Origin of the sequence: Streptomyces sp. NPDC093984, assembly GCF_044764595.1 — a bacterium.
GTDB classification, from domain to species: domain Bacteria; phylum Actinomycetota; class Actinomycetes; order Streptomycetales; family Streptomycetaceae; genus Streptomyces; species Streptomyces cynarae.
On record NZ_JBIWIM010000001.1, the window covers coordinates 1,108,461 to 1,166,131 of the forward strand.

Sequence of the window (57,671 nt, forward strand, 5' to 3'; positions counted from 1 at the left end):
AGACGCTGGAGGAGATCGGCCTCGACCGCGAGCCGGGCCGGCTGCTCGCGGTCGACTGGGTGCACGGGAGGGGACGCCCGCCCCTGGTCGCCTACCTGTACGACGGCGGGATCCTCGGCGAGGACGACCTCAAGGCGATCCGGCTGCAGGAGGAGGAGCTGCTGTCCTGGCGCCTGGTGCCCCGCGAGGAGCTCACCGACTACCTGCCGGGCGCCCTCGGCCGCCGTGTGCTCGCCGCCCTCGACGTGCTGGCGGACGGCGCGGGCACGGCGGAGCTGGAGAACGGCCACCGGGTCGGCTGACGCGGGCCGCGTTGTCCGTTCGCCCCACCGAGATCGGCCGTCCTACTCTCGGTGACATGACCAAGCCCCTCGTCGCCGTCCTCAGCGGCGCCGGTATCTCCACCGACTCCGGGATCCCCGACTATCGCGGGCCGAACGGGCTGTGGCGACGGGACCCCGAGGCGGAGAAGCTCGTGACGTACGCGTCCTACATGAGCGACCCGGAGATCCGGCGGCGCTCGTGGCAGATGCGACGGCAGAGCCAGGCCCTGAACGCCGAGCCGAACGCCGCGCACCAGGCCGTGGCCGAGCTGGAGCGGTCCGGGGTGCCCGTGCGGGTGATCACGCAGAACGTGGACGGGTTGCACCAGCTCGCCGGGATGCCCGCCCGCAAGGTGCTCGAACTGCACGGCACCGCCCGCAGCGTGGTCTGCACGAGGTGCCGTGCACGCGGCCCGATGGAGGACGCGCTGGCCCGGGTCGAGGCCGGGGAGGACGACCCGCCGTGCCTGGAGTGCGGCGGGATCCTGAAGTCGGCGACCGTGATGTTCGGTGAGCAGCTGGACCCGGACGTGCTGGGCGAGGCCGTCGCGATCACCAAGGCGTGCACGGTGTTCATCGCGGTCGGCAGCAGCCTCCAGGTCCAGCCCGCCGCCGCTCTCGCCGGCCTGGCCGCCGACCACGGGGCCCGGCTGATCATCGTCAACGCCGAGCCGACGCCGTACGACGGCCGGGCCGACGAGATCGTGCGGGAGCCGATCGGCACCGCGCTGCCCGCTCTGCTGCGCAGTCTCCGGGAGGGGTAGGCAGGCAGCCCTAGAACAACGCCGATCCCCGTTCGAACTCCAGCAGCCGGCGCTTGCGGTCCAGTCCGCCGCCGTAGCCCGTCAGACCGCCGCTCGCACCGATGACCCGGTGGCAGGGGACGATGATGCCGATCGGGTTCCTGCCGTTGGCCAGGCCCACCGCGCGGGAGGCGCCGGGCTTGCCGAGGGCGTCGGCCAGTTGGCCGTAGGAGCGGGTCTCGCCATAGGGGATGCGGCGCAGCTGCTCCCAGACGCCACGCTGGAACGGCGTGCCGTGCAGGCGCAGTTCGAGGGTGAACTCCTTCAACTCGCCCGCGAAGTACGCCTCCAGCTGCTCCTCCGCCTCGGCGAAGACGCCATCCCCCTGCTCTCCGAAGGTCTCCTCCGATGGGCGGTGGCGCTGGTCGGTCATGTAGAGGCCGCACAGGACGCCGTCGTCGGCGACGAGGGTGAGGGGGCCGTAGGGGCTGTCGATGATCGTGTGCTGCTTCACTGTGTGTCCTTATACCGGAAGGAAGTTGATCGGGTGGCTGTCCGTCGCCCACAGGTACTGGACCGCGTACGCCCGCCACGGCCGCCAGGCCGCCGCCCGTGCGGTGAGTGCCGCCGGGGTCGAGGGCAGGCCGAGTTCCTGTGCGGCGCGCCTGATGCCGAGGTCGGTGGGCAGGAAGGCGTCGGGGTCGCCGAGGGCGCGCATGGCGATCACGTCGACCGTCCAGGGGCCGAAACCGGGGAGTGCGAGCAGCCGGGCGCGGGTCTCCTCCCAGTCGCTCTCGACGCCCAGGTGGATGGATCGCTCGGCGAGTTGACGGACGAGGGTCGTGAAGGTCGTCCGGCGGGTGCGGGGCATCGCCAGCGACTCGGGGTCGAGTGCGGCGAGGGCCTCCGGTGCCGGGAAGAGGTGGGTGAGGCCGCCTTCGGGGTCCTCGACGGCCTCTCCGTGCGCGGTGACCAGGCGGGCCGCGTGGGTGCGTGCGGCAGCCGTGGAGACCTGCTGACCGAGGACGGCCCGTACGGCGAACTCGGCCTCGTCGACGGTGCGCGGCACCCGGCGGCCGGGGGCCTTGTCGACGAGGGGCGCCAGCACCGGGTCCGTGCGCAGCTGGTCGTCGACGGCGACCGGGTCGGCGTCCAGGTCGAGCATGCGGCGGCAGCGGCTGATGGCGACGGCCAGGTCGCGCATGTCGCTGAGGCTGAGGCGGCAGGCGATGTGGTCGGGCCGCGGGGTCAGCGCCACGATGCCGTGTCCGTAGGGCAGCCGGAGCGTGCGCCGGTACGCCCCGTCCCGCCATTCCTCCACGCCGGGTACCGCGGTGGCGGCGAGGTGGCCGAAGAGGTTGTCGGGATTGAGCGGGGCGCGGAACGGCAGCCTGAGGCTGAGGACGCCTGGTGCGGCCACCGTCTGCCGGGGCAGACGGGCGCGCAGCTCGCTCGGGGAGAGCGCGAAGACCTCGCGGACGGTGTCGTTGAAGGTGCGGATCGAGGAGAACCCGGCCGCGAACGCGATCTCCGCCATCGGCAGCCCGGTCGTCTCGATGAGCAGCCGGGCGGTCTGGGCGCGCTGCGCCCGGGCGAGCGCGAGCGGTCCGGCGCCGAGTTCGGCGAGGAGCTGGCGCTCGATCTGGCGGGTGCTGTAGCCGAGGCGGGCGGCGAGGCCGGGCACGCCCTCGCGGTCCACGACGCCGTCGCCGATCAGCCGCATGGCGCGGGCGACGAGGTCGGCGCGCTGGTTCCACTCGGGGGAGCCGGGGCTGGTGTCCGGGCGGCACCGCTTGCAGGCCCGGAACCCGGCCTGCTGGCAGGCGGCGGCGCTCGGGTAGAACGTCATGTTCTCCGGTTTGGGCGGTACCGCCGGGCAGCTCGGACGGCAGTAGATCCGCGTGGTCAGGACCGCTGTGTAGAACCAGCCGTCGAAGCGCGCGTCCTTGGACTGGACGGCGCGCACACAGCGCTCCCGGTCGGTGTGCATCGCGTTCCGCATGCCTTCAAGCATCGGGCACCGGAGCGTGCCGGGCTGGCGGGAATCCGACATGTGGCTGGGGAGACCTGCCCTTCCCCCGATCGCCGTGCCGCCGCATCGATCGCCTCCAGGACGCCCCCTGGACCACGGCAGCACGAGGTCCTTGTGTTCACTGGGGGCGCTCGGGGTGGCGTCCGGGCGGCTGGGAAGGCTGCGGCAAGGGGGGCGCCGGTTTCACCGGGCGGGTCTGCGCGGTGTCGCCGGACACGGTCAGCGGCTCCCCGTAGTGCCTGATCCGGACCGATTCCCCCTTCACCAGCGTGTACGTGGCCAGCGAGTCGGTGATCTCCACCCGGAGGCACTGGCCGCGGACGTGGACCGAGAAGGCCAGCCGGCTGAGAGTGTCGGGCAGCCGGGGCGCGAAGTACAGGGTTCCGGAGTGGTGGCGCATGCCGCCGAAGCCGGCGACGAGCGCGATCCAGGAGCCCGCCAGGGACGCGATGTGCAGGCCGTCGCGGGTGTTGTTCTCCAGGTCGTCCAAGTCCATCAGCGCCGCCTCGCCGAGGTAGTCGTAGGCCAGGCGCAGGTGGCCGACCTCGGCTGCGATGACGGCCTGCACGCTCGCCGACAACGAGGAGTCACGGACGGTGAGCGGTTCGTAGTAGGCGAAGTTCCGTGCCTTCTCGCCCTCGTCGAAGGCGTCGCCGCGCAGGTACATCGCCAGCACGAGGTCCGCCTGTTTGACCACCTGCTTCCGGTAGATCTGGAGGTACGGGTAGTGCAGCAGCAGCGGGTAGTCCTCCGGCCGGGTGCGGGAGAAGTCCCAGACCTGGTGGCGGGTGAAGTCCGCGGCCTGCTCGTGGATGCCGAGGGCGCTGTTGTAGGGGACGGTCATCGCCTTGGCGGCGGTGCGCCATGCGGCCGTCTCGTGCTCGGTCACGCCGAGCGCGGCGGCCTGCTCGGGGTGGCGTTCGGCGGCATCGGCGGCGGCCCGCAGGTTCTCCTGGGCCATGAGATTGGTGTAGGTGTTGTCGTCCGCGACCGCGCTGTACTCGTCGGGGCCGGTGACGCCGTCGATGTGGAAGCGGCCCTGGGAGTCGTGGTGCCCGAGGGAACGCCACAACCGGGCGGTCTCCACCAAAAGTTCCACGCCGGTGTCGCGTTCGAAGTCCTCGTCGCCGGAGACCGAGACGTAGCGCAGGACGGCATGGGCGATGTCGGCGTTGATGTGGAAGGCCGCGGCGCCGGCCGGCCAGTAACCGGAGCACTCCGCGCCGTCGATGGTGCGCCATGGGAAGGCGGCCCCCTCGAGGCCGAGTTGCCGGGCGCGGGCGCGGGCCGCCGGCAGGGTGTCCTGGCGCCAGCGCAGCGCCGCGGTGACGCTGCGCGGGTGGGCGAAGATGAGCACCGGCAGAACGTAGGTCTCGGTGTCCCAGAAGGCGTGCCCGTCATAGCCGGAGCCCGTCAGGCCCTTGGCGGGGATGGCCCGCTGCTCGGCCCGGGCGGCGGCCTGCAGCACATGGAAGAGCGCGAAGCGGACGGCCTGCTGGATCTCCGCATCGCCGTCCACCTCCACGTCGGCGTGCGCCCAGAACTCGTCCAGGACGGCCCGCTGCTCGTCGGCCAGACCCTGCCAGCCCGTGCTGCGCGCTTCGGCGAGCGCGGCCTCCGCCTGGTCCCTCAGGGACGGCAGTGAGCGCAGCGCGGACCAGCCGTAGGAGACCAGTTTCTCCAGACGGAGCTTCTGGCCGGGCCTGAGGTCGGCGATGACGGTGAACCGGGCGACGTCGTGCGCGCTCTCTCCGGCTGTCTGGGTGGAGGCCGGACCCTGCACGATGTGGTCGGCGGCGGCCGCGACCCGCAGTCCGCTGCGGACGGTGCGGTGGATCAGGCGCAGCCGGGCCCCTTCGGCGTGGTGCTCCTCGGGCTGCAGCGGGGATTCCAGGGCGGCGGCGACCCGCGGATCGTCGCTGGGCCGGGGCATGGGCTCGTTGGCGACGAGTTCGGACTGGATGACGACGCGCACCTCGTCGTCCAGCGGCTCCACCTCGTAGGCGATCGCGGCGACGGCCCGGTGGGTGAAGGACACCAGGCGCGTGGAGCGCACACGGACGGCCTTTCCCACCGGCGAGACCCATTCGCAGACGCGGTGCAGTACCCCGGCCCGCAGATCGAGGACCCGTTCGTGCGAGAGGAGACGCCCGTAGCGCAGGTCGACCTGCTCGTCGTCGACGAGCAGGCGGATGAGCTTGCCGTCGGTGACGTTGATGACCGTCTGGCCGGACTCCGGGTAGCCGTATCCGGCCTCCGCGTAGGGCAGCGGGTGTACTTCGTGGACGCCGTTGAGGTAGCAGCCGGGCAGTCCGTGCGGCTCCCCCTCCTCGAGGTTGCCTCGCCAGCCGATGTGTCCGTTGGACAGGGCGAAGACCGATTCGCTCTGTGCCAGGACGTCCAGGTCGAGCCCGGTCTCGCGGACGCACCAGGGATCGGACCCATAGGCGGGATGGGTGATCACGGCGGGTTCTCCGGGGGATGTATCCGGAATGCCTGGTATGCCATGTTCTCTATCTTCCCGCTCAAGAGTCACTCCATCCCCAAGGGCCCCGGAAAGGAGCGCGGCCTCGCCGAGGGGCCCTGCGATGAGGGTCGCGGGGCATGAGGGCCGTGGGGAATGAGGGCCGTGGGGAAATTAGGGCCGTGAGGATGAGCGGTCGCTCAGGGAAGCTGCGCCGCGAAGGCCTCGTACGCCCGCTCGTCGAAGAGGACGAACCTCACCTCCTCGACGGCCGTCTCCGTGGCCCTGACCGTCTCCACCGCAATGCGGGCGGCGTCGTCGATCGGCCACCCGTAGATGCCGGCGGACACGGCCGGGAACGCCACCGTGCGGGCGCCGAGTTCGTCGGCGACGCGCAGCGACTCCCGGTAGCAGGAGGCCAGCAGCTCCGACCGGTCCTCCTGGGGGCTGAAGCGGGGACCGACCGTGTGGATCACCCAGCGTGCGTCCAGTTCACCCGCCGTGGTGGCCACCGCCCGGCCCGTGGGCAGTCCCTTGCCGTACCGGGAGGCGCGCAGCGCACGGCACTCCTCGAGGATCGCCGGGCCACCCCGCCGGTGGATCGCGCCGTCCACCCCTCCCCCGCCGAGCAGCGAGGAGTTCGCCGCGTTGACGATCGCGTCGGCGCTCTGCCGGGTGATGTCGCCCTTGACCAGCGTGATGGCGGTCATCGCTGCCTCAGCCTCCGCCAGACCGCCTTCGCCGCGTTGTGTCCCGACATGCCGTGCACGCCCGGGCCCGGTGGGGTGGCCGAGGAGCAGATGAAGACGGCCGGGTGCGGCGTGCTGTACGGGGACAGGGACACCTTGGGGCGCAGCAGGAGCTGGAGGCCGGACGCCGCGCCGGAGGCGATGTCGCCGCCGACGTAGTTGGCGTTGCGGGCGGCCAGTATGGGCGGGCCGGCGGTGGCGCGGGCGAGGACGCGGTCGCGGAACCCGGGGGCGTAGCGCTCCAGTTGGCGTTCCATGGCGTCGGTGAGGTCTCCGCGCCAGCCGTTGGGCACATGGCCGTAGACCCAGAAGACCTGCTTGCCCGCCGGGGCCCGGGTGGGGTCGGCGACGCCGGGCTGCACGGTGATGAGGAACGGCCGGTCGGGGGCCCGGCCCTCCCGGGACGCGGCGCGCAGGGCGGCGCCGATCTCCGCGCTGTCGGCGCCGATCTGCACGGTGCCGGCGACGCGCGCTTCCTTCGCGGTCCACGGGACCGGGCCGTCCAGCGCGTAGTCGATCTTGAAGACGCCGGCGCCGTAGCGGTAGCCGTCGTAGTAGCGTCCGAGACCGGCGATACGCGCCAGCGCGGTGGGCGAGGTGTCGAAGATGTACGCGCGCGCCGGGGGCAGGTCGTCCAGGCGCTTGACCTCGTAGTCGGTGTGGACGGAGCCGCCCAGGTCCTTCAGGTACGCGGCGAGGGCGTCGGAGATCGACTGGGAGCCGCCGCGGGCGACCGGCCAGCCGCGGGCGTGCGCCGCGAGGGCGAAGACCAGGCCGATCGCGCCGGTGGCGAAACCGCCGAGCGGGGCGATCACGTGGGCGACGAGCCCGGCGAACAGGGTCTTCGCGCGCTCGTCGTGGAAGCGGCGCATCAGCCAGGTGGACGGGGGCAGGCCCACGAGGCCGAAGCGGGCGAGGGTGACGGGGTCGCGGGGCAGCGCGGTCCGGGGCAGGGACATGAAGTCCCGGGCCAGGGTGTCCCAGCGGCTCAGGAACGGCGCGACCAGCCGGCGGTACGCTCCCGCGTCGCGCGGGCCGAACGAGGCGGCCGTCTCGGCCACGGACCGGGACAGCACCGCGGCCGTGCCGTCGGGGAAGGGGTGCGCCATCGGCAGCTCGGCGTGCAGCCACTGAAGCCCGTACCGCTCGAGGGGCATGGCGCGGAACGCGGGCGAGTTGACGCCGAGGGGGTGAGCGGCCGAGCACGGGTCGTGCCGGAAACCGGGCAGCGTCAGCTCCTCGGTGCGGGCGCCGCCGCCGACGGTGTCGCGCGCCTCGAAGACGGCCACGGAGAAACCACGACGGGCCAGCTCCACGGCAGCCGTCAGCCCATTGGGCCCCGCCCCCACCACGACCGCATCGAGCATCGACGGCACCTTCGGACTCCTTCGTCAGCCGACGGCCACAGGAGATCAGGATATGCCGGAGGTCTGACACGCCTCGGGTACATGGGAAGGTCAGGCGGCGCCCGACAGCAGCTCCACCACCCGGCGCGCCGTGGCCTCGTCCCGTGCCGCGGTGAACGGCAGCGCGTTGCCGCCGGTGATCCGGAACGGTTCGCCCGCCAGGGTGAGGGTTGTGCCGCCCGCCTCCTCGACCAGCAGCAGACCGGCCGCGTGATCCCACGCCGCCTCCCAGGAAAAGGCGGTGCCGTCGAGGACGCCCTGGGCGACGTGGAGGTACTCAAGGCCCGCCGAGCCGCACGGGCGCGGGCGGACGCCGTCCGTCCACAGTCCGAGCAGCGCGCGCTTCTCCTCGGCCGTGGTGTAGTCGGGGTGCGACGTGGCCACCTCGAGGTCGCGGCCCGCCGTGGGAGAGCCCGCTCGCAGGCGCTCGCCGTCGAGGAACGCGCCCTTCCCCCGTACCGCCGTGGCCAGCCGGTCCAGGGCCGGGGCGTACGTCCACGAGGCGCGTACGACACCGCCCTGGGCGAGCGCGACCAGCGTGCAGAACCCGGGGTCGCCGTGCACGAACTGGCGGGTGCCGTCGACCGGGTCGACGATCCAGACGGGGGCCTCGCCCCGGATGGCCTCGTACGTCACCGGGTTGGCGTGCACCGCCTCCTCCCCCACCACGACCGAGCCGGGCAGCAGCCTCGGGAGCACCTCGGTGAGGTGGGCCTCGGCGTTGCGGTCGGCGTCCGTGACCAGGTCGTGCGGTCCGTTCTTCTCGTCGATCTCGTGCGCGGCGAGCCGGCAGAAGCGCGGCATGATCTCGGTGGCGGCCGCCTTGCGCACGGCCTCCTCGACGTCTGCCGTGCCGTGCGCGAGAAACCCGTCGATGGTTTCGTAGTCATCGATCATGCCCCCAATGAGAGCACGCGTCACTGACAATCCTGACCGGCCTGGTGTACTCCGGCTGGAATCGGTATGAATTCGGTGCTTCTCCCGTGGTTCGGCCGGTCAGCGGTTCGGCCGGTTCGGTGGGGGTCGCCCGCGTCGCTGGGACCGGTTGGTTCAGCGGCCGACCGCATACCCCTGCATGCCCCGCGGGTTGGCCGCGGCCGAGAGCACACCCGTCTCCGGGTCCCGGGCGACCGCGCACAGCCGCCCCTCCGACCATGCATCGCCGACGGTGACGTCATGGCCGCGCCGGCGCAGCTCCGCGACGACCTCCGGGTCCATGCGGGACTCGACGGTGACGCTGCCGGGGCACATGCCGCGCGGGTAGAAGGAGCCCGGGAAGCTGTCGTTGTGCCAGTTCGGGGCGTCGATGGCGCCTTGCAGGTCGAGGCTGCCGCGGATGTGCGGGCGCAGGGCGGCCGCCAGGAAGAAGTGGAGCTGCCACTGGTCCTGCTGGTCGCCGCCGGGCGTGCCGAACGCCAGCACCGGCACCCCGTCGCGCTGGGCGATCGAGGGGGTGAGGGTGGTACGGGGGCGGCGCCCGGGCGTGAGGGAGTTCGGCAGGCCCTCGTCGAGCCAGGTCATCTGCAGCCGGGTGCCGAGCGGGAAGCCCAGCTCGGGCACGACCGGGTTGGACTGGAGCCAGCCGCCGCTGGGCGTTGCCGCGATCATGTTGCCCCAGCGGTCGACGACGTCGAGGTGGCAGGTGTCGCCACGGGTGGCGCCGTCGGCGGTGACGTCCGGTTCACCGGGCACGGGCGACGTCGGGCTCTTCGCCACGGTCGGTTCGCCGACGCCCATGGGGTCGAAGCCGGCGTCGCCGGTGAACACCACGCGCGCGTACTCGCTCAGGCGCGGCACGCGCCCTCCGGGCGCGCCGGGGCGCAGCTCGTACGACGCCTTGTCGCCGATCAGGGCGCGCCGCTCGGTGTTGTAGGCGTCCGACAGCAGGTCACCGAGCGGGACCTCGGCCGCGTCGCCGTACCAGGCCTCGCGGTCGGCCATGGCGAGCTTGCAGCCTTCGATCAGCAGGTGGACGTAGTCCGCGGAGCCGTACCGGGGCAGCTCGGGCGGGAGCAGGGCGAGCTGCTGGAGGAGGACGGGGCCCTGGCTCCAGGGACCGGCCTTGCACACGGTCCAGCCGTTCCAGTCGTAGGTCGCCGGGGTCTCGTAGGCGGCCGACCAGGAGGCCAGGTCGTCGGCCGTCAGGGTGCCGCGGTGGCGTTCGCCGCTGGTGTCCATGGTGGGCCGCCCCGCCTGCCGCACCAGGGCCTCGGCGATGAACCCGGAGCGCCACACCCGGCGGGCCTCCTCGATCTGCCCCTCGCGGTCGCCGGCCCCCGCCACCTCGGCGAGCAGCCGCTTCCAGGTGGCGGCCAGCGCGGGGTTGCGCAGCCGCTCGCCGGGGCGCGGTGGCCTCCCGCCGGGCAGGTACACCTCGGCCGAGGAGGTCCACTCGGTCTCGAACAGCTGGCGCACGGTCTCGACCGTCTCACCGACGCGCTCCACGGGCGGGTGCCCGTGCTCGGCGTAGCCGATGGCGTACTTCAGGACGTCGGCGAGGGGCCTGGTGCCGTGGTCGCGCAGCAGCAGCATCCAGGCGTCGAAGGCTCCCGGGACGGCGGCGGCGAGGGGCCCGGTGCCGGGGACGAGCTCCAGACCTAGTGCCCTGTAGTGGGCGATGGTGGCCCCCGCGGGCGCGACCCCCTGCCCGCACAGCACCCGCACCTCGCCACCCGCCGGGGCGAGCAGGATCGGGACCTCGCCGGCGGGACCGTTGAGGTGCGGTTCCACGACGTGCAGCACGAACGCGCCCGCCACGGCCGCGTCGAACGCGTTGCCGCCGTCCTCCAGCACGGCCATCGCCGACTGGGAGGCCAGCCAGTGGGTGGAGGACACCATGCCGAAGGTGCCCTGGAGGGTGGGGCGTGTGGTGAACATATGGCCTCTCAGCTCGCTGCTCGGACGCGCCGGTCGATTGAAACAGCCGAGCTGATCTGTTGTCTCCTCGGCGGGCCGGGCGTGGTGCGGTCATCCCTGCCCCTGTCGCAGCGCTCCCACCGCGTTTCCCGGTGTGATCGTCGGGGACTCGGTCGGCATGGTGTCCCTCGCGGCGGAGCAGCGCGTCCACCTGCCGGCCTTGGAGGCGGGATGGCTGACGCAGACCTTCGTGCACTGGCCCTTCCGCCCCGACGAGGTGCAGCGCCTGCTGCCGGAGGGCCTGACCGTGGACGAGTACGAGGGCGCGGCCTGGGTCAGCTTCACGCCGTTCCTGATGGCCGACGTACGGCCTGCGGTCCTGCCCGGCGCGACGCCCGGCCTCCCCACGTTTCCGGAGACCAACCTGCGCACCTACGTCCGGGGCCCCGACGGGCGCGACGGGCTGTGGTTCCTGTCCATCGAGGTGGGCAACCCCCTCATGCTGGCGGCCCGCGCCGTGGGCGCGCCGTACAACCCGGGCCGGCTGCGTCTGTCCCACGACGGAGACGTGGTGCGCTACTCGGGTGCACGCTGGGGCGGCTCACCCTCCTACGAGGTGGCCGTCCGGCCCGGCCGACCGCTGACGCCGACGCAGCGGGACATCTGGCTGACCTCACGGTGGCGCGCGTACACACGACGGCTGGGGATGCTCTGGGAAACGCCCGTCGAGCACGAGCCCTGGCCGCTGCGCGCCGCGACCCTCGAGCGCTTCGAGGAGACCGTGACCCGGGCCGCGGGACTTCCCCCACCCGAGGCCGAGCCAGTGGTGCACTTCTCCGACGGGGTCCGGCACGTGCGCATGGGCGCGTCCCGCCCGCTGTCGCCCTCACGCCCACTCCACTGACACCGGCGCTCACGTCCAGCCCACCGACACCGCCTGCTAGGGCCCGCGCAGGGCAGCGGGCGCCCCGTTCGTCCCCTTGTGTCCGAGTGATGCCCGGTCGGGCGGGTACTCGGCGGCCATGAACCAGATGAACCGGGACAGCGGAACAGGGGGGACGTGGAACCGTCAGTACGGTTCTTCCGACCCCGAGCCGTCGCAGACCCCGGGGGTGGAGCCGGGCGGGGTGCCTCCGGGAGAGACTCCGCCGGGCGAGAGCAGCACTTCGGAGGCCACTCACCGGGACGACTACGACCGGACGCGGGGCTGGGCGAAGGGACCGCTGATCGCCATCACCGCGCTGGTGGTGCTGGTGGCCGGGTTCTTCCTCGCGTACGCGATATCGCTGATGCGGTGAGGGCGCCCGCCCGGCCGGCCGGCGGCCGGAAGCAGGGACGGTGGCAGCCCGAGCTGCCCCGGGGTCCCGTCTGAGGGGGACATTCATCGGAAGCCGGGCCAGCTCCGGCCCCACCCGGGTCGGGGGGCCGGCACGGGCTTGGCGTCGGCCTGGCGGGGTCCGGACGGTTCCGGCGCGGGTCCGGTTCGGGCATAAGGGGACACACGGTCCTGTGCACTGTCGGCCTGCGTCATCGCGTGAGTACAGAGCGAGTTGGCCCCTTCCGCCTCACAGGCAGTCATGTGAAACTGTCGTCCCGTCCGCAGTGTGGACCCCCCTCCGCACCGTCCGTCCCCCACGAGAAGTGCGCCCGTGCGTGATCTTCCCCTTCCGCTCGCCCTCACCGCGCGGCTGAGCCCGGTCCTCGTGCTCGCCTGTGCGGGCTGGGCGCTGACCTCCGGTCCGGCCGCCTCCTCGGCCACCGAGCACAAGTCGGGCCAGCGGAGCCAGGACGCCCAGAGCCCCCAGGACGCGGGGACCGCCTCCGCTCCCGGCCCGTCGGCCGCGGCGAAGACGTACACCACCGCACCCGCACCGTGCGCGGCTCTGGCCGGGAAGACGATCACGTCCCTGGTCCCGGGCGCCAAGACGGCCGGCAAGGAGATCCCCTCCACGGACCGGTCGGTCCGCCGCACCTGCTCCTGGAACGCGCTCAAGGGCTACGACTACCGCTGGCTCGACGTCACCTTCGAGATCCTGGACTCGCAGGCGCAGGCGCAGAAGTCGTACACCGAGCGGACCACGGACAAGAGCGGCGGCGGCGCGGTCCCCGGCCTCGGCGACGCCGCCTACTCGGTCGTGAACCTCACCACCGAGGACAAGCAGCAGACCCGTGAGGGCCTGGTGCTGGTCCGCGTGTCCAACGCGCTGGTCTCCGTCGACTACAACGGCAGCGACTTCGAGACGAAGAAGGCGCCCGGGACGGACGAGATCAACAAGGGTGCCATCAAGGCCGCCAGGGAGGCGGTGGCCGCGCTGGGGGACGGTCAGCAGAAGAGCTGACCGTCCCCCATGGCCCGGCTCGACGTCAGACCGACGTCAGACCGTGGCGTCGTCCCGGCCTCGCGCGAGCATCAGCAGCAGGTACAGCACCATCGACGTGCCGAGGCCGACCGCCCAGCCGTAGTCGGCGAGCGGCTTCAGGGCCGGGACGGGGCGGCCGTCGATCAGCGGATGGAAGTCCGCGCCGCCGATCGCCAGCACCCCGCCGACGACGAAGGCCAGCACGGCCCGCCAGTTCCAGCCGCCCCCGTACCAGTAGCGGCCACCGGAGCGGTACAGGTCGGTGAGGTCGAGACGGGTGCGGCGCAGGATCCAGTAGTCGGCGATGAGGATGCCGGCCACCGTGCCGAGCAGGCCGCCGACCAGACCGAGCCAGGTGAAGATGTAGCCCTGCGGGTCGGAGTAGAGCTTCCACGGGAAGATCAGCACCGCGAGGACCGAGGTGATCAGGGCGCCGGTGCGGAAACTCACCTTCCTCGGCGCGATGTTGGAGAAGTCGAACGCCGGGGAGACCAGGTTGGCCGCGATGTTCACCGACAGGGTCGCCACCAGCACGGTCACCAGGGCGTAGAGCAGCCCGACCACGTTGTCCGTCTTCGCCGCCAGCTGCACCGGGTCCCAGACCGGCTTGCCGTACACCGCCTGCGAACCCGAGGTGACCAGCACCGACAGGAACGCGAACAGCGTCATGGTGGTCGGCAGGCCCAGCGCCTGGCCCCACGTCTGGGCCTTCTGGCTGCGGCCGTACCGGGTGAAGTCCGGGATGTTCAGCGACAGCGTGGACCAGAAGCCGATCATGCCCATGAGGGAGGGCGCGAACAGCTTCCAGAAGTCCGCTCCCCAGCCCAGCTTGGAGGGTTGGTCGAACAGCGGGCCGAAGCCGCCAGCCTTTCCGCTCATCCACCACAGCATCACCAGGGCGCCGACGATCACGAAGGGCGCCGCCCAGTTCTCGAAGCGGCGGATCGTCTCCATGCCCCGGTAGATGATGGCGACCTGGAGCACCCAGAAGAGCGCGAACGACAGCCACATGGTCCAGGCGTAGCCGCCGACGTGGGAGGCGTTGGACCAGCTGTCGCCGATGAGCTTCCCGGCGAGGAAGTAGATCGCCTCGCCGCCGATCCAGGTCTGGATGCCGAACCAGCCGCACGCCACCAACGCCCGCACGACCGCGGGGAGGTTGGCGCCGCGCACGCCGAAGGAGGCCCGGGCGAAGACCGGGAAGGGGATGCCGTACTTGGGTCCCGCATGCCCGGTGAGCAGCATCGGGACCAGCACGATCACATTGGCCAGGGCGATGGTGAACACCGCCTGCTTCCAGTCCATGCCGACCGCGATCAGGCCGGAGGCCAGGGTCCAGGACGCCGTGTTGTGGGCCATGCCGACCCACAGGGCGGAGAAGTTGTACGTGGTCCAGGTGCGCTTGGCGACGGGGACCGGCAGCAGGTCCTCGTTGGCGTACGCACCGCTCGGCTGCGGGGAGCCCGGGGCGATCTCCACGCGCCCGTCGGGGAGGGTGACTTGGGCGGACGGCGGTATGGCCGTGGGAGCGGTGTCGGTCATGGGGCAGGCCAATCAGGAGGTGGGACGGGAGAGGCCGTGCGGGTGCGGCGCCGATGGGGGGTGCGCCCGGTGGACGGGTCGACCGGAGCGTCCTGGGCCCCCTTCCCGGGAGAGCGGGAAGGGGACGAGCGGGGAGAGGGAAGGGTCCGCGGACCCGGTGAGGATCAGCCGTTGACGGCCGGGATGACCTGGCTCCCGTACGCGTCGATGACGGCTTCCTGTGCGTCGTGCATGTCGTAGACGGCGAACTGGTCGACGCCCAGCTCGCGCAGTGCCTTCAGCTTCTCGACGTGCTTCTCGACCGGGCCGATGACGCAGAACCGGTCGACGATCTCGTCGGGTACGAACTGGGTGTCGGGGTTTCCGCTGCGCCCGTGGTGGGCGTAGTCGTAGCTCTGGCGGGCCTTGATGTAGTCGGTGAGCTCCTCGGGGACCGCGGAGGAGTGCTCGCCGTACTTGGCGACGAGGTCGGCGACGTGGTTGCCGACCATGCCGCCGAACCAGCGGCACTGCTCACGGGCGTGCGCCAGCGCCTCGGGCGAGTCGTCCTCGGTGACGTAGGCCGGGGCGGCGACGCAGATCCTCACCTCGGACGGGTCGCGCCCGGCGGCCACGGCCGCGTCCTTCACCGCCTTGACCATGTACTCGGTCAGATACAGGTCGGCGAGCTGGAGAATGAACCCGTCGGCCTCCTCTCCGGTCATCTTGAGCGCCTTGGGGCCGTACGCCGCCATCCACACGGGAAGCCTGGCGCCCGGTTTGATCCAGGGGAACCTGACGACGGTGCCGCCGCCGAGGTCGGCCTCCTGGCCGCTGCCCAGCGCCCGGATGACCTTCATGGCCTCGCTGATGCGGGCCAGGGTGTTGGGCTTTCGGCCGGCGACGCGCATCGCGGAGTCGCCGCGGCCGATGCCGCAGATCGTGCGGTTGCCGAACATGTCGTTGAGGGTGGCGAACGTGGAGGCCGTGACCTCCCAGGTGCGGGTGCCCGGGTTCGTCACCATGGGGCCGACCGTGAGCTTCTGGGTGTTGGCCAGGATCTGGCTGTAGATCACGAACGGTTCCTGCCACAGCACGGCGGAGTCGAAGGTCCAGCCGTAGCGGAAGCCGTTGCGCTCGGCTCTCTTCATCAGGCTGACGACCCGCGAGGCCGGCGGGTCGGTCTGCAGGACGAGTCCGAAGTCCATGGGGCGCCACTCCTAGTTGAGGTACTGACAGGTGGAGCGGGGGGTGTAGACGCCGTGTCCCGCGCGTCCGGTGAACTCCCGCTCGGTGATGACGGGTTCGCCGCGCGAGAGGACGGTCTCGACCCGGCCGGTGGTGCGCTTGCCCTCGTACGCCGAGTAGTCGACGTTCATGTGGTGCGTCTCGGCGGACATGACCTGCTCGGCGTGCGGGTCGTAGATGACGACGTCGGCGTCGGCGCCGGGGGCGACGGTGCCCTTCTTCGGGTAGAGGCCGAACATCCGGGCGGGGGTGGCGCAGGCGATCTCGATCCAGCGGCGGCGTGAGATGTGCCCGTCGACGACGGCCTGGTGCAGCAGGTCCATGCGGTTCTCGACGCCCGGGAGGCCGTTGGGGATCTTCGAGAAGTCACCCCGGCCCAGCTCCTTCTGGCCCACGAAGCAGAAGGGGCAGTGGTCGGTGGAGACCACCTGGAGGTCGTTGGTGCGCAGGCCCTTCCACAGGGCCGCCTGGTGCTCCTTGGGCCGCAGCGGGGTCGAGCACACGTACTTCGCGCCCTCGAAGTCGGGCTCGGCGAGGTTGTCGGTGGACAGGAACAGGTACTGCGGGCAGGTCTCGCCGAAGACGTTCAGCCCCTCGTCACGGGCGCGGGCCAGCTCGGCGACCGCCTCCTGCGCCGAGACGTGCACCACGTACAGCGGGGCCCCGGCGACCTGGGCGAGCTTGATGGCGCGGTGGGTGGCCTCGGCCTCCAGCAGGGCCTTGCGGACCTCGCCGTGATACCTCGGATCCGTCTCGCCGCGGGCCAGCGCCTGCTCCACCAGCACGTCGATCGCGATGCCGTTCTCGGCGTGCATCATGATCAGCCCGCCGTTCTCGGCGGAGCGCTGCATGGCGCGCAGGATCTGGCCGTCGTCGGAATAGAACACCCCTGGGTAGGCCATGAACTGCTTGAACGAGGTCACGCCTTCCTCGACCAGGAGATCCATCTCCTTGAGCGTCTCCTGGTTCACATCGGAGACGATCATGTGGAAGCCGTAGTCGACGGCGCAGTTGCCCTCGGCCTTGGCGTGCCAGGCGTCCAGCCCCTCGCGCAGCGAGTGGCCCACGCTCTGCACCGCGAAGTCGATGATCGTGGTCGTTCCGCCCCAGGCGGCTGCCCGGGTGCCGGTCTCGAAGGTGTCGGAGGCGAAGGTGCCGCCGAACGGCAGCTCCATGTGGGTGTGGGCGTCGACACCGCCCGGGATCACGTACTTGCCGGTGGCGTCGATGGTCCGCTCCGCCGTGAAGGCCTCGGCGGCCGGTGTGCCGGACGCGGCGAGGGCGGCGATGCGGCCGTCCTCGATCAGGACGTCGGCGTGGATCTCGTCGGACGCGGTGATGACGAGGCCACCGCGGATGACGGTACGAGTCATGCTCACCCTCCGGGCGTTGACGGCGGTCGTGAAAAGTGCCGGTTGTCTGTGGCTTGTCGCGCAGTTCCCCGGCGCCCCTGAAAGGGGCGCCGGGGTACCTGCCCCCTTTACGGAGCCGTCAGCGGGCCGTACGCGTCGGGACGGCGGTCCCGGTAGAACTGCCAGCGGTCGCGGACTTCGCGCAGCTTGGCCAGGTCCAGGTCGCGGACGACCAGTTCGGTCTCCTTGTCGCCGGCCACCTCGCCCACGAACTGCGCCTCCGGGTCCACGAAGTACGAGGTCCCGTAGAAGTCGTTGTCGCCGAGCTCCTCGGTACCGACCCGGTTGATCGCGCCGACGAAGTACTCGTTGGCGACGGCCGCCGCCGGCTGCTCGAGCTGCCACAGGTAGGCGGACAGACCGCGCGAGGTGGCCGACGGGTTGAAGACGATCTCCGCGCCCGCGAGGCCGAGGGCCCGCCAGCCCTCCGGGAAGTGGCGGTCGTAGCAGATGTACACGCCGATCTTGCCCACCTTCGTGTCGAAGACCGGCCAGCCGACGTTCCCGGGACGGAAGTAGAACTTCTCCCAGAAGCCCTTGACCTGCGGGATGTGGTGCTTGCGGTACTTGCCGAGGTACGAGCCGTCCGCGTCGATCACCGCGGCGGTGTTGTACAGGACCCCGGGCTGCTCCTCCTCGTACATGGGCAGGACGAGGACGATGCCCAGCTCCTCGGCGAGGGCCTGGAAGCGCTTGACGATCGGGCCGTCCGGGATCCGCTCGGCGTACTCGTAGAACGCGGGGTCCTGGACCTGGCAGAAGTACGGCCCGTAGAACAGCTCCTGGAAGCACAGGACCTGGGCACCTTGCGCGGCCGCGTCGCGGGCCGCCTGCTCGTGGACCTGGATCATCGATTCCTTGTCGCCCGTCCAGGCGGTCTGGAAGACGGCGGCACGGATCACTCTGCTCATCGGGACCTCCGGTCGCTCGGTGTGCCGAGAGCGTAGAAAGCCGGCGGGCCGTGTTTGAGTTGCACCGTGTCACGTCTGCGGGCGTCCGGCGTTGCACGGTGTCATACCGGCGCGTGCACACCTGTTTCCCGCTCTTTTCCATGGCGTCTCACTCTTGTTGGGCGTCGTGCGCGAGCAGCGCGATGTGTACCGAGGCGGCTTGTTCGAAGTCGTCGAGGTCGACCCCGAGGCGGGCTTGTATGGCCTCCAGCCTGCGGTAGAGGGCCGGTCGGCTGACGTGGTGGAGCTGGGCGGTGCGGGACTTGTTGCGGCCGGTGGCGAGGTAGGTGCGCAGCACCGGCAGCAGCTCCTGTTCGGCGTCGCGCCCGCACAGCAGCCCGTCCAGCTCCCGCTCGGCGAAGGCCTGCACGTGCGGGTCGTCGCGCAGCAGCCGGATCAGGCCGCGCAGATGGACGTCCCTGAGGCGTACGACGGCCGGGAGGTCCTGCGCGGCGGAGTGGCCGGCCACGGCGTCCGCGACGTGCTGGGCCTCGCGCAGTCCGGCGGGCACGTCCTCCCAGGCGGTGCGCGGGTCGGCGGCGGCGATGGCCGTCCCGCGCACCGCCGGGGACTCCGTGCGCAGCCGGGTCGCGAAGTGCGCGGTCAGCGCTTCCGCGTCCTGGTCGCGGGCGAGGCTGAGCAGTACGGCGGTGGCCCCGTCGGCCAGCTCGGCGACGAGCCCGGGCAGGCCCAGCAGCCGCAGGACGCGGTCGAGCTGGGCGGGATCGCCGTCGCGTACGACCAGGGGGACGAAGGTGCGGCGGTTGACGGGCAGCCCGGCCGCCCGCGCCCGGGGCAGCAGCCGGCCGGCCGGGACGGCCCCGGAGACCAGGTCGGTCAGCAGGCTCTGCGCGGACTGCTCCTCCCAGGTGTGCACCGATCCGTGGAGCATCCGGTGCAGGACCAGGGCCTCGGCGGCGCGCTCGGCGAGCAGGCGCCCGATGGGGCTGTCGCCGCGGTAGCCGCACAGCACGATCCGGCCCCAGCGCTCCCCGCACGCGCCCAGCTCGGCGCGGACCCAGCCGTCGCCCTCGCTGCCGCCCGCCTGCCGGGCGATGCGCTCCCAGTCGCGCAGCACGTCGTCGACCGCGGGCCGCTCCCCCGCCGTGGCGAGCACGCGGTGGGCGAGGTTGGTGAGGACGACGGGGCAGCCCGCGTGCACGGCGATCTCGTCGAGCAGCCGCTGCAGCGGGGCCCCCGCGGTGATGAGCCCGGTCAGGGCCGTGCGGACGGACTCCGAAAGGCTCACCGCCGCGAACTTGCGCCGGACGAGGCGGGACTGGACCTCCTCGGTCAGTTCGGCGAACGGGAAGGGCCGGTGCAGGACCACCATGGGCAGCCCGCAGCGCTCGGCGGCCCGGCGCATCACGTCCGGCGGCGCCGGGAAGGCCCGGCCCAGTCCGAGGACGACGGCCGCGGCCTCCGCGCGGTGCAGGGACCGAATGTACTCGGCCTGCTTCTCCACGTCACCGGCGAGCAGCACCCCGGTGGTGAGGACCATCTCGCCGCCGCTGAGCATCACGCCGACGTCGGGCGCCTCCGCGACGTGCACCCAGCGCACCGGCCGGTCCAGGTGCCCGGCGCCGGCCACCACCTCGGGCTCTCCGGCGAGCACCCGGTCCAGGGTGAGGACCTGGCGTACCGACAGGGCGGGTTCCAAGGCGGTGGGCATGGCTGTCTTCCCCTTTTTTGTGGCTCGGTTCACCTCCGGGGCGCTGGATGCCGGTGTCGAGAGGCCGACCGTGCTCAGCCCTTAGGGCCTCCGCGCTCCCCCGAGCTCTTCGAGCAGGGGGTGCCCCCACACCCTCTCGACACCGGCGCGCCCCTTCGGCTCACTCGCCCGCTCACTTGCTGCCTGTTACTGGACATCTCTGAGGGCCTGCTCGAGGATCGCGGCGCCCTCCTCGGCCTCCGCGACGGTGAGCGAGAGCGGCGGGGCGATGCGCAGCACGCTGGTGTTGTGCCCGCCGCCCTTGCCGATCAGCAGTCCGCCGTCACGGGCCGCCTCGAGCACGGCGGCCGCCGCGTCCGGGTCGGCCTCGTCGGTGCCGGGCCGCACCAGCTCGACGCCGATCATCAGGCCGCGCCCGCGCACCTCCCGTACGCCCGGGAGCTGGGCGCCGACCGCCCGCAGCCGCTCCATGAGCAGTCCGCCGACGCGCCGGGCGTTGCCCTGGAGATCGTGCTCCAGCAGGTACGTCAGGTTGGCGAGTCCGGCCGCCATCGTGATCTGCGTGCCGCCGAAGGTCGAGATGCTGTTGGCGTCGAGGCAGTTCATGATCTCGGCGCGGGCGACGACACCGCCGATGGACATGCCGTTGCCGATGCCCTTGGCGAAGGTGAGGATGTCCGGCGGGCCGCTCTGCCCGTGCGCCTGCCAGCCCCAGAAGTGGTCGCCGGTGCGGCCCCAGCCGGTCTGCACCTCGTCCGCGATCCACAGGATGCAGTGCTCCTGGAGCACGTCCCGGAAGGCCGCGTACAGCCCGTCGGGCGGCGAGGTGAAGCCGCCGACGCCCTGGATCGGCTCGGCGATCAGCGCGGCGGGCGGGCGGGTGTGGCCGAGGAGGTCCCTCAGGTCCTCGACGCAGGCCGCGATGAAGTCGGCGTCACTCAGGTGGGCGAACGGGCCGCGGGTGCGGACCCCGCCGTGGACGTAGAGCGTCTGGAGAGGGGACAGGGAGGTCGGGGACCAGCCGCGGTTGCCGGTGATGCCGATCGCGCTGAACGAGCGCCCGTGGTAGCTGTTGCGCATCGCGAGGATCTGGTTGCTGCGCCGGTACGTCGTCGCGAGCAGCAGCGCGGTGTCGTTGGCCTCGGTGCCGGACGTGGTGAAGAAGACGCGGGCGTCCGGGATGCCGCTCAGATGGGCGATGCGCTCGGCGAGTTCGACCATCGGCCGGTTGAGGTAGAGCGTGGACGAATGGATGATCCGCCCGGCCTGCTCGCTGACCGCCTTGGTCACCTCGGGCAGCGCGTGCGCGGTCATCGTGGTCAGGATGCCGCCGAAGAAGTCCAGGTACTTCTTCCCGTCGGCGTCCCAGACGTGCCGGCCCTCGCCGTGGGTGATCTCCAATGGGTCCTTGTAGTAGAGGGCCAGCCAGTCGGGCAGGACGGCCTTGTGGCGGTCGTACAGGTCACTCACGGCTTCACCAGTCCTTCGTACGCGTCGGGGCGGCGGTCGCGGTAGAACGCCCACTGCTGCCGCACTTCTTCGATGAGGTCGAAGTCGAGGTCCCGTACGACGAGCTCCTCCTCCTTGTCGCTCGCGACCTCGCCCACAAACTGCCCACGGGGGTCGACGAAGTAGCTCGTCCCGTAGAAGTCGTTGTCGCCGTACTCCTCGCGGCCCACGCGGTTGATCGCCGCGACGAAGTACTCGTTGGCGACGGCCGCCGCGGGCTGTTCGAGCTGCCAGAGGTAGGAGGACAGGCCGCGGTGGGTGGCGGAGGGGTTGTAGACGAGCTGGGCGCCGTTCAGGCCGAGCTGCCGCCAGCCCTCCGGGAAGTGGCGGTCGTAGCAGATGTACACGCCGACCCTGCCGACCGCGGTGTCGAAGACGGGCCAGCCGAGGTTGCCGGGTTTGAAGTAGTACTTCTCCCAGAAGCCCTTGACCTGGGGGATGTGGTGCTTGCGGTACTTGCCGAGGTACGAGCCGTCCGCGTCGATCACCGCGGCGGTGTTGTAGTAGAAGCCGGACTGCTCGACCTCGAAGACGGGGACGACGATCACCATGCCGGTCTCGCGGGCGAGGTCCCGCATACGGCGCACCGTCGGCCCGTCCGGCACCGGCTCGGCCCAGCGGTAGTGCTCGGGCTCCTGGACCTGGCAGAAGTAGGGAGCGTTGAAGACTTCCTGGAAGCCGATGACCTTCGCGCCCTGCCGGGCCGCCTCACGGGCGTGCTCCACATGCTTGGCGATCATGGATTCGGTGTCACCGGTCCAGGTCGCCTGGACCAGTGCGGCGCGTACGACGTGGGCCATGGTGCCGCTCCTTTGCCTGATGGTCCGCGAGGGACGTCAGAGAGCCTCTACGCCCGTAGAGCCGGGCCGTAGAGGGACGAACGTAAGCCTCCGCGGCGGCCTTGCCAAGACCATCGTCGTCAACCCGCTGAGTCGATCACGTTTCGCACTCCTGCGGGTGAGTGATCGCACGGAAGCCGGGCCGGTCAGGCGGTGAATCCGGCGACCCTCAGAGCGTGGACGAGGTCCCAGTGACGCTCGGCGGAGACACCCCGGGCGGCCTCCAGGAGCAACGGTACGAGCAGCCGCGGGTCGGCGGCGACACTGCGGGCGGCCTCCTGAGGCGTACGGACGCGTACGTACGCGTCGAGGAGGGCGCCGACCTCGCGGTGCCGGCCGTCGGCGTGGAGCCCGAGGACGGCCTCGCCGATCTCCTTCGCGGGCCGTGCGACGCCCTGCCGCAGCATCTCCTCGCCGTCCGTGCCGCGGCCGGCCGCGGTGAGGGCGTCCGCGGCGGCGACGAGGCGGTCGGCGGGCAGCGAGGCGGCCTCCCACAGCAGGGTGGCCCAGTCGGCGCCGAGGCCCGCGCGGTGCAGTTCGGCGGCCAGCAGGGGGTAGCGGTCGGCGGGCCAGTGGGCGGCCTCGACGAGCAGCGCGTGCGCCTCGCCGCTGCGGCCCTCGGCGCGCAGCCGGACGAGCGCGGCGACGGTGTCGGCGGTGAGCTGCCGGCCGGCCTCGTCCTGTGGCGGGGTACGCGGCTGGGGGACCTCGGGTGTCTCGGCACCGGCGGCCCCGGCGAACCGGGCGCCCCGCAGGCCCCGACGCCCCGGCGCGGGTGCGGCCATGGGCGGAACGGCACCCGTGGCCGGCTCCTGCACGTCCATCACCCCGGCGAAACGGGCACTGCCGCGCGGGCGGCGCTTGGAGCGCTGTTCGGCGGGGGCCTCCACGGCGGCGGGGGCGGGGCCGGACTCGCGGCTCACGGATTCCCCGGACGGGCCGGCCGGGCGCTCGGAACCGGGTCCGGGGGCGTCTGCGGCCCTGGCACGGTGCCAGCCGGAAGCGTCGTCGGCCGGTCCCGTGGCCGGGGTCTCCGAGCCGCCGTGCGGCCGTTCGGGCGCCGCGTCCGGGCGGCCGCCGCGCGGCCGTTCGGAGGGCGCGTGCGGGCCCTGCGGCCACTCCTCGCGGCGCGCCCGGGCCACCTCCGCCGACCGGCTCTCCGCCTGGCCGCCCGACGGCGCCGCTGTCCCCCTGGCGGCCGTCTCCCCGGGGGCGCGGGCTTCCGTGGCCACTTCCAGGCGGAACACGTCCCCCGCCCGGCCCGGCCCGGAAGACCGCGCGCCCTGTGCGGGCCGGGCGCGGTGATCGAGGGCCTCCATCCGGCGGCGCAGCTCCGCACAGCGGGCCGTGGCGCGGTCGTGGTCGTCCCGGGCCCAGGCCAGGTCGAGCCGGAGCGACGCGGCCTCCTCCCGGGTGGCGGCCGACTCCAGCCTGCGCGTGAGCTCCGCCCTGCGCTCCGCCGCGAAGCGCTTCTCGCGCAGCATCACGTCGAGCCGGTCCCCGAGCGCCTCCCGGGCCCCCGGCCGGGCGTCGTACGCGGCGAGTGAGGCACCGTGCAGCGCCCGCGCCCGCTCGGCCTCCGGCGCGGCGAGCGCGGGCCCGTACGCGGCGGCGAGGTCCTGCAGCAGCGCCTCCACCACGTCCCAGGGCGGCACCTCCGTGCCCTCCAGGCAGGCCCGCATGCCGTCGGGGTCGCGCTGCCAGAAGACTCCGCACCAGCCGCCGCCCTGGTCGAGCCGCGCCAGCAGCCCGTTCAGGTAGCTCGCGAAATCCCGCACCCCTCCCGGGAGTTGATCCACCGCCATCGCTCAGCTCCCGCCCGAGTGGAGTCCTCCGGTCCGGTAGAGAACACCAGTCGTGTTACGGACGGGCTACAGGCGGTTTTCAGAGCGGACGCAGTGCGCTCCGCGGGGACATTCACACCCTGTGCGCGCCCCGCCGCGCCGGCGCCGCACTCGAGGGCCGGCCACTCGCCTGCCCGAGGCGTCCGTCCTGCTGAACATGCCCCTGAACAACGATCGTGCGATGGTGTTCTAAGCGTCAGGGCACGCACCGCACATGCACGCACGCAGCGCAGGCGGAAGCGCACACAGCGCAGGTGCGCGCACGCACCGCAGGTGTAACTCGGACAACCCCGGGCACCCGCGACTGACCGGCATGTACATCAGCGGAACGGAAGGCCATGACCAGCGGATTCACGGGTCCGCAGGGCTACGGCTCGGACCCCTTCGCAGAGTTCTTCGCACGTATCTTCGGTGGGCAGCGTCCCGGTCCCCGGCAGATCGACCTGGGGCGGCTCCTGAGCGAGCCGGCCCGGCAACTGGTCGCCGGCGCCGCGCGCTACGCCGCCGAGCACGGCAGTCGCGACCTGGACACCCAGCACCTGCTGCGCGCCGCGCTCGCCACCGAACCGACCCGGAGTCTGCTCAGCCGCGCCGGGGCGGACCCCGACTCGCTGGCCTCGGAGATCGACGAACGCTCCGGCCCGGTCCAGCAGAGTTCGGGCGACGCGCCGCCGCCCACCTCGCTCTCCCTGACGCCCGCGGTCAAACGCGCCCTGCTGGACGCGCACGAACTGGCCCGGGCCAGCGGCACCGGCTACATCGGCCCCGAGCACGTGCTCAGCGCGCTCGCCGCGAACCCCGACTCGGCCGCCGGGCACATCCTCCACTCGCACCGCTTCGCGCCCTCTCCCCTGCCCCCGGAGGCAGGAGACCACGTGGCGCAGCGCCCCGAACGGCCGCGCCCCACGTCGACGCCGACCCTGGACAAGTACGGTCGTGATCTCACCGACCTCGCGCGGCAGGGCCGTATCGACCCGGTGATCGGGCGGGAGGAGGAGATCGAGCAGACCATCGAGGTGCTCTCCCGCCGCGGCAAGAACAACCCGGTGCTCATCGGTGACGCGGGCGTCGGCAAGACCGCCATCGTCGAGGGGCTCGCGCAGCGCATCGCCGACGGCGACGTGCCCGACGTCCTGCTCAGCCGCCGGGTCATCTCCCTGGACCTGACCGGCGTGGTGGCCGGCACCCGCTACCGGGGCGACTTCGAGGAGCGGCTGAACAACATCGTCGGCGAGATCCGCGCGCACTCGGACGAACTGATCGTCTTCATCGACGAGCTGCACACCGTGGTCGGCGCCGGTGGCGGCGGTGCGGAGGGCGGCTCCATGGACGCGAGCAACATCCTCAAGCCCGCCCTGGCCCGCGGCGAACTGCACGTGGTGGGCGCCACCACGCTGGAGGAGTACCGCCGGATCGAGAAGGACGCGGCGCTGGCGCGCCGGTTCCAGCCGATCCTGGTGCCCGAGCCGTCCGTCCAGGACGCCATCGAGATCCTGCGCGGGCTCCGCGACCGCTACGAGGCCCACCACCAGGTCCGCTACACCGACGAGGCGCTGGTGGCCGCCGTGGAGCTGTCCGACCGCTATCTCACCGACCGGCACCTGCCGGACAAGGCGATCGACCTGATCGACCAGGCGGGCGCCCGGGTGCGGCTGCGGGCCAAGACCAAGGGCACGGACGTACGGGCCCTGGAGCGGGAGGTCGAGCGGCTGACCCGGGACAAGGACCAGGCGGTGGCCGACGAACAGTACGAGCAGGCCACGCGGCTGCGCGACCGCATCGTCGAGCTGAAGCAGCGGATCGAGGAGGCGAGCGGCGAGCCCGAGGCCGACGAGGGGCAGCACCTGGAGGTCACCACGGAGGCCATCGCCGAGGTGGTGTCCCGGCAGACCGGTATCCCGGTGAGCCGGCTCACCGAGGAGGAGAAGGAACGGCTGCTCGGCCTCGAGGAGCATCTGCACCAGCGGGTCATCGGGCAGGACGAGGCGGTCGCCGTGGTCGCCGACGCGGTGCTGCGCTCGCGGGCCGGGCTGTCCAGTCCCGACCGGCCGATCGGCAGCTTCCTGTTCCTCGGCCCGACCGGGGTCGGCAAGACGGAGCTGGCGCGTGCGCTCGCGGAGGCGCTGTTCGGCAGCGAGGAGCGCATGGTCCGGCTCGACATGAGCGAGTACCAGGAGCGGCACACCGTCAGTCGGCTGGTGGGCGCCCCGCCCGGGTACGTCGGCCACGAGGAGGCCGGGCAGCTCACCGAGGTCGTACGGCGGCACCCGTACTCCCTGCTGCTGCTCGACGAGGTGGAGAAGGCGCATCCGGACGTCTTCAACATCCTGCTGCAGGTCCTCGACGACGGGCGGCTGACCGACTCCCAGGGCCGGACCGTGGACTTCGCCAACACGGTCATCGTGATGACGAGCAACCTGGGCTCGGAGGCGATCACCCGCCGCGGCGCGGGCATCGGGTTCGGCGCGGGCGGCACCGAGGCGGACGAGGACGCGCGACGGGAGCAGATCCTGCGTCCGCTGCGTCAGCACTTCCGGCCGGAGTTCCTCAACCGTATCGACGAGATCGTCGTCTTCCGCCAGCTGACGGCCGACCAACTGCGGCAGATCACCGACCTGCTGCTGGACAAGACGCGGCGCCAGCTGCGCGCCCAGGACATCGACGTGGTGTTCAGCGAGCGGGCCGTTCAGTGGCTGGCGCAGCGCGGCTACCAACCGGAGTACGGCGCGCGCCCGCTGCGCCGCACGATCCAGCGGGAGCTGGACAACCGGCTCTCCCGTCTGCTCCTGGACGGCCGGATCGAACGCGGCAGCCGGGTCGAGGTCGACGTGGAGGACGACCGACTCGCGTTCCACCCGCGGCCGCGGGCCTCGGCGCGAGCTTCCGCCGACGGGGATCCGGGCGGCGGTGCGGCCCGCGCCCAGGAAGGCGGGACCGCACGCTGGTGAGCATGAACCTCCCGGCGGCCGTCAGGGCGCCGGGGTCACCACCATCGCCGAGCCGCCGCCGCGTCGCACCTTCTCGGCGGCGGCCAGCCACTTGCCCCCGGGCAGGCGCTGCACGCCTGTCGCCGCGCCGATCTCCGGGTTCAGCGTGAAGGAGTGCCCGATGGCCTCCAGTTGGGCGCGCAGAGAGCTGTTGTAGAGGGCGGGTTCGAGTTCCGTCTTCGCCGCGTTGCGCTGGCTGGCGCGCGGTGCGGCGATCGCGTCGACCAGCGGCAGGTGCCGGTCCAGGAACTCGGTGAGGGTCTGCAGCACGGTCGTGATGATGGTCGCGCCGCCGGGCGAACCGAGCGCGACGACCGGGCGGCCCTGCTTGTCGAGCACGATGGTCGGGGAGATCGAGGAGCGCGGACGCTTGCCCGGGCCCGGCAGGTTCGGGTCGTGTACGGCCGGGTTGGCGGGCGTGAAGGAGAAGTCCGTGAGCTCGTTGTTGAGCAGGAAGCCGCGGTGCGGGACGGTGATGCCGCTGCCGCCGGTCTGCTCGATGGTGAGGGTGTAGGAGACGACGTTGCCCCACTTGTCCGCGACCGTGAGGTGCGTGGTGTTCTCGCCCTCGTACGTCGTCGGGGCCGCCGTACCGCCGGTCGTGCAGGGCGCCGGGTGGCGCGGGTCTCCCGGCGCGAGCGGGCTGGTGAGCACCGCGTCGTCCTTGATGAGGCACGCGCGTGAGTCGGCGTACTTCTGCGACAGCAGGTCCTTGGTCGGCACGTCCTCGAAGGCGGGGTCGCCGACCCAGCGACCGCGGTCCGCGAACGCGATACGGCCGGCCTCGATGAAGTGGTGCAGGTACTGCACCTCGCTCGCCTTCGAAAGGTCCGTCTTCTCCAGGATGTTGAGCGCCTCGCCGACGGTCGTGCCGCCGGAGGACGAGGGCGCGATGGAGTAGACGTCGAGGCCGCGGTAGGACGTCTTCGTGGGCGCCTGGAGCTTGGCGCCGTAGGCCGCGAGGTCCTTCTCGGACAGCCTGCCCGGACGGGCGTTCCAGCCCGAGGCCGGGTCCACCGGGGGCTTGTCGACCGTGGCGACGATGTCGTTTCCGATGTCGCCGTGGTAGATCGCGCCCATGCCCTTGCGGCCCAGCTCCTCGTAGGTGCGGGCGAGGTCGGGGTTCTTGAAGGTGGAGCCGACGACGGGGAGCCGGCCGCCCGGCAGGAACAGCTCGGAGGTGTCCGGGAAGTACCGGAAGCGGGTCTCGTTGGACGCGGTCTGGGAGCGGAAGGTGTCGTCGACGGTGAAGCCGTCGCGGGCGATCCGCTCGGCCGGCTTCAGCACCGTGCCGAGCCGCTTGGTGCCCCACTCGTCCAGCGCCTTCTGCCAGGTGGCGGGCGTGCCGGGGGTGCCGACGCTCAGGCCGCTGCTGACGGCGTCGGCGAAGGCGAGCGGCTTGCCGTTCTCCACGAACAGGTTCGAGTCGGCGGTCAGCGGTGCCGTCTCACGGCCGTCGATGGTGTGCACCGTACGGGACTTGGCGTCGTAGTAGACGAAGTAGCCGCCTCCGCCGATGCCCGCGGAGTACGGCTCGGTGACGCCGAGCGCGGCGGCGGTGGCGACGGCCGCGTCGACCGCGTTGCCGCCCTTCTTGAGGACCTCGATGCCGGCGGCGGACGCGTCGGCGTCGACGCTGGCCACGGCCCCGCCGTAGCCCACGGCGACGGGCACTTTCGCCGGAGTCGATTTCTCCGGCGCCGGGGCGGCGTGCGGCGGCGCCGCCGCTCCCACCGACACCAGGGCGGCCGAGACCGCCGAAACCGCCAGTTTCCGCGCGACAGGGCGACGCATTCGTACCTCCAGTGACGTGCGTCCACGCAGGGTAACCACATTGCCATGGCCCCGTCAGCACCGCCTCGACCAGTGGTCCGAATGGGGGACTAGCATGCGCGGCCATGAACGACGACGTGCGCAACATCGTCCTCGGGGTGATAGCCGCCGGTGTCAGTGCCGCGCTCGGCTGGCTCGCCCGTACGTACCTGTGGAGGCGCAAGCTGCGCCGCAAGCAGGCGTTCTTCGGGCTGCCGGACCACTCGGAGTCGCTGCTGGTGGTCAACCGCGCGGCAGGTGGACCGGAGCTGTCGGTGAAGCGCTACGACGTGTTCGCCCTGCTCGAACTCTCCGCCCTGATCAAGGACTGCCACGCGCGTGCCCAGGTCGTGGCGCACGACGCCACCCAGCAGGGCTTCGGCGAGCGGACGGAGTTCTGCGTCGGCGGCCCCTACTCCAACCGCCGGATGGCGGCCCACCTTTCCTCGCTGCTGCCGGGTGTGTGGGTCAACACGGACCCCGAACCGGTGGCGGAGCGGGGCACGTTCAGGATCGGCGGGGAGCACTACCGCATGGAGCGCGGCCGGAGTGAGTACGTCCTGCTCGCCCGGCTCACCGCGGACGGGCAGGAAGACTCCCGCCCGGTGTTCCTCTTCTGCGGTCAGCGGGCCGTCGACAACCAGGCCGCCACCCGCTATCTCGCCCGTCATCACGAGCGGCTGCACCGCAAGTACGGCACCGGATCCTTCGTACTGCTGCTGAAGGTGGTCAATTCGCAGGCGTACGGCCCGGATGTGGTCGAGTTGGTCGCCGACGTGACGCGGGCGGCACGGACGCCGCTGCCCGAGCAGACCTCTGCCGACACGGCCGCTTAGCCGTTCAACAAACGTTACTGGTACGTAACTTACCAACGGGTTACTTGCGGTAAGGGCGCACGGTTACCGTCGGGTCACTTTGCACTGACACGAGTGAAGGAGTGACCCATGGGACACGGTCGCACCCCTCTGCGCACCGCCGCCGCAGGAGCCGTGTCGGCGGCGCTGGTCGCCGGCACCGTCGTCGGCCTCGCGCCCGCCGCCCAGGCCGCCGGCATCCGCTTCGTCGACATCTCCGGCGACGGCGGCACCGTACTGAAGGCCAACGTCGTCACGCCTGCCGGCGCCGACGGCTCGCGCCGCTACCCGCTCATCGTGCTGCCCACGAGCTGGGGCCTGCCGCAGGTGGAGTACCTGACGCAGGCCCAGAAGCTCGCGGACAGCGGCTATGTGGTGCTCACCTACAACGTGCGCGGTTTCTGGCAGTCCGGCGGACAGATAGAAGTGGCCGGTCCGCCGGACATAGCGGACGCCTCCAAGGTCATCGACTGGGCCCTCGCGCACACTCCGGCCGACCCGGCGCACGTCGGCATGGCCGGGGTGTCGTACGGCGCCGGGATCAGCCTGCTGGCCGCCGCGCACGACAAGCGCGTCAAGGCGGTGGCGGCCCTCAGCGGCTGGGCGGATCTCATCGACTCGATCTACTCGGGCCGCACCCAGCATGTGCAGGCGGCGGCCGTCCTGGACGGCGCGGCCACCCTCACCGGCCGCGAGAGCCCCGAACTTCGCGAGATCTTCGACAACCTGTACTCCTCGAACCTGTCGAAGGAGCAGCAGATGATCGACTGGGGGCGGAAACGTTCCCCCGCGACCTACGTCGACCAGCTGAACAAGAACGGCGCGGCCGTCATGCTCGCAGGCGCATGGGGCGACACGGTCTTCCCGGCCAACCAGTACGCCGACTTCTACCAGAAGCTGACCGTGCCCAAGCGGCTCGAACTGCGCCCCGGCGACCACGCGACCGCCGAACTGACCGGCCTGTTCGGGCTGCCCAACGACGTCTGGAGGGACACCGAACGCTGGTTGAACCACTATCTCAAGGGCGTCGACAACGGCATCGACCGTGAGCAGCCGGTCCAGTTGGAGTCCCGTAGCGCGGGGGGATACGAGGGCTACCCGGACTGGAAGTCGATCGCCGCGACCCGCCGGAAGATCGCGCTCGTCGGCTCCACCACCATCCACGCCAACGTCGACTCCGGCGCCGACGGCGGGATCGTCTTCCTCTCCAGCATCCTCGACCAGGTGGGCCGGCTCCCGCCGGTCGCGTCGATCCCGCTGCTTCCGCGCCGCTGGGCCGCCGTGTGGCAGTCGGAGAAGTACGGCAGCGCCCAGCACGTGCGCGGCACGGCGAAGCTGCACACCACGCTCACGCCCACAAAGGAGAGCGGAACCCTCGTCGCGTACCTGTACGACGTGGGCCCGCTCGGCCTCGGCAAGCTGGTCAGCAACGCGCCGTACACCTGGCACGGGCGAACGCCCGGCACGCCGTTCGGCGTCGACCTGGAGCTGTTCTCCACGGCCTACGACGTCCCGGCCGGGCACCGCCTCGCGCTGGTCATCGACACGGTCGACCCGCTGTACATCGAGCACAACCCGTCCGGCGCACAGCTGACCTTCTCCTCGCCCGCGAACGACCCGTCCTACGTGTCGATTCCGCTGCGCGAGCAGTGATCTTCGGCTGCCGCCTTCCGGGCCCGGCCCTCTGAGCTGCTGCTCCCCTTCCCCTCGCGGTCGACGGACCGCGGGGGGATCCCCACGGCCGCCAACACCACGGGGATGAACGGCACATCGTAGTCGAGACCCGGGCCGGCGCATCCGGCAGGCATCAGAGTGGCACCCGGTGCCGGTCCCGTACCGTCACCGGTGCAGAACAGTTCGTCACCGCCACGAGGTACGCCCCCGCCGTGTTTGGCACCCAGAGGGCCGGGAACTCCGGAATTAGGATTTATCGGGCGTAACTCAAGGGTCACGTCCCGACGGCAGCCAGCGTCGGGAGGCGTCATGGTCATCCTGGGGATCATTCTCCTCATCATCGGGTTCGTCGCGCACATCGCCATCCTCTGGACGATCGGGATCATCCTCGTCGTCATCGGAGCCGTGCTGTGGCTGCTCGGCTCTCTCGGGCACGCGGTCTTCGGGCGACGGCACTATTGGTAGCGCCGGTGTGTTGTCGGGGCGCCGCCACCAGCGGTGGCATGCGGCAGGCCCCGCCGTCCGCACGGACGGCGGGGCCCCGCGTCGTCAGGGAACGGCCCTGGTGCCGGACTGGGTCGGGCCGCCCTGCCGGGGGATCCTCGGCCGGGGCGCGACGGTCCGTGCGGGGTCGGCCGTCTCCCGCCGGGCCTCGGGCCGACTGAGCGCCCAGGCCAGCAGCCCAGGGTCCGCCAGCGTGTCCACCCACAGGTCGGCCAGGGCCACGGCCTCCCCGCCGGGCCTTGGCCCCACTCCGACGGCCCGCAGGCCCGCCGCGCCGGCGGCCTTCAGCCCGTTGACCGAGTCCTCGACGGCCAGGGCTCTGCCGCACTCCACGCCCAGGTGCCGCGCGGCCTCGACATAGGTGTCGGGGTGGGGTTTGGGGCGTACTCCCGCGCCCGGCACGACGATGTGCCGGAAGTGGTGCCGCAGTCCCACGGACTCCAGGCAGAACTCCACCACGTCTGCAGGGCAGTTGCTGGCAACGGCCAGCGGTACCGCCCGGCTCAGGGCCGTCACCAGGGCCCGCGCCCCGGGCATCGGCACGGGATCCCCGGCGACGAGAGTGCGGAACGCCGCCAGGAGTTGCCGGGTCATCTCCTCGGCTCTGTCGGGTCTGCCAGCCAGGCGGGCCATGAGGGCGCCGCACTCGGTGTAGTGCAGGCCCTTGCTGCGGTGCGTGAACTCCGCGTCGGGTACGACGCCGTGGCCGCGCAGGACCGTGTCCCGCGCTTGCTGCCAGTGCCGTTCGGAGTCCACCAGTGTGCCGTCGCAATCGAAGACGACGGCCGCTGGAGTCCAGTCGCAAATACGATGGGTCGTCATGTGTGTGCCGTTCTTGGCGCAGGACGGAACGGCCGGAAGGCGGCACGATCCGCCGGTGGGGATGCCGGTGTGTGCCTGCTGCGCTTTCTTCACTTCGGGAAAGCGTCCAGAAAGCGTGACATCGCAGGCCGAGATGACTGGTTCACGCATGCATGGGTCACACATCGCGGTAGGCGGTGGTTCTGACCGCATCCGGAACCAGAAACATAATGAACGCTACGCTCTTTCGGAGCAGTCGTGAAGATTTGCCACCGCAATACCCACGTGTGGGTGACGCCTCATCGATAACGCAGCACACCCTCGGCCGTATGCTCGCCGCCCTGCCGAATGCAGAAGAAGCCGGTACGGCCGTGGGGGAAGCAGTGAATGACCGCGGGCGGTGCGTGTTCGGTGAACTTCAAAGCCGTCATACGGCCGGAAACCGGCCGGAGCAGAAATCCTCCGCTGCGCAGGGCGATGGCCTGTCGTGCCGCCTCCAGCAGGGCCATCCCGGGCACATGGTCGGTGCCGTGGTCGAAGTAGTAGGGGTGGCGTGGATCGGCCGGGTCCACCAGGATGCCGTCCTCCTGACGGGAGATGAGGACGTCGGCCCTCGAGTCGAGCCCCAGGACGCCCGGTTGCGGCCGGGGGCGCCGGCTGGGCGCCGGGGCGGCCGCAGCGGACTCGGAGCGGAGTTGCGCGTACCGCCGGGCGGCGAGAATCCGCGCCCCGCCCGCCGCGTGTGCGAACGTGCGGCCTCCGGCGAGGAATTCGGCCCGCATCCGCAGCGCGGTCACCCCTTTCCCGTTCCGGCCGGTGCGGAGGTCACCGACCGACACCCGGCAGGTGACCTCGCTGGCGCCGTGCGGTGCCGTGGGTTCCGCGGTCGTGTCGAGCCGGAAGGAGACGTCATCGATCAGGAAGCGCGCCGTGGCCGGCACGCCGAAGTGGCGCAGCGGAACGCAGATGCCGAGCTGGCGCAGGGTCTCGACGAGCATCCAGGGGCTGTGCCGGTCGTCACGACCGCGGGGGAACGTGGGATGCGAGCGTGTCCACGCGGCGGCGGCGCAGAAGGTGAGCGGCCCGCAGGAGCGGAGGTCCGTCAGCAGCACCTCGGCCACCGAGATCCGGTGCACCGCCTCGCGTTCGACGGTCCTGGACCAACTCAAGGAAGAACAACAAAAGCTGGAATCCATGAAAAAAGCTAATAAGACTATTGCTGCTTTCGCATGCGCGACCCTCCTGACCCTCCGGCGGGACGGCTACATTCCTCCTCGCGACCCATCGACGGACAGGGGGCAACGGCGTGCAGGATCGTGCGGAAGAAACCCGCAAAGCCGTATTACTGGCCGCGGCTCACCTGTTCTTCGAACGTGGGTACGTGGCAACAAGTATCAATGACATCAGCGAACGGTCCGGCCGCACCAGCGGAGCCATCTACTTCCACTACACCAACAAGGAACGGCTCGCCCTCGCCGTGGTGAAGGCGCATTTCGCGACCTGGCCGGCCATGATCGCGCGCCATGAGGCCGCCGCGGAACCGGCCCTGGAGAAGCTCGTCGGCCTCAGCTTCGCGGTCGCCCGGGCCTTCCGTGACGACGTCCTCGTCCGCGCGGGCGCCCGGCTGTGGGCCGAGCGGAAGTCCATCGACGTCGAGATGCCTCCGCCCTTCGTGGACTGGATCGCCACGGTCGAGCGGCTGCTCACCCAGGCACGCGCCGACGGGGACCTCGCGCCCGGGGCGGATCCCAGCCGCGACGCCCCCACCCTGGTCGCCGCGTTCTTCGGGCTGCACACCCTCTCCGACGCCCTCGACGACCGCCTGCTGATCGAGGACCGCCTGACCGACCTGTGGCTGCTGCTCCTTCCGGGCCTCCAGGCCGAGCCCGCACCACGGGAGCTGCTGGCCACGGTGGGCGCCCGGGTGGCCGCCGACGTCTCCGGCCAGGGCCTGTCCTTCGGATCAGGTCGGCCGTAGGGAACAGTCCTTTTCAGCCCCTAGACGCCAACGTGATCCGAAAGGCAGACCCTAGAGCTCCGCCGCCTCGGCATACACCTGGGACAGCTCGGGGGCGCCCGTGGAGGCCCAGGTGTGGCCGTCGGTGACCACGTCGATCTCGCGGCCGGAGGCCAGCCGGACCACGGGGTGGCCGTTCGGCCAGATCTCCCATGCGGCGCCGGGGACCGTGCGCACGATGACCGTGCCCAGGTAGAGGCCCGCGTCGTTCCCGAGCCAGGGCAGGACCTCCTCGTCGTCGCGCCAGCGCGGCAGGAGCTGGTCGAGCGCCTCCAACGAGGCGGTGGAGTCGTCGAGTTCGACGCCCGCCTGCTCGGCGTGGGAACGCAGCAGCTCGCATTCGGACAGGAGTCCGGTGACAGCGTCCGCGTCGGCGTCGCCGTCGGAGAACACCGCGACGCCCAAGGCGGGACCGCGTTTCTTGCGCCAGTTGCCCAGGAAGGAGATGTTCATACGCCCAGCGTGACACCGGCGCGCTCTGAGACACCACAGGCGCGCAGAGGCTACCGTCACGCCCCCTGCGGCTACGGCTCCAGGTCCACCACCACCGGCGCATGGTCCGAGGCGCCCTTGCCCTTGCGCTCCTCCCGGTCCACATAGGCGTCCTTGACCGCCTTCGCGAACGGCTTGTTGCCGTACACCAGGTCGATGCGCATACCGCGGTTCTTGGGGAAGCACAGCTGGCGGTAGTCCCAGTACGTGAACGGGTGCTCGTACTTCAGCGGGCGCGGTACCACGTCCTCCAGGCCCGCCTCGCGCAGGGAGGCCAGGGCGGCACGCTCGGCCGGGGTGACATGGGTCGAGCCCTCGAAGGCCGTGATGTCGTAGACGTCGTCGTCCGTCGGCGCCACGTTGTAGTCGCCCAGCACCGCGAACGGGCGGCTGCCCGCGGCGTCGCCCGCGACGGCCGCCTTCAGCGCCTCGAACCACTGCAGCTTGTACGCGTAGTGCGGGTGGTCCACCTCGCGGCCGTTCGGCACGTACACCGACCAGACGCGGACCGGGCCGCAGGTCGCGGAGATGGCGCGGGGCTCCTCCACGCCGTCGTAGCCGGGGTCGCCGGGCAGGCCCTTGACCACGTCCTCCAGGCCGACGCGGGAGAGCACCGCGACGCCGTTCCACCGGCCGTCCGCGTGGACCGCCGCCTCGTAGCCCAGCTCGCGCAGCTGGTCGTACGGGAACTGGTTCTCGGCGATCTTGGCTTCCTGGAGGCAGAGCACGTCCGTGCCGCTGCTCTCCAGCCAGGCCAGGAGCCTCGGGAGGCGGGCGGTGATCGAATTCACGTTCCAGGTCGCGATGCGCATGCCTCACAACCTACCCGGCGGGTACGACAACCGGCTCCGCCCTGTCTCCCGAGGCCTCCGCCCGCCTCAGACCTCCGCCGACCCGCCCGGGGCCAGCCTCAGGTGCTCGGCTCCGCCCAGGGCGCCGATCTGGTTGTCGTAGATCGGGCGGGCCAGGTCCGTCAGCAGGGCGTCGTGGATGTCGTAGGCGCGCTGCGGCTTGACCTCACGGACGTACTCGATCACCTCGGCGATCTTGTTCCAGGGCGCCATCACCGGGAGCATCAGCGTCTCGACGGGGCGGTCGGGGACGGTGAGGGCGTCGCCGGGGTGGAAGACCTTGCCGCCGTCGATCAGATAGCCGACGTTCGTGATGCGCGGGATGTCCGGGTGGATCACGGCGTGCAGTTCGCCGTGCACCTGGACGTCGAAGCCCGCGGCGGTGAAGGTGTCACCGTGGCCGACGGTGTGCACGCGGCCCGGGAAGGCCGCCGAGATCTGCTCGGCGACCGACTTCAGGGTCCAGATCTCGGCGCCAGGGTTGGCCTCCATGCCGGCCCGCAGCCGGTCCTCGTTGAAGTGGTCGAGGTGCTCGTGCGTGACCAGGATGGCGTCCGCGCCGACCGCGGCGTCCTCCTCGCTGAACGTGCCGGGGTCGATGACGAGCGTCCGCCCGTCCTTCTCGAGCCGGATGCAGGCGTGCGACTTCTTCGTGAGCTTCATGGGTCCATCCTGCCCTCGCCGCAAGGGCGTGGGCCTGTGCAGCATGGTGTTCCCGGTACCCGGCTGGCGATCACTCCTGCGGGGTCGTCTCCTCCCGGATGACCTGCTGCGCCACCTTGAACGCACTGTTCGCGGCCGGTACGCCGCAGTAGACCGCGGCTTGGAGCAGCACTTCCCCGATCTCGGCGGGGGTCAGGCCGTTGCGCAGGGCCGCCCGGGTGTGCGCGGCGAGCTCTTCCAGGTGGCCGCCCGCGACCAGCGCGGTGAGGGTGACACAGCTGCGGGTGCGCCGGTCGAGGCCGGGCCGGTTCCAGATCTCGCCCCACGCGTAGCGGGTGAGGAACTCCTGGAAGTCGCCGGAGAAGTCGTCCGCGGAGGCCAGGGCCCGGTCGACGTGCGCGTCGCCGAGCACCTCGCGGCGGATCTTGATCCCGGTGTCGTACGGATCGGGCCGTGCCGAGGGCTGGGGCGGGGCCGCGGCCGGGGCGATCTCGGCCACCGGGACGACCGGGGGCGGCGCGACCGGCACCGGCTTCGCCGGGGGCGCCGCGATCGCCGCCATCTGACCGGTGGTCGCGTCGAAGGCGGGCTGCCACGCGGTCGCGAAGTGGTGGACGAGCAGGTCGGTGACCGCGGCCGGCTGTTCCACGGGCACCAGGTGGGAGGCGCCGGGGACGACCGCGAGCCGGGCGTCCGGGATCCCGGCGACCAGGGTGCGTGCCTCGGCGGGCCCGGTGACCTGGTCCTCGGAGCCGACGAGGACCAGGGTGGGCACGCCGATACGGCCCAGCTCCGCCCGTACGTCGAAGGCGGCGAGCGCCTCGCAGGCCGCGATGTAGCAGCCGGGGTCGGTGGTGCGGACCATCTGCACGGCCCACTCGGTGATCGCGGGCTGCGCTGCGGCGAACCCCGAGGTGAACCAGCGCTCCGGGGACGTGCGGGCGATCGGGTCCAGTCCGTTCGTACGGACGATCACACCGCGCTGGCGGAACTCGTCCGCCGTGCCGAAGCGGGGCGAGGCGGCGATCAGCACGAGCGAGGCGAGGCGCTCGGGGTGGCGCAGGGCCAGTTCGATGCCCACGGCGCCGCCGAGGGCGCAGCCCGCGTAGCCGAAGCGCTGCACACCGAGCGCGTCGAGGGTGGCGAGCAGGCGGGTGGTGAGGTCGGCGACAGAACCCGCCGGGTGGGCGGGTGCGCCGCCGTGACCGGGCAGGTCGAAGCGGAAGACGCGCCACTGCTTGGCGAGCTCCGGAACCTGCCGGTCCCACATGTGCCATGTGGTACCCAGTGAGGGACCCAAGATCAGGACCGGAGCGTCTTCTGGCCCGTCAAAGCGGTATTGCAGGGTGTTCGGGGGTGTCTCACTCACGCCCCAGACCCTCTCACGTCTCACGGAAGCCCCTATAACGCGGGGGCGAGGGAAGCCGGGTGAGCTGTTCGATGCGCTCGGCAAGCATTCTCAGGGTCATGTGGGTGGCCTGGGCCACCGCGCTCTCGCCGTCCTCGCCGTCGCCTGGCCCGAGGCGTGCGCAGGTGCGGAACAGCTCGCGGTTGCCCAAGCTGGACAGTCGTTCCCGCAGTGCGGGATCGGCGATGACCAGGACGGCTTTGAGCTGGTTGATCGCCTGGGTGCGGGCCTTGACCGCGGAGTCCTTGGCGAGCTTGAACATCCGGGCGCTGTGCACCGGTCCGTCGTCGGTTTTCGCCCGGGCCCGGGCGCGGCCACTGAGCACGGCCCGCGCGGCGGCCTGCGCATCGAGCGGGTCCGACTTCGGTGGTCCGAGCGGTCGGGCCGGTTCACCTCGTACACCTCGACGTGCTGGCCCAGCAGGTAGCGGGACAGGCCCGCGCCGAAGGTGCCAGTGCCCTCCACACCGGCCCGGCGCACCGTCCCCCGCTTGTGGGCCCACACCAGCAACCGCCGGTAGCCGGCCGCCGTCGCCGGAAAGGACTCGGACTCAGTGCCCAGGACCCTCCCCAGCGGGGAGACCACGGCAGCCACGTGCACCTCGCCGTGCGTGTCCACGCCCAGGACGACCTCACCCCGAACGGGAGGATCCGTGCTGGAGGAGGTGCTGGCCCCTCCGCCGAACCGGGTCATGCTCACCTCCATTCTAACTCGAACGATCGTTAAATTAAGCACGCATAAAGATGTTTTGCTGCCACGCGGCGCCAGGACCGGTCGGAACCCGGCGCTGCGCGCTCAGCGAAGGCAGTTCAGGGCGACGTCCGCGGTCCGCGTCAGCGCGGCCCGATCCGGATTTATGGCACCCATGACCCGCAGGCCCTGGAAGGTCATGGCGAGGAATCCGGCGAGGTCTGCGGCGCTCCGGTCGGCCGGGATCTCGCCCCGTCCTTGGGCCTCGGTAATGGCCTCGAAGAGTGTGAGCTCAAGCAGCTGCGTCGTTGCGCGAAGCCGCTCGGCCACCTGCGCATCGCTGTGCGCACGCTCCATCGCCGCCCCCACAATCAGACATGACGCCTGGCCGGGACCGCAGGTCACTTCGTCGATCACTGCCGCGAAAGCCGCACGGATCGTCTCCCGCGCGTCACCGCCGGCGCGCAGCATCTCGATGAACGGCAGCGCGTAGTGCCGCCGGTACAAGTCCAGTGCAGCCAGGTAGAGACCTTCCTTGCTGCCGAAGGCCGCATAGATCGAACCACTGCCGATCTCCATGGCCTTCGCCAGGTCACGCACGGAGGTGCCACCGTACCCGGTACGCCGGAACGCCTGCATCGCCGCGGTGACGGCGGCTTCGGTGTCGAACTCGCGAGTGCGTGCCATACAACCGACCGTACCTATTGATGGAACGATCGGCAAATAAATGTGGAGAGTCTTGCGGAGCCGCTGGTCATCGCCGGCTGAAGCAAGATAGGCCTTGGGCGGGCGCGGGTGGGACGGACATCTGGTCTCCAAGGTCTGATGAGCAGGGCACGGCGTCACGGCGAGAGTGACAGTTCGAGATCGCTCAAACGAGATGCGACGCCAGCCGTCGGTCGCCACCGGCCCGAGGTCCGGACGCTCCTACAGCAGGTCGTCGGGGCATGTGCGAAGGCCCGGAAGGGGTGTGACCTACAGGCCGGGGCCGTGTCCTCCTCGCGTCAAGGACTTCTCACGGTGCCGCTGGACCGCGATCTGGGTCGCTCTGCCGGCCGCCCCCGGATCGGCCGCCGCACAGGCAGCCAACCCGCACTTCCACTCGTCCCCGATCAGGCATGCAGTACGACCGCGTGGACCGGTCATCGAGAGCGCGCCCGGCTCCCTGTCTCGCCCGGCCGCGTCCCGGGCTCCATCAGGGAAGTCGTACGGTGCTCGATCAACCGACCACGGGCGGACCATGCCGTGATTGCCGACCTACGCCAGGACCAACTATTCGCAGGCGCTCTCGAACGCGCTGTGCGAGAGCTGGGTGCCTTTGTCGCCATTGTTTACGTGGCCCAGGTGGGCGAGCGGGACCTGATCGCTGCGGCCGCGGGCGGCACACACCATCAGTTGGAAAATACTCCGAGGCCGAACACTTGCTGCAAGGAAGGGCTTCAGCCGCTCGCCCGCAACCACCCCTTGACACACGCGCTCGTGTCCGGCCGCTGTGACGGCCGGACACGAGCGGTGCGTCACTCGGCGACGTCCACGACGACCTTGCCGTCCGCCTCCCCGCGCTCGACCAGCTCGTGCGCCGCGGCGACCGTCGCCAGCGTGAAGTGGCGCGTGTCAACGCGGGGCTCCAGCGCGCCTGTCTCGGCGAGGGCGGCGGCCTGCCGCATGATCTCGCCGTGGTGCTCGCGCCCGCGGCCGGTGAGCATCGGCAGCAGCGTGAAGACTCCGGAGTAGGTGGCTCCGCGGAAGGACAGCGGCGCGAGACCGTGGGTGCCCCAGCCGAGGGCGCTCACCACGTGCCCGGTATAGGTGCGCGCGGCGGTGAAGGACGCGTCGAGCGTCTCTCCGCCGACGGTGTCGTAGACGATGTCGAAGCCCTCCCCGCCGGTGTGCTCGGCAACGTACGCCTCGACCGACGTGGAGGTATAGTCGATCGGCGTCGCGCCCAGACGTGCGATGGTCTCCAGGCTTCGCGGCGAGCCGGTGGCGAAGACCTGGGCGCCCCGGGCCTTGGCCAGTTGGACGGCCACGTGCCCGATGCCCCCGGCGCCGCCGTGCACGAGTACCTTCTGCCCCGTGCGCACCCCCGCCCGGTCCACCAGGCCCTCCCAGGCAGTGATGAAGACCAGGGGAAGTGCCGCTGCCTGACGCATCGTCAGCCCGGGGGGTTTACGGGCCAGCAGACGTGCGTCCACGGCCGCGTACTCGGCGAGGGAGCCCTGCAGGTCGCCGACCCCACCGGTCATCCCGAAGACCTCGTCGCCCGGCGCGAAGCCCGTGACATCAGCACCGACCTCCTCGACCACGCCGGCCAGGTCCAGGCCGAGCACGGCGGGAAGCACGCTGCGGGCGTGACCCGCCTTTCCTGCGCGAATCTTGGTGTCCAGCGGGTTCACACCGCTGGCCGCGATCCGCACCAGCACCTGGCCCGGACCGGGCGTCGGCTTGGCGATCTCGCTCAGGGTCAAGGGGCCGCCGAACTCTTCGAGCACCACGGCACGCATCGTGGCTCCGACCGGCAGACGGGAGGATGTCATGATAGTTCCTTTCGAACGGACAGGTCTGTCTTTGCGGGCCATCGAGCTCCCCGTCCACAGCGCGCGGACACCGCAGACGGAGCGGATGAATCGGCTGTGCGGATCAGGCGGCAGGCGGGCAGGCCCGCTCGACCGCGGCACGCGCCGCGTCCTTGGCGGCGGCGGGTATCGCCGGGTTCTGCTCAAGCCTGCCCGCGGCGAGGGCGCCATCGATGAGCAGGGTCAGTTGAAGGGCCAGCCCATCGGGGTCCGCGGCGCCGGCCGCCTCGGCCAGCTCGCGCACCCAGGCCCGCACGGTCCGCTTGTGCTCGACGGTCACCTCGTGCGGCGGACTGCCCGGCTCACTCTCCGCCGCGGCGTTGATGAACGGGCAGCCGTGGAAGCCATGGCGCTCATAGGAGGCGGAGACCGCGTCGAACAGGCCCACCAATTGCTCGCGGGGATCGTCGCCGGCCGCCAGGGCGGCTGCACGCAGCTTGCCTCGCCAAGAGTCGTCGACCCGTCGCAGATACGCGGCGGCCAGTCCGTCCTTGGAGGGGAAGTGCACGTAGAGCGTGGACTTGGCCACGTCGGATTCGGCGATGATGCGGTCCACCCCTACACCGCGCAGACCGTGCGCCGAGAACAGCGCCTCGGCCGCCGTCAGTATGCGCTCACGGGCCGGAAGGCGTTTCGCCGTTGCGGACATGCCGCTCACCTCGCTTCCACCGGGGCCGCGCGGCCCTGGTGCATCAAAACTAACAGACAAGTCTGTCCGATACGGATGAGGTGCTGGTCACAACCCTTGACGGCCGACCCGTGCCACACTCCGCCATCCGCCGGCTCGGAACGATCGCTACAAATTGCTACGAATTTCTCCCACCTGAGGGGGAGAGGGTGCAGGGAAATCGCTGATTTTTTTGACGCCTCGTTCCACATAGGGTTCACTGGCGGACGTGGCCGGGTCGCGACCGACCGGTAGTGCGGCGCTTCCTCGGTGAGTGCCAAGTCGGTCGCTCACAGGCCCGGTACTCAACGACCGTCGCCCGCGCACGGATGGGGCGCCGAAAGGACACAGCATGAACAAGCAGGAATAGCGCACCGCTTCCGCATGGCGTTCACGTGTGGTCGGCGCCGCCGCCGTGGCCGCACTGCTGGCCGGCGGGAGCGCGGGCACGGCAGCATGGGCCTCCCAGCCCGCGTCCGCCGCGCACCACCCGGCGCAGTCCGCTGCGGCGCACAACGCGGCCACGGTGCAGCGGCTGGCCGACATCGAGGACATCCGCCAGGTGAAGGCGCGCTACTTCCGCTACCTCGAGAGCAAGCAGTGGTCCAAGCTGGCCGCTCTCTTCACCGCCCACCCCGCCATCGACGTGGGCGCGAAGTACAGCAGCGGCAAGGAGCTCGCCGAGAAGACGGCAGCGCTCCTGGGTGACGCGCCCACCGCTCACCAGGGCTTCCTGCCCGAGATCCAGGTGCACGGAAACCGCGCCACGGCGATCTGGGCAATGGAGGACTACGTGAGCTTTCCGGACCGGATCCAGCTACAAGAACGGCTTCCACGACTACGGCGAGTACCGCGACGCCTATCAGCGGATCCACGGCCACTGGTACATCTCCAGCACCGTGCTGTCCCGGTTCCGGGTGGACACCGTTCCCAACTGGACGCCGTCCACCGCACCGAAGAAGTAACAGCAACCACTACCCCCTCGGCCCGGACAGGGCCCGTATCACCCCAAGGAGTAACAGCATGAGCACCATTGGTGTCGGCATCATCGGCGGCAGCCCGGGCGGCTGGGCCTCCATCAGCCACATCCCCGCTCTCATGGCCCTGCCGGACTTCACACTGCGCGCCGTCAGCACCTCCCGCCGTGAGTCGGCAGAGGCGGCCGTGCGGGAGTTCGGGGTGGAGGCGGCGTTCGACAACCACGCCGCGCTGCTGGCCCACCCGGGGATCGACATCGTCGTAGTGGCGGTCAAGGTTCCCCACCACCGGGAGCTCATCTCCGCCGCGATCGAGGCCGGCAAGACCGTCTACAGCGAATGGCCGCTGGCCCTGAACCTGGCGGACGCCACCGAGCTCACCCAGCGTGCCGACGCCGCCGGGGTGCGCACCGCCATCGGCCTGCAGGGCCGCTACCACCCCGAACTGCGCTACGTGCGCGACCTGATCCAGGACGGCAGGATCGGCCGGGTCATCGGCACCTCCCTCGTCGCCTCCGGCATGGTCTGGAACGGGCAGACCACCAAGGCTCACACCTACTGGTACGACGAGACACAGGGCGCCACCCCCCTGTCCGGCGCCGCCCTGCACGCCATCGACGCACTCAATGTCACCCTCGGCGAATTCGACCACCTGTCGGCCAACCTCGTACGCGGCCGCAGGGAGGTGACCGTCACCGACGACGGCAACACCATCGTCCCGGTGACCGCCCCGGACCAGATCTCGGTCATCGGCACCCTCCAGAACGGCGCCGCGGCCTCGGTCTTCTACCGCGGCGGCGCCTCCCGCGGAGACAACTTCCGCTGGGAGATCAACGGCACCGACGGCGACATCGTCCTCACTGCTCCCTGGGGCAACATCCAGGTCACCGACCTTACCCTCCAGGCCGGCTTCGGCGAGGACGCCACCGTGTCCAAGCTCGAAGTACCCGCCGAGTACTCCGCCGGCATCCCCGACGGCCTCGTCGGCCCCGCCAGGAACGTCGCCGCGCTCTACACCCACCTGGGACGCGACCTCCGCGAAGGCACCCGCACAGCCCCCGACTTCACCTATGCCCACACACGCCACCAGCTGATGAACGCCATCGTGAACTCGTCCCGGCAGACCGCGAGTTCCTCGGCTGACCTCGCGCGGTAGGCCGATTCCCTGACTTGGGCTGCGGGTAACTTTGCCGCTAATATTTAACGAACGCACGCTATTGGCCCGGGGTCACCTCTCGCCATCATGAGGCTGGGCGCCAAGCGTCAGGGGCGGGTTGCGCCCTGTGCCGGCGCCGATGCACCTCGCCCCGGCTGACACAGCCCGGCAGGAGCGACACGGGCTGCCATGGCATGCGAGAACCGAACGTCACTAACCGGGGATTAGCCACTTATCACCCAGTTGACCGACGAAGACGGTGTCGGCAGCGTTGACGGCATTACCGGCTTTGGACGTCCTGTCTCACTCGGTTGAGCCGCCCCTCGGGTCAAGGCGCCGGCAGGTTCTCGTGCCAGCGCCGAGGCGGGGCGGCACACCGGCTGTCTCCACCGGCGGCGTCACTTCTCGAGCAGCACATTCAATGACAACGACGGAGAAAACACGTATGCACAGCACCACGTCCCACGGAGTGCCCGGCGGGCCGGTCGATGCCTGTCCCAGGGCCGAGCCGGTCGCAGCGGCGGCCGCGTTGCAGCCGCTGCTGCGGGAGCACGCCGCTCGCGGTGACAGGGACCGCGTCGTACCGGCCGAGGTCGTGCGGGCGCTGTCCGAGGCCGGCGTCTTCCGGCTGCTGACGCCGAAGCGGTACGGCGGCCAGGAGGCGGACCTGCGCACCCTGACCGACGTCTCGGAGGCGCTCGGCGAAGCCGACGGCTCGGCGGCCTGGGTCGGGATGATCATCTCTGTGACGAACTGGCTGGCGTGCTTGTTTCCGGATCAGGCGCAGGAGGAGGTGTTCGGGGCCGACCCTGATGCACGCGTGACCGGTGTGGCGGCACCGACAGGCATGGGGGAGCCGGTGCCGGGAGGCTGGCGGGTCAGCGGCCGCTGGTCGTACAACTCCGGCGCGCCGTACGCAACCTGGGTGGCGGTCGGCGCACTCCTCAAGGACGAGGGCGGTGCGGTCGTGGATCAGGCTCTGGTGCTGATCCCCGCCTCGGAAGTGGCCATCGAGGACACCTGGCACACCGCCGGGATGCGGGGTACCGCCAGCAACACCCTCGTCGCGCAGAATGTGTTCGTTCCCGCGCACCGGGTCCTGTCGGTCCCGGCGGCGGCGGAGGGGGTCTACCCGCGCTCGTCCCGCGAGGAGGAGCTGTACGGCGCTTCGTTCGGCCCGATGCTGCTGCTCTGCCTGCTCGGTCCGCTGCTCGGGCTGGGCAAGGCGGCTCTGGACGTGGTGGTACGTGCTGCGGCATCCAAGCCGCTGTCGTTCACCGTTCATGGCCGGCAGGCGAACTCGGTGGGGATCCAGATGCAGGTGGCCGAGGCCGCGCTGAAGATCGAGACGGCCCGGCTTCATGCCCACCGCGCGACCTCGCAGGTCGACCAGGCGGCCGCCGCCGGTCCGCTGGACTATGCCGCGCGCGCCCACATCAGGGCCGAGGCGGGCTACGCGGCCCGCCAGATCCTCGAGGCCATCGGCATCCTGCTGGACGCGCACGGCGCCTCTGCCTTCGCCGAGGCAAACACCCTGGAGCGCATTTGGCGTGATGCGAACGCCGCAGCCCGCCACGCCGGCCTGATCCCTGCCGTCGGCCTGGAGGTCTACGGCAAGACACTGCTGGATGTGAACGAGCGAGTGAGCCTCATGGTATGACCGGCAGCCGGATGGGGTCTGCGCCCTGTGGGGCGGGCGTCACCCCATCCGGCCGCGCGGCAGGCCTTGCCCGTAACAGGGCCGTCCGAACCCAGGGCCGACCCCGCACAGCGCGGCGAAAGACGCCTCACTGCCCAAGCCTTCCGGGTTGCCCCCCATCGTGATCAGCAAAGTGACGGCCGTGTCCGGACCGATGCCCACCACGGTGAGCGGCTGATGCCGACCTGAGCGCCAGTACGTCTTCGGCGGCGGGTCGTATCGAGCGCTCGTTGGATCACACAGGCAATGGATCGCCCTGTCCCGCTCTCCGGGTACCGTCAGGGTATGAGTCATCCGCACCCCGAGCTGAAAGCCGCCCCGCCCCTTCCCGAAGGGGGGCTGCGGGTCATCGCCCTGGGCGGCCTGGGTGAGATCGGCCGCAACATGACCGTCTTCGAGCACGCCGGCAAGCTGCTCATCGTCGACTGCGGCGTGCTGTTCCCCGAGGAGACCCAGCCCGGCGTGGACGTGATCCTGCCGGACTTCACCTCGATCCGGGACCGGCTGGACGACATCGTGGCCGTGGTACTCACCCACGGCCACGAGGACCACATCGGCGGCGTGCCGTACCTGCTGCGCGAGCGCTCCGACATTCCCGTCGTCGGCTCCAAGCTGACGCTGGCCTTCCTGGAGGCCAAGCTCAAGGAACACGGCATCCGGCCGCGCACGGTGCGGGTGCGCGAGGGCGACCGGCGTGGCTTCGGGCCCTTCGACTGCGAATTCGTGGCGGTCAACCACTCCATCCCCGACAGCCTCGCGGTCGCGATCCGCACGCGGGCCGGGATGGTGCTGCACACCGGCGACTTCAAGATGGACCAGTTCCCTCTCGACGACCGCATCACCGATCTGCGCGCCTTCGCCCGCCTCGGCGAGGAGGGCGTGGACCTGTTCCTCACCGACTCCACCAACGCCGAAGTACCCGGCTTCACCACCTCCGAGCGTGAGCTGAACCCGGCGATCGAGCAGGTGATGCGCACCGCTCCACGCCGGGTCATCGTCTCCAGCTTCGCCAGCCACGTGCACCGCATCCAGCAGGTCCTGGACGCCGCCCACCAACACGGCCGCAAGGTCGCCTTCGTCGGCCGGTCGATGGTCCGCAACATGGGCATCGCCCGTGACCTGGGCTATCTGAAGGTCCCCTCCGGTCTGGTCGTGACCACCAAGGAGCTGGAGAAGCTCCCGGACCACAAGATCACTCTGGTATGCACCGGCTCCCAGGGCGAACCCATGGCCGCGCTGTCACGGATGGCCAACCGCGACCACATGATCCGCATCGGCAAGGGCGACACCGTCCTGCTCGCCAGCTCCCTCATCCCCGGCAACGAGAACGCCATCTACCGGGTGATCAACGGACTCACCCGGTGGGGCGCCCACGTGGTCCACAAAGGCAACGCCAAGGTGCACGTCTCCGGGCACGCCAGCGCCGGCGAACTCGTCTACTGCTACAACATCGTCAAACCCCGCAACGTCATGCCCGTCCACGGCGAATGGCGCCACCTGCGGGCCAACGCCGACCTCGCCATCCGTACCGGTGTCGACCCCGAACGGGTCGTCATCGCCGAGGACGGCCTCGTCGTCGACCTGGTCGACGGGCGCGCATCCATCACCGGCAAGGTCCCCGCCGGCAACGTCTACGTGGACGGCATGGAAGTCGGCGGCGCCACCGAAGCGTCCCTCAAGGACCGCCTCACCCTCGCCGCCGAAGGCGTGGTCACGGTGGTGGCGATCGTCGACGCGGACACCGGCGCCCTCGCCGAGGCCCCCGACTTCCTGGCCCGGGGTTTCGTCCACGACGACGCCACCTTCGAGCCGGTCGTCCCCGTCATCGAGAAGACCCTGGCCACCGCGGCCGAGGAAGGCGTCGGGGACGCGCACCAACTCGAACAACTCGTCGCCCGCGCCGTGGCGAACTGGGCGTTCCGCACCTATCGCCGCAAGCCCCTCATCATCCCCGTCATCATCGACGCCTGAGCCGCAGCCCGTCAGCACGATCCCGGTTCCGACCCTGGCCCCGCCGGGATCGAGGTCGGGCACGGGAGTCAGCAGCCACCCCGGCAGGCCGGGGTGGCAACGCACTCGACATGATGAGTCATCGAAAACATGTCACATGAGACATGGGACGAAGAAACCCCAGTACAGACCGCATCTTCCGGCTCTTCTGGCGGGCACTCAGGCCCTCGGAGCGTCAAACGAGCGTCACGATCGGGGGGACAAGGAGTTTCAGAGGTCGAGGACCAGGCGGTCGCCCTTGGCTCGGGAGACCAGATCATCATGGTGTCGCCTGCGGCATGCTCCTGGTCGTCCAGGACCGAGTCGCGGTGGTCGATCTCCCCGGACAACACCTTCGTCTCGCAGGTTCACCCACTCTCCGTACGCCCGCCGCAACGACTCACCGAACGCCATCGAAGCTCGGGTGCGGCCCCCGTGGACGAGGCGCCAGTCGGCGCGGCTCGCGTTGACAGCCGCGATCATGGGCAGGATTCCGACCGTGTCGTCCTGTTCCCCGAGGACGGGCAGCGCCTCACCCACTGGATGCACCAACACCTCACCCTCACCTGGAGCGACGTGCCGATTGCGATGGCTCTGGGAGTGCCGGAGGTGAGGAATTCGCCGGGGGGCAGGCCGCTGGCGCAGGCGATCACCACGCCGAGGCAGAGGCGACCGCACACACGGAGCGCGCGGCGTCCAGCGGCTCCTGCAAGCCGGCCCACGTGCAGGCGGAGCCGGGGCCCCGCCAACCGGCACACCGCGTCATCCCGAAGGAATGCGAAACTCGAATTCGGGACGGTCCCACGGCACGGCGGGCGGGTTCGCGAACGCGGTCCCGGTCCGCACCGCACCGACGCGGTGGTAGAAGTCCTCGGCGGGAAGGTGCGACACGACCTTGACACGGTCGATCCCGGCAGCACGGGCCTCGGACTGCATGTGCGCGACGAGCAGTCGTCCAATACCCCGTCCTTGCACGTCGTCGGCGACGAACAGCAGGTCGAGCTCCGGTGGAGCGAGGACGAGCGAGTAGAACCCGAGGACCCGGCCTCCGTGCTCGTCGGCGCCGACGGCCACAAAGGCGCGGTGGGCCTCGATGTAATCAGGACCGACCCGGTAGCCCGCGACTGCGGCTGCGTACTCGCCCTCGTAGGCGCCTGAGCCACGCACGAGCCGCGTGAGCCGTTTGGCATCCCGCGCGACGGCCCTCCGTATCGTGATCGGCTGGCTGATCGGGGAAGTGCGTGAACTCATCGGAAGAGTATTTCGCACCGGGGAGTGCCTTCGTGCGGCGGGTCGGCTGCTCGGGCAGGCGTTGCTGCACCGCTCCCGGGAACCGCTCGCCCAGGCCCCGATCGGTCACGTCACTGCCGCCGAATCGGCCGCCCGCCAGCAGCTCTGGACCCGAACCGCTGTGGAGGAGCCGAAGAACGGGGTGGTCGACGGCTGCTCTCCCTGGGCCTGCCGTGGCGAAGCCGAGCCGGTGCAGGAGAATTCCGAACCAGCCTCGTGAGGCGGATCATGACCCTCCGCAAAAGCCCCGTCGGGATGGTTCCCGACGGGGCTCCGCCGTACCACCCGCTGTCACACAGCTGTCACCAACTGGGCGGACTCTCCTGGACGTGAAGGCCATGACCTGCGGTTTCGTGCCCAAGATGGAGGGATTGGACGCCGATGGACGGTCGTTACGACCTGTGCCATGTGGTACCCAGTGAGGGACCCAGGATCAGGACCGGGGCGTCTTCCGGCCCGTCGAAGCGGTATTGCAGGGTGTTCGTCGTGTCTCACTCACGCCCTGCACGCTCTCACATCGCGCGCTTTGTCACGTGCTCGGGTCGGAGGCCGCTGGCGGTGCCGCGCTTTGGTCGCGACCGGGTCTGTGGCCGGACGGGTGGCCGGCAGTAACGGAGAACCGGCCGGCTGCGCTGCAAGTAATGAGGTCTGCCGTCACTTTGACAGGCGAGATGGCGAACGGGCCTATTTTTGGGAATCATTACGTTTGTCAGGCTATAAAGTCACTGTAAACCCCTGTGGTTGACAGAGCACACGGGAGTACGGTTCCGGCGCTCGGCAGTAGGAGACCAAGTGCGGCCGTAGGGGCGGCCGCGACTTACGCCGAAGAAGCCGGAGACAGTCCATGCGTGTGTATTCCGCACGGCGCAGACCGCGCCGCGGGGCGGAGCGCGGCGGCAGAGCGGCACTCGCCGTCGTCGCCGCACTCCTGATAGCGGGGACGGGACCCGTCGCCGCGTACGGGGCGAGCGACACGGATTCCAGCCGCCATGACGGGGCGGGCGAGGAGTCCCATGAACTGATGGAGTCCCTCGACGCGTTCAACGAGCCGAGGCTCTCCCCCAGCGGCCAGATCGCGCCGGGCGCGTACGCCGACGCCTGGGCGCACATCAAGAACATGCCGGTGAGGTCCGGCAGTTGGACCGAGGTCACCACCTCCCCGTACGACGAGGACGCGCTGCACTACCGCGACCGGTCGGCCTCCAACTCCGGTGGCGGTGCGGGCCACTCGGCGGGCCGCATCGCCGCCCTGGCCACCGATCCGACGCACCAGGGCGTGGTCTACGCGGGCGCCGCCGGCGGCGGCGTGTTCCGCTCCACCGACGACGGCAGGACCTGGACGCCGATCGCCGACCGGCTGCCCGCCCTGTCCGTGGGCGCCCTCGCGGTCGCGCCCGACGGCTCGCTGTGGCTGGCCACCGGCGAGGCCACCACCGCCTCCGACAACTACCTCGGCAGCGGCGTCTACCGCCTCGCGGACCCGGTCACCGGCACCTTCAGCGAGAGCGAGAAGGTGGGCGGTACTGAGCTGGACTCGGCCTCCATCCACACCGTCACGTTCGACAAGGCCGCAGGTTACGTCTTCGCGGCCTCCTCGCACGGCGTCTTCCGGCGCCCGCTGTCGGCCGGGCAATCCACCGCCTGGACGAAGGTCCTCGCCCCGTGCGCGGGCGTCGGCATCAGCGGCGTGGGCTGCGGAGTGGACAGCCACTACGCGGACATCGCCAACGACATCGCGGTACAGCCCGGCAGCGACGGCAAAAAGCTGCTGGCCAACGTGGCCTGGCGCAGCGGCGCCGACTACAACGGCTTCTACTACTCCGCCGACGCGGGCACCACCTGGAAGCGCGCCAACCCGACCGGTGCGATCAACCCCGCCGAGATCGGCAACGCCGCCTTCGCCTACGCGGCCGACGGCAGCAGGCTGTACGTCTCGATGGAGTCCCCCAAACTCCTCAACAAGTCATCCGGCTCCGGCGTGTACTCGGTCCTCGCGGGCGCGTACGTCAGCCAGAGCGGCAACGCCAACGGCTCGTTCAAGCAGATCGCGACCTCCTCGTCGCTGTCGGCAAGCGGCTCCGCGATGAAGGTCAACGAGATCGGCACCGGCTACCAGCCCGGCTCCCAGGCCTGGTACGACCAGGTGATCGCGGTCGACCCGAGCGACCCGAACCACGTCTACCTGGGCCTTGAGGAGATGTTCGAGTCCCGGGACGGCGGCGCCACCTGGAAGGCGATCGGCCGCTACTGGAACTTCGGCATGTCCTGCTTCTCGTACGACCCGGCCGAAAACACCTGTGACGGCGACGTGATGCACTCCGACCAGCACGCCCTCGCCTTCTCGCAGTGGAAGGGCAGCACACCGGAGGTGTTCGTCGGCAACGACGGGGGCGCCTACGCCCGCCCCACCGCACAGACCACCACCGGCTGGCGCAACCTCAACGAATCGGGCACCCTGCGCAACCTCCAGTACTACTCGGTACGCGCCGGCAAGATGACCGACGGCAGCGGCGAGGCCGTCTGGGGCGGCCTCCAGGACAACGGCGTCTCGCTGCTCGCGCCCAAGGGCGCCACCTACCAGGGGCAGCAGCTCAACCCGGACGGCCAGATGGTCTCCCCGTTCGGCGGTGACGGCGGCGACCAGCTGGTCAACCCCGCCAACGGCTGCCAGACCGTCGGCGAATACGTCGACCTCGCGCTGCAGATCACGAGCAACTGCGGCTACACCGCGAGCGACGACGGCTCCGAGGACGTGATCACCGACATCGCGCCCGGCGACCCGGGGGCCCGCTTCATCGCCCCGTTCAGCGCGGACGAGACCGACCCGAACGGCCTGTGGGTCGCGGGCGGCCAGTACGTCTGGGGCAACACCAGGACCTGGAACAGCACCTCCGGCGCCGACTGGACCAAGCTGTACGACCTGGGCGCGGGACACTCCGCCTCGGCCGTCGCCAGCCGCAACCACGTGACGTGGGCGGCCTGGTGCGGCCCCTGCTCTGCGGTCGACGGGACCTTCGGGCGCGGCATCGCCACGAACTACGGCGGCACCTGGCACCAGGTGAACCTGCCCGCCGCCTTCCCGAACCGTTACATCTCCGGCCTGGCCATCGACCCGTCCGACGTCTCCGGCAAGACGGTCTACGCGGTGATCAACGGCTTCTCGCGGCACTGGAACGAGGGCCCCGGCGCCGGCTACGGCCACGTCTGGAAGACCACCGACGGCGGCACGACCTGGACGGACATCAGCGGCGACGCCTCGGCCTCGGACTCCTTCCCGGACGCCCCGGCCAACGCGGCGCTCGTCACCAAGAACGGCACCCTCGTGGTCGCCACCGACCTGGGCGTGTTCACCAGCACCTCGGCGGGCCACTGGGCGCGCCTGGGCACGAACCTGCCCACCTCGCCGGCGGTCTACCTCTCGCCGAGCCCGGACGGCAGCCAGGTGTACGTGGCCACCCACGGCCGAGGCATCTGGAAGACACAGACGCCGTAGCACCACGCCCAATCCCTCCAAGCCGTACCCGCCATCGCCCGGGTGCAGCGCCGAGGCCCCGGACCGAACGGCGGTTTCCAGGGCTCGTTGCAACACGTGGTCGTGTTGATCAGGCCGCGAGCAGTTTGTGCAGGCGCTCGGCTGGGGCTTCCCAGCCGAGCGTTTTGCGTGGGCAGCCGTTCAGCTCCAGCGGCGCGGCATCGAGGTGTTCGCGGGTGTGGGCTGCCTGGCCGGTGACGGTGCGGACGGTGGCGTAGGAAGTGCCGCCCTCGGCGGGGGTCAGTCAGCCCTGTCCCAGCGCCCCGAGTCCGGTCAGGGCGCCGACCGGGTCCGGGTCGGGGGTGCCCCGGGGCCACCAGTCGTCGCGGCCCGGTTCCGACTCGTACGCGTACCAGAGGCCGTCCTGGCCGAGACGGAGCTGGACATGGCCCTCGGGGTGGGTGAGGCGGTTGCGCCACGGGCGGAAGGCGGGCAGGTCCGCGGCCAGGAGCAGGGGGCGGGCGCGGTCGAAGCGGCCGGCCGGAGGGTCCCAGGGCTCCTCCAGTACGGCGAGGGCTTCCCTTCCGCCCTGCCGCCAGGCGGCGACCGCCCGCGCCAGGTCGGCCGGTGTCCGCCCGGTGGCGGCGGCCAGCGACGCGTACAGCGCCCGGCTTCCGGCGGTGAGGCCCGAGCCGGGGCGGGCGGCGGCGAGCCGTACCGCGTCCTGCCACAGGGTCAGTTCCGCGACCGGGTCGTGCCCGGTGGTCAGCAGGGCGTGCGCGCGGGCGGCGGCGTCCGTGGCGAGCTGGTCCAGCGCGAAGGAGTCGGGGCCGCCCGGGGCGTCCGGGTAGACCGGCGGCTGCTCGGGGTGGGCGGGCGGGGGCAGGGGTGCGGGGAGCGGCGGCCGGGTGCGGCGGGCCAGGGCGTCCCTGGCACGTATCCCGGGGGCGGGGGCGGGCTTGCGGTCCCGGTCGGCCCGGGCCGCGCGGGCCGCGTTGCGCCGCGACAGGGCGTCGAGCAGGTCGCGCTCGCCACGGCCGCGCAGCAGGAGCAGGACGAAGGGGTCGCGGTCGAGCAGGTGAGCGGTCTGGTAGCAGACGGCGGCCGCGTGCTTGCAGGGGTGGCCGAAGTCGGGGCAGCTGCAGTGGGGGTCGAGGTCGCCGGCGCCGGGGAGCAAACGGACCCCGCACTCGGCGAGGGACTGCGGCATCTGCTTGTCCAGCAGCGCGGCGATGTGCGCGGGCCGCTCGGCGGCGGCGTCCAGGAAGAGGTCCCACTCCTCGTCGGAGAACGTCCTGAGCCGCACCTGCACGCGGTACGGCCGGGGCCGGCTGCCTTGCACGTACGCCAGCACAAGCCCCGGGGTGACGGTGATGGCGTCCACGTTCCCCCGCCCCGCGTACGCTCTCCCCCGCGCCAGGCGTGCCGCGTCGAGGGCCCCTTCCTCCAGCGCGGACACCCAGGCGTTGCCCCACCACGTCTCGGCGAACCGGTCGCGGTCGCGCACCGGACGGGCGGGAAGCGCCGCGAAGGTGCGCCGCAGCTCGCCGTCACGGCCGGGGGCGGCCATGGACCGCGGGTAGCGGGGGGTGGCCGGGGGCGCGGCGGACGGCGTACCGCGGGGCCTGGCGGACGGTGCGGATGTACCCTGCCGCGGCCGTGTGGGCGGGCCCGGTGTCTCGTGCGGGGAGGGCGAGGGTGTCGCGCGCCGCTCGCCGGGCTCCTCGCGCGCGGCGGACGCGCTCCCGCTCCGTGGTGCCGCCGACGCCGGCAGTTCGAAGGCACCGGCGAGAAGCGCCCGTACGTCCCGGGCCGGGCGGCCGCCCGCCGCAGGTCGAGTGCTGCGGCGGCCCCGAGCACCCGTCGTCCTCGGTACGGCGACGGCTTCCCGGAGGGCGGGGGTCTCCTCGGTGCCGGACGGTTCGGCGGCGCCCTCCTGGGAGCGGGCCGGCCCCGGGCTGCCGGACCGGCGCGGTACCTCGACCGCCGTGGCGCGGCTCTCCGTGCGTTCCCGTTCCGCTTCCCTCCGTGCCGTCCGCAACGCCTCCCGTGCGATGTCACCGGGCCGCGTGGCGGGCGCGGTCTCCCGCACAGCGGCCGGGGGCGCGGTGGCCGGCAGCGCTGTGGTCCCCGGCGCTTCCGCCGTCTCTCCCTCCTTCGGCTCCTCCCCCGGCTCGTCCGCCCGCGGGGTGCTCCGGCGCTCCGCGTTCGCCCGCCGCAGTGCCGCGCGCGCCGCATCGCCCGGCCGGGGGGTCGCCGGCTTCGCCTCCGGCTCGGGGAGGGCGACGCCCGCTCGCCCGGCGGAAGGCTCGGCCCCCGAGGGAGGCTGGGCCCCGGCGGAAGGCTTGACCTCGGCGTAAGGCTCCACCCCAGCAGGGGGCTGGGCCCCAGCAGAACGCTCGACCCCGGCAGAACGCTCGACCCCGTCAGAAGGCTCGACCCCAGCAGAACGCTCGACCCCAGCGGGAGGCTCCACGCCTTCCGCCGCACTGTCGGGCCGCTCGCGCTCCCGAGCCGCTCGCAGTGCACGGCGGGCCGCATCGGCGGGGCGCGTCGCCTCGGCAGGGCGCGTCGCGTGGTCGCCGCTCGGCTTCCCGTCCGCCCAGGGGCGTTCCTCCCCCGCCCCGTTCATGCCGTCCTCCTCAGCGACACCAGGTCCGCCAGCTCGCGGTCCGTCAGTTCTGTGAGGGCCGACTCGCCCGAGCCCAGGATGGCGTCCGCCAGCGCGCGCTTGGCCTGAAGCATCTCCGCGATGCGGTCCTCGACCGTGCCCTCCGTGATCAGACGGTGGACCTGGACCGGCTGGGTCTGGCCGATGCGGTAGGCGCGGTCCGTGGCCTGTTCCTCCACCGCCGGGTTCCACCAGCGGTCGAAGTGGATGACATGGCCCGCGCGGGTGAGGTTCAGGCCGGTGCCCGCCGCCTTGAGGGAGAGCACCAGGACCGGGGTCGCGCCGCTCTGGAAGCGGTCCACCATCCGCTCGCGGTCGGGCACCGGCGTGCCTCCGTGCAGCAGGTCGACGGGCACCGCGCGGGAGGCCAGGTGCCTGGTGATCAGGCGGGCCATGCCCACGTACTGCGTGAAGACCAGCGCCGAGCCGTCCTCGGACAGCAGGGTGTCCACCAGCTCGTCCAGCAGGGCGAGTTTCCCGGACCGCGCGGTGAGGCCTCCGGCGGTCCCGGCGTCCTCCTTCAGATAGAGGGCCGGGTGGTCGCAGATCTGCTTGAGGGCGCTCAGGAGCTTGAGGACAAGGCCCCGCCGTGCGATGCCCTCCGCGGTCTCGATCGCCAGCATCGACTCCCGTACGACCGCCTCGTAGAGCGCGGCCTGCTCGCGGGTGAGCGGGACCGGGTGGTCCGTCTCGGTCTTCGGCGGGAGCTCGGGAACGATGCCCGGGTCGGACTTCTTGCGCCGCAGCAGGAAGGGGCGGACCAGGCGGGCCAGCCGCTCCACCGCCTGAGGGTCCTCACCGGTCTCCACCGCCCGCGCGTGCCGGGCGCGGAAGGACTTCAGGGGGCCGAGCAGACCGGGGGTCGTCCAGTCCAGCAGGGCCCACAGTTCGGAGAGGTTGTTCTCCACGGGGGTGCCGGTGAGGGCGACGCGGGCCGGGGACGGGATGGTCCGCAGTGCCTTCGCCGTCGCGGAGTAGGGGTTCTTGACGTGCTGTGCCTCGTCGGCGACGACCAGGCCCCAGGTCTGTTCGGCCAGCCGGGGGGCCGCCGTCCGCATCGTGCCGTAGGTGGTCAGCACGAATCCGCCGTCCACGTCGTCCAGGGTGCGCTCCGGGCCGTGGAAGCGGCGGACCGGGACTCCGGGCGCGAACCGGGTGATCTCCCGCTGCCAGTTGCCGAGCAGGGACGCGGGGCAGACCACCAGGGTGGGCTCGCGGCGCGCCCGGCGCAGATGCAGGGCGATGAGGGTGACCGTCTTGCCGAGCCCCATGTCGTCGGCGAGGCAGCCGCCGAGACCGAGGGAGGTCATGAGGTCCAGCCAGGCCAGGCCGCGCAGTTGGTAGTCCCGGAGCCGGGCGGCGAGGCCCGGGGGCGGATCGACCGGGCCGATGCCGGCCGTCAGCCGGTCCCGGAGTGCGGCCAGCGCGCCGACCGGCACCGCCTGAACCGTCTCGCCGTCGACTTCCGCGGTCCCGGTGAGGGCGACGGCGAGCGCGTCCACCGGGTCGAGCAGGCCCAACTCCCGCTTGCGGGCCTTGCGGACGAGCGCCGGGTCGACCAGCACCCACCGGTCGCGCAGCCGGACGACCGGGCGGTGGGCCTCCGCGAGGGCGTCCATCTCGGCCTCGCTGAGCGGATCGCCGCCGAGCGCCAACTGCCAGCGGAACCGCAGCAGTTCCTCGCTCTCCATGAAGCCGGTGCCGTCGGTCGCCGAGCCGGGCGCCGGCCGTACGACCGCCGTCGCGGTCAGGTCCTGTGCCAGGTCCCGGGGCCAGTGCACCGCGACGCCGGCCGCGCCCAGCCGGGTGGCGGCGACGCCCAGCAGGTCGCTCAACTCGTCCTCGGACAGCGCCAGGACGTCCGGCACCTCCTGTTCGGCGAGCCGGTCCAGCGGGGGCCAGACCCGGGCCGCTCGGCGGACCGCGAGGGCCGCGTCCACGCGCGCGCGGGGGCCGAAGGCCGCGTCCGCCTCACCGGCCCACAGTGCGGCGGCGTCCACGACCAGCGTCGGGTCGGCGAGGCTGTGCACCTGCACGATCGCCGCCCCGGCGCGGCCCGCTCCCTCGCCGCCGTCGAACAGGTCGTACGCCGACAGGTCCAGGCGCAGCGAGATCCGCACGCCCGCGTCCATGCCCGCGGCGACCTCGGCGGCCCACTCGTGCGCCTCGGGCAGCGGCTGCGGCTCCTGGGCGGCGAACGGCCTGCCCGCGGTGTGGGCGGCGGCCGGGGTCCGCGGCAGGGTGTCCGCGACCGCGTCCAGGAAGGACCGGACGAGGGCCTCCGGCTCGGGCAGCAGCAGGGGGCCCTTGCCGGGGAGCGGAACGGCATGGCCTTCGTACGGCAGGGCGGCGGCGATGGCCCTGAGGTGGGTGATGTCGTCCGGCTCCAGGGGTCCGGCCCGCCACGCGTCGTATCCGTCCGCGGTGAGCCCGGGCAGCAGCCGGCCGCGCGCGACGAGGCGCAGGGCGTGCAGGGCGGCCGCGCCCCAGCAG

The 57,671-nt window shown here is 71.4% G+C and carries 45 protein-coding genes and 2 pseudogenes (2 of these 47 cut by a window edge); 16 read left to right on the forward strand and 31 right to left on the reverse strand.

Translation table 11 applies throughout. From position 1 onward, the window contains the following. Both ACIRC0_RS04985 and ACIRC0_RS04990 read left to right on the forward strand, forming a co-directional pair. Positions 1-302, forward strand: the 3' portion of a protein-coding gene (locus tag ACIRC0_RS04985) for an NUDIX domain-containing protein (protein WP_403611317.1). The gene continues 190 nt to the left of window position 1, outside the view; 302 of the gene's 492 nt are visible here — the last part of the coding sequence; its start codon lies beyond the left edge, outside the window; the stop codon is at positions 300-302. Positions 303-358: 56 nt separating this feature from the next. Further along, the gene (locus tag ACIRC0_RS04990) at positions 359-1,087 is read left to right on the forward strand and encodes an SIR2 family NAD-dependent protein deacylase (protein WP_403611319.1); all 729 of its coding nucleotides are present in this window, start codon (positions 359-361) and stop codon (positions 1,085-1,087) included. A gap of 10 nt (positions 1,088-1,097) precedes the next feature. Here ACIRC0_RS04990 and ACIRC0_RS04995 read toward each other — a convergent pair whose 3' ends face one another. The 7 genes from ACIRC0_RS04995 to ACIRC0_RS05025 form a co-directional block, all read right to left on the reverse strand. After that, positions 1,098-1,580 (reverse strand): methylated-DNA--[protein]-cysteine S-methyltransferase, encoded by a 483-nt coding sequence (locus ACIRC0_RS04995; protein WP_403611321.1) that lies wholly within the window; start codon positions 1,578-1,580, stop codon positions 1,098-1,100. Positions 1,581-1,589: 9 nt separating this feature from the next. Further along, entirely contained in the window at positions 1,590-3,056 is a 1,467-nt protein-coding gene (locus ACIRC0_RS05000; RefSeq protein ID WP_403612718.1) for an AlkA N-terminal domain-containing protein, read from the reverse strand. Positions 3,057-3,216: 160 nt separating this feature from the next. Further along, the gene (locus ACIRC0_RS05005; protein WP_403611324.1) at positions 3,217-5,562 is read right to left on the reverse strand and encodes a glycoside hydrolase family 65 protein; all 2,346 of its coding nucleotides are present in this window, start codon (positions 5,560-5,562) and stop codon (positions 3,217-3,219) included. A gap of 200 nt (positions 5,563-5,762) precedes the next feature. Next, positions 5,763-6,272: an O-acetyl-ADP-ribose deacetylase gene (locus ACIRC0_RS05010; protein ID WP_403611327.1), complete on the reverse strand. Its 510-nt coding sequence runs from the start codon at positions 6,270-6,272 to the stop codon at positions 5,763-5,765. Next, on the reverse strand, positions 6,269-7,678 hold the full coding sequence (locus ACIRC0_RS05015) for a phytoene desaturase family protein (RefSeq protein WP_403611329.1): 1,410 nt from the start codon (positions 7,676-7,678) through the stop codon (positions 6,269-6,271). Before ACIRC0_RS05015 ends, ACIRC0_RS05010 begins: the two co-directional genes overlap by 4 nt. 90 nt (positions 7,679-7,768) lie before the next feature. Beyond that, positions 7,769-8,614 carry an inositol monophosphatase family protein gene (locus ACIRC0_RS05020; protein ID WP_403611331.1) on the reverse strand — a complete coding sequence of 282 codons (846 nt, stop codon included), beginning with the start codon at positions 8,612-8,614 and terminating at the stop codon, positions 7,769-7,771. 153 nt (positions 8,615-8,767) lie between these two features. Then, positions 8,768-10,594, reverse strand: coding sequence for a gamma-glutamyltransferase family protein (locus ACIRC0_RS05025; protein WP_403611333.1), 1,827 nt, complete (start codon positions 10,592-10,594; stop codon positions 8,768-8,770). 157 nt (positions 10,595-10,751) lie between these two features. On the opposite strand from ACIRC0_RS05025, the gene ACIRC0_RS05030 reads away from it, so the two are divergent. The 3 genes from ACIRC0_RS05030 to ACIRC0_RS05040 all read left to right on the forward strand — a co-directional run bounded on the left by ACIRC0_RS05030 (position 10,752) and on the right by ACIRC0_RS05040 (position 12,912). Further along, positions 10,752-11,477, forward strand: coding sequence for a YqjF family protein (locus ACIRC0_RS05030; RefSeq protein WP_403612720.1), 726 nt, complete (start codon positions 10,752-10,754; stop codon positions 11,475-11,477). Positions 11,478-11,604: 127 nt separating this feature from the next. After that, complete coding sequence (locus ACIRC0_RS05035; RefSeq protein WP_403612723.1) at positions 11,605-11,871, forward strand: DUF6480 family protein; 267 nt, start codon at positions 11,605-11,607, stop codon at positions 11,869-11,871. 351 nt (positions 11,872-12,222) lie between these two features. Then, the gene (locus ACIRC0_RS05040) at positions 12,223-12,912 is read left to right on the forward strand and encodes a hypothetical protein (protein WP_403611335.1); all 690 of its coding nucleotides are present in this window, start codon (positions 12,223-12,225) and stop codon (positions 12,910-12,912) included. Between the two features lie 36 nt (positions 12,913-12,948). Here ACIRC0_RS05040 and ACIRC0_RS05045 read toward each other — a convergent pair whose 3' ends face one another. The 8 genes from ACIRC0_RS05045 to ACIRC0_RS05080 all read right to left on the reverse strand — a co-directional run bounded on the left by ACIRC0_RS05045 (position 12,949) and on the right by ACIRC0_RS05080 (position 23,889). Next, positions 12,949-14,475, reverse strand: a complete 1,527-nt coding sequence (locus tag ACIRC0_RS05045) for an NCS1 family nucleobase:cation symporter-1 (RefSeq protein ID WP_403611336.1) — start codon at positions 14,473-14,475, stop codon at positions 12,949-12,951. Between the two features lie 164 nt (positions 14,476-14,639). Beyond that, positions 14,640-15,662: a TIGR03842 family LLM class F420-dependent oxidoreductase gene (locus tag ACIRC0_RS05050; protein ID WP_403611338.1), complete on the reverse strand. Its 1,023-nt coding sequence runs from the start codon at positions 15,660-15,662 to the stop codon at positions 14,640-14,642. A gap of 12 nt (positions 15,663-15,674) precedes the next feature. Then, the gene (gene hydA, locus ACIRC0_RS05055; RefSeq protein WP_403611340.1) at positions 15,675-17,075 is read right to left on the reverse strand and encodes a dihydropyrimidinase; all 1,401 of its coding nucleotides are present in this window, start codon (positions 17,073-17,075) and stop codon (positions 15,675-15,677) included. Positions 17,076-17,182: 107 nt separating this feature from the next. Continuing rightward, entirely contained in the window at positions 17,183-18,025 is an 843-nt protein-coding gene (locus tag ACIRC0_RS05060) for a nitrilase-related carbon-nitrogen hydrolase (RefSeq protein WP_403611343.1), read from the reverse strand. A gap of 148 nt (positions 18,026-18,173) precedes the next feature. Then, a complete protein-coding gene (locus ACIRC0_RS05065; protein WP_403611345.1) occupies positions 18,174-19,736 on the reverse strand; it encodes a PucR family transcriptional regulator in 1,563 nt (520 codons plus the stop codon). A 186-nt stretch (positions 19,737-19,922) separates the two neighbouring features. Beyond that, entirely contained in the window at positions 19,923-21,206 is a 1,284-nt protein-coding gene (locus tag ACIRC0_RS05070) for an aspartate aminotransferase family protein (protein ID WP_403611347.1), read from the reverse strand. Continuing rightward, positions 21,203-22,045, reverse strand: a complete 843-nt coding sequence (locus tag ACIRC0_RS05075; protein ID WP_403611349.1) for a nitrilase-related carbon-nitrogen hydrolase — start codon at positions 22,043-22,045, stop codon at positions 21,203-21,205. The genes ACIRC0_RS05070 and ACIRC0_RS05075 overlap by 4 nt, the downstream gene beginning before the upstream one ends. A 185-nt stretch (positions 22,046-22,230) precedes the next feature. Continuing rightward, positions 22,231-23,889, reverse strand: coding sequence for a hypothetical protein (locus ACIRC0_RS05080; protein ID WP_403611352.1), 1,659 nt, complete (start codon positions 23,887-23,889; stop codon positions 22,231-22,233). 377 nt (positions 23,890-24,266) lie between these two features. Between ACIRC0_RS05080 and ACIRC0_RS05085 the strand changes: the two genes are divergently transcribed. After that, positions 24,267-26,876 (forward strand): ATP-dependent Clp protease ATP-binding subunit, encoded by a 2,610-nt coding sequence (locus tag ACIRC0_RS05085; RefSeq protein ID WP_403611355.1) that lies wholly within the window; start codon positions 24,267-24,269, stop codon positions 26,874-26,876. A gap of 21 nt (positions 26,877-26,897) precedes the next feature. Here the strand turns inward: ACIRC0_RS05085 and ggt are convergent, their stop codons facing one another. Further along, entirely contained in the window at positions 26,898-28,709 is a 1,812-nt protein-coding gene (gene ggt / locus ACIRC0_RS05090) for a gamma-glutamyltransferase (RefSeq protein ID WP_403611358.1), read from the reverse strand. Between the two features lie 104 nt (positions 28,710-28,813). Between ggt and ACIRC0_RS05095 the strand changes: the two genes are divergently transcribed. The 3 genes from ACIRC0_RS05095 to ACIRC0_RS05105 all read left to right on the forward strand — a co-directional run bounded on the left by ACIRC0_RS05095 (position 28,814) and on the right by ACIRC0_RS05105 (position 31,720). Then, positions 28,814-29,563 carry a hypothetical protein gene (locus ACIRC0_RS05095; RefSeq protein ID WP_403611361.1) on the forward strand — a complete coding sequence of 250 codons (750 nt, stop codon included), beginning with the start codon at positions 28,814-28,816 and terminating at the stop codon, positions 29,561-29,563. 108 nt (positions 29,564-29,671) lie between these two features. Then, complete coding sequence (locus ACIRC0_RS05100; RefSeq protein WP_403611363.1) at positions 29,672-31,234, forward strand: CocE/NonD family hydrolase; 1,563 nt, start codon at positions 29,672-29,674, stop codon at positions 31,232-31,234. Positions 31,235-31,564: 330 nt separating this feature from the next. Beyond that, positions 31,565-31,720, forward strand: a complete 156-nt coding sequence (locus tag ACIRC0_RS05105) for a DUF6131 family protein (RefSeq protein WP_200418053.1) — start codon at positions 31,565-31,567, stop codon at positions 31,718-31,720. 84 nt (positions 31,721-31,804) lie between these two features. Here ACIRC0_RS05105 and ACIRC0_RS05110 read toward each other — a convergent pair whose 3' ends face one another. Both ACIRC0_RS05110 and ACIRC0_RS05115 read right to left on the reverse strand, forming a co-directional pair. Continuing rightward, positions 31,805-32,581, reverse strand: coding sequence for an HAD family hydrolase (locus tag ACIRC0_RS05110; protein WP_403611366.1), 777 nt, complete (start codon positions 32,579-32,581; stop codon positions 31,805-31,807). Positions 32,582-32,859: 278 nt separating this feature from the next. Continuing rightward, entirely contained in the window at positions 32,860-33,729 is an 870-nt protein-coding gene (locus ACIRC0_RS05115; protein WP_403611368.1) for a ScbA/BarX family gamma-butyrolactone biosynthesis protein, read from the reverse strand. Positions 33,730-33,866: 137 nt separating this feature from the next. Between ACIRC0_RS05115 and ACIRC0_RS05120 the strand changes: the two genes are divergently transcribed. Further along, positions 33,867-34,538: a ScbR family autoregulator-binding transcription factor gene (locus ACIRC0_RS05120; protein ID WP_403611370.1), complete on the forward strand. Its 672-nt coding sequence runs from the start codon at positions 33,867-33,869 to the stop codon at positions 34,536-34,538. A 51-nt stretch (positions 34,539-34,589) separates the two neighbouring features. On the opposite strand, the gene ACIRC0_RS05125 is transcribed toward ACIRC0_RS05120, so the two are convergent. The 9 genes and pseudogenes from ACIRC0_RS05125 to ACIRC0_RS05165 all read right to left on the reverse strand — a co-directional run bounded on the left by ACIRC0_RS05125 (position 34,590) and on the right by ACIRC0_RS05165 (position 41,906). Next, positions 34,590-35,030, reverse strand: coding sequence for a DUF6278 family protein (locus tag ACIRC0_RS05125; protein ID WP_366026842.1), 441 nt, complete (start codon positions 35,028-35,030; stop codon positions 34,590-34,592). Positions 35,031-35,101: 71 nt separating this feature from the next. Continuing rightward, positions 35,102-35,881 (reverse strand): exodeoxyribonuclease III, encoded by a 780-nt coding sequence (locus ACIRC0_RS05130; protein WP_403611373.1) that lies wholly within the window; start codon positions 35,879-35,881, stop codon positions 35,102-35,104. A 66-nt stretch (positions 35,882-35,947) separates the two neighbouring features. After that, positions 35,948-36,583 (reverse strand): MBL fold metallo-hydrolase, encoded by a 636-nt coding sequence (locus tag ACIRC0_RS05135; protein ID WP_366026840.1) that lies wholly within the window; start codon positions 36,581-36,583, stop codon positions 35,948-35,950. Between the two features lie 70 nt (positions 36,584-36,653). After that, entirely contained in the window at positions 36,654-37,952 is a 1,299-nt protein-coding gene (pcaC, locus tag ACIRC0_RS05140) for a 4-carboxymuconolactone decarboxylase (protein ID WP_403611375.1), read from the reverse strand. A 13-nt stretch (positions 37,953-37,965) separates the two neighbouring features. Beyond that, entirely contained in the window at positions 37,966-38,268 is a 303-nt protein-coding gene (locus ACIRC0_RS05145) for a hypothetical protein (RefSeq protein ID WP_403612794.1), read from the reverse strand. 140 nt (positions 38,269-38,408) lie between these two features. Further along, positions 38,409-38,696: pseudogene (locus tag ACIRC0_RS05150) on the reverse strand (IS110 family transposase); the annotation flags it as partial. A gap of 90 nt (positions 38,697-38,786) precedes the next feature. Next, the gene (locus ACIRC0_RS05155) at positions 38,787-39,368 is read right to left on the reverse strand and encodes a TetR/AcrR family transcriptional regulator (RefSeq protein WP_403611378.1); all 582 of its coding nucleotides are present in this window, start codon (positions 39,366-39,368) and stop codon (positions 38,787-38,789) included. Positions 39,369-40,198: 830 nt separating this feature from the next. Further along, positions 40,199-41,218, reverse strand: coding sequence for a zinc-dependent alcohol dehydrogenase family protein (locus tag ACIRC0_RS05160; RefSeq protein WP_403611380.1), 1,020 nt, complete (start codon positions 41,216-41,218; stop codon positions 40,199-40,201). Between the two features lie 103 nt (positions 41,219-41,321). Then, entirely contained in the window at positions 41,322-41,906 is a 585-nt protein-coding gene (locus ACIRC0_RS05165; protein WP_403611383.1) for a TetR/AcrR family transcriptional regulator, read from the reverse strand. A gap of 415 nt (positions 41,907-42,321) precedes the next feature. Between ACIRC0_RS05165 and ACIRC0_RS05170 the strand changes: the two genes are divergently transcribed. The 4 genes from ACIRC0_RS05170 (at position 42,322) to ACIRC0_RS05185 (ending at position 47,727) form a co-directional block, all read left to right on the forward strand. Then, on the forward strand, positions 42,322-42,951 hold the full coding sequence (locus tag ACIRC0_RS05170; RefSeq protein ID WP_403611385.1) for a nuclear transport factor 2 family protein: 630 nt from the start codon (positions 42,322-42,324) through the stop codon (positions 42,949-42,951). Then, complete coding sequence (locus tag ACIRC0_RS05175) at positions 42,948-44,057, forward strand: Gfo/Idh/MocA family protein (RefSeq protein WP_403611388.1); 1,110 nt, start codon at positions 42,948-42,950, stop codon at positions 44,055-44,057. Before ACIRC0_RS05170 ends, ACIRC0_RS05175 begins: the two co-directional genes overlap by 4 nt. A 529-nt stretch (positions 44,058-44,586) precedes the next feature. Next, positions 44,587-45,717: an acyl-CoA dehydrogenase family protein gene (locus ACIRC0_RS05180; RefSeq protein ID WP_403611391.1), complete on the forward strand. Its 1,131-nt coding sequence runs from the start codon at positions 44,587-44,589 to the stop codon at positions 45,715-45,717. 324 nt (positions 45,718-46,041) lie between these two features. Further along, the gene (locus ACIRC0_RS05185) at positions 46,042-47,727 is read left to right on the forward strand and encodes a ribonuclease J (RefSeq protein ID WP_403611394.1); all 1,686 of its coding nucleotides are present in this window, start codon (positions 46,042-46,044) and stop codon (positions 47,725-47,727) included. Between the two features lie 780 nt (positions 47,728-48,507). Here ACIRC0_RS05185 and ACIRC0_RS05190 read toward each other — a convergent pair. Continuing rightward, on the reverse strand, positions 48,508-48,996 hold the full coding sequence (locus ACIRC0_RS05190) for a GNAT family N-acetyltransferase (RefSeq protein ID WP_403611397.1): 489 nt from the start codon (positions 48,994-48,996) through the stop codon (positions 48,508-48,510). Here ACIRC0_RS05190 and ACIRC0_RS05195 point away from each other — a divergent pair. Next, a complete protein-coding gene (locus ACIRC0_RS05195; protein ID WP_403612797.1) occupies positions 48,959-49,255 on the forward strand; it encodes a hypothetical protein in 297 nt (98 codons plus the stop codon). The two genes, ACIRC0_RS05190 and ACIRC0_RS05195, sit on opposite strands and share 38 nt — an antisense overlap. Positions 49,256-49,436: 181 nt before the next feature. On the opposite strand, the pseudogene ACIRC0_RS05200 reads toward ACIRC0_RS05195, so the two are convergent. Beyond that, positions 49,437-49,543: pseudogene (locus ACIRC0_RS05200) on the reverse strand (3-oxoadipate enol-lactone hydrolase); the annotation flags it as partial. A 336-nt stretch (positions 49,544-49,879) separates the two neighbouring features. On the opposite strand from ACIRC0_RS05200, the gene ACIRC0_RS05205 reads away from it, so the two are divergent. Beyond that, positions 49,880-52,528, forward strand: a complete 2,649-nt coding sequence (locus ACIRC0_RS05205; RefSeq protein ID WP_403611399.1) for a WD40/YVTN/BNR-like repeat-containing protein — start codon at positions 49,880-49,882, stop codon at positions 52,526-52,528. 283 nt (positions 52,529-52,811) lie between these two features. Here the strand turns inward: ACIRC0_RS05205 and ACIRC0_RS05210 are convergent, their stop codons facing one another. Beyond that, entirely contained in the window at positions 52,812-55,139 is a 2,328-nt protein-coding gene (locus ACIRC0_RS05210; protein ID WP_403611402.1) for an SWIM zinc finger family protein, read from the reverse strand. Continuing rightward, a protein-coding gene (locus tag ACIRC0_RS05215) for a DEAD/DEAH box helicase (RefSeq protein WP_403612725.1) crosses the window boundary here: on the reverse strand, positions 55,136-57,671 show its 3' portion. 287 nt of this gene lie beyond the right edge of the window; the window shows 2,536 of its 2,823 coding nt (coding positions 288-2,823); its start codon lies beyond the right edge, outside the window; it ends in the stop codon at positions 55,136-55,138. Before ACIRC0_RS05215 ends, ACIRC0_RS05210 begins: the two co-directional genes overlap by 4 nt.

Coding starts and splice junctions, on each gene's coding strand:
- ACIRC0_RS05155 (WP_403611378.1), bottom strand. CDS start 39,368: ATGGCACGCACTCGCGAGTTCGACACCGAAGCCGCCGTCACCGCGGCG.
- ACIRC0_RS05100 (WP_403611363.1), top strand. CDS start 29,672: ATGGGACACGGTCGCACCCCTCTGCGCACCGCCGCCGCAGGAGCCGTG.
- ACIRC0_RS04990 (WP_403611319.1), top strand. CDS start 359: ATGACCAAGCCCCTCGTCGCCGTCCTCAGCGGCGCCGGTATCTCCACC.
- ACIRC0_RS05135 (WP_366026840.1), bottom strand. CDS start 36,583: ATGAAGCTCACGAAGAAGTCGCACGCCTGCATCCGGCTCGAGAAGGAC.
- ACIRC0_RS05105 (WP_200418053.1), top strand. CDS start 31,565: ATGGTCATCCTGGGGATCATTCTCCTCATCATCGGGTTCGTCGCGCAC.
- ACIRC0_RS05030 (WP_403612720.1), top strand. CDS start 10,752: ATGGTGTCCCTCGCGGCGGAGCAGCGCGTCCACCTGCCGGCCTTGGAG.
- ACIRC0_RS05045 (WP_403611336.1), bottom strand. CDS start 14,475: ATGACCGACACCGCTCCCACGGCCATACCGCCGTCCGCCCAAGTCACC.
- ACIRC0_RS05130 (WP_403611373.1), bottom strand. CDS start 35,881: ATGCGCATCGCGACCTGGAACGTGAATTCGATCACCGCCCGCCTCCCG.
- ACIRC0_RS05185 (WP_403611394.1), top strand. CDS start 46,042: ATGAGTCATCCGCACCCCGAGCTGAAAGCCGCCCCGCCCCTTCCCGAA.
- ACIRC0_RS05205 (WP_403611399.1), top strand. CDS start 49,880: ATGCGTGTGTATTCCGCACGGCGCAGACCGCGCCGCGGGGCGGAGCGC.
- ACIRC0_RS05035 (WP_403612723.1), top strand. CDS start 11,605: ATGAACCGGGACAGCGGAACAGGGGGGACGTGGAACCGTCAGTACGGT.
- ACIRC0_RS05075 (WP_403611349.1), bottom strand. CDS start 22,045: ATGGCCCACGTCGTACGCGCCGCACTGGTCCAGGCGACCTGGACCGGT.
- ACIRC0_RS05165 (WP_403611383.1), bottom strand. CDS start 41,906: ATGTCCGCAACGGCGAAACGCCTTCCGGCCCGTGAGCGCATACTGACG.
- ACIRC0_RS05125 (WP_366026842.1), bottom strand. CDS start 35,030: ATGAACATCTCCTTCCTGGGCAACTGGCGCAAGAAACGCGGTCCCGCC.
- ACIRC0_RS05095 (WP_403611361.1), top strand. CDS start 28,814: ATGAACGACGACGTGCGCAACATCGTCCTCGGGGTGATAGCCGCCGGT.
- ACIRC0_RS05025 (WP_403611333.1), bottom strand. CDS start 10,594: ATGTTCACCACACGCCCCACCCTCCAGGGCACCTTCGGCATGGTGTCC.
- ACIRC0_RS05210 (WP_403611402.1), bottom strand. CDS start 55,139: ATGAACGGGGCGGGGGAGGAACGCCCCTGGGCGGACGGGAAGCCGAGC.
- ggt (WP_403611358.1), bottom strand. CDS start 28,709: ATGCGTCGCCCTGTCGCGCGGAAACTGGCGGTTTCGGCGGTCTCGGCC.
- ACIRC0_RS05065 (WP_403611345.1), bottom strand. CDS start 19,736: ATGCCCACCGCCTTGGAACCCGCCCTGTCGGTACGCCAGGTCCTCACC.
- ACIRC0_RS05110 (WP_403611366.1), bottom strand. CDS start 32,581: ATGACGACCCATCGTATTTGCGACTGGACTCCAGCGGCCGTCGTCTTC.
- ACIRC0_RS05015 (WP_403611329.1), bottom strand. CDS start 7,678: ATGCTCGATGCGGTCGTGGTGGGGGCGGGGCCCAATGGGCTGACGGCT.
- ACIRC0_RS05190 (WP_403611397.1), bottom strand. CDS start 48,996: ATGAGTTCACGCACTTCCCCGATCAGCCAGCCGATCACGATACGGAGG.
- ACIRC0_RS05020 (WP_403611331.1), bottom strand. CDS start 8,614: ATGATCGATGACTACGAAACCATCGACGGGTTTCTCGCGCACGGCACG.
- ACIRC0_RS05050 (WP_403611338.1), bottom strand. CDS start 15,662: ATGGACTTCGGACTCGTCCTGCAGACCGACCCGCCGGCCTCGCGGGTC.
- ACIRC0_RS05160 (WP_403611380.1), bottom strand. CDS start 41,218: ATGACATCCTCCCGTCTGCCGGTCGGAGCCACGATGCGTGCCGTGGTG.
- ACIRC0_RS05085 (WP_403611355.1), top strand. CDS start 24,267: ATGACCAGCGGATTCACGGGTCCGCAGGGCTACGGCTCGGACCCCTTC.
- ACIRC0_RS05010 (WP_403611327.1), bottom strand. CDS start 6,272: ATGACCGCCATCACGCTGGTCAAGGGCGACATCACCCGGCAGAGCGCC.
- hydA (WP_403611340.1), bottom strand. CDS start 17,075: ATGACTCGTACCGTCATCCGCGGTGGCCTCGTCATCACCGCGTCCGAC.
- ACIRC0_RS05060 (WP_403611343.1), bottom strand. CDS start 18,025: ATGAGCAGAGTGATCCGTGCCGCCGTCTTCCAGACCGCCTGGACGGGC.
- ACIRC0_RS05080 (WP_403611352.1), bottom strand. CDS start 23,889: ATGGCGGTGGATCAACTCCCGGGAGGGGTGCGGGATTTCGCGAGCTAC.
- ACIRC0_RS05000 (WP_403612718.1), bottom strand. CDS start 3,056: ATGCACACCGACCGGGAGCGCTGTGTGCGCGCCGTCCAGTCCAAGGAC.
- ACIRC0_RS05175 (WP_403611388.1), top strand. CDS start 42,948: ATGAGCACCATTGGTGTCGGCATCATCGGCGGCAGCCCGGGCGGCTGG.